This is a genomic window from Streptomyces sp. A1277, from assembly GCF_004795015.1.
In the GTDB taxonomy this organism is placed as follows: domain Bacteria; phylum Actinomycetota; class Actinomycetes; order Streptomycetales; family Streptomycetaceae; genus Streptomyces.
This window is the reverse complement of record NZ_SSBI01000016.1, coordinates 54,354-109,092: the sequence shown is the minus strand read 5'-3', so window position 1 is coordinate 109,092 and position 54,739 is coordinate 54,354. Positions and strand designations below refer to the sequence as shown.

General features: G+C 67.9%; 65 protein-coding genes and 2 pseudogenes (1 of these 67 running past the window's edge). 13 read left to right on the top strand and 54 right to left on the bottom strand.

Annotated features, from left to right (window positions below):
* The 3 genes from E6R18_RS13600 to E6R18_RS13595 all read left to right on the top strand — a co-directional run.
* On the top strand, positions 1–104 hold the 3' portion of the coding sequence (locus E6R18_RS13600) for an Lrp/AsnC family transcriptional regulator (RefSeq protein ID WP_136317131.1). Its footprint begins 880 nt before the window's first position; only the last 104 of its 984 coding nucleotides appear in the window; its start codon lies off the left edge, out of view; it ends in the stop codon at positions 102–104.
* A gap of 94 nt (positions 105–198) precedes the next feature.
* A complete protein-coding gene (locus E6R18_RS34415) occupies positions 199–552 on the top strand; it encodes an ATP-binding protein (protein WP_206308277.1) in 354 nt (117 codons plus the stop codon).
* Positions 549–1,652 carry a DUF234 domain-containing protein gene (locus tag E6R18_RS13595; protein WP_206308276.1) on the top strand — a complete coding sequence of 368 codons (1,104 nt, stop codon included), beginning with the start codon at positions 549–551 and terminating at the stop codon, positions 1,650–1,652. The genes E6R18_RS34415 and E6R18_RS13595 overlap by 4 nt, the downstream gene beginning before the upstream one ends.
* A 69-nt stretch (positions 1,653–1,721) precedes the next feature.
* On the opposite strand, the gene E6R18_RS13590 is transcribed toward E6R18_RS13595, so the two are convergent.
* Together E6R18_RS13590 and E6R18_RS13585 are read right to left on the bottom strand one after the other, a co-directional pair.
* A complete protein-coding gene (locus E6R18_RS13590; protein ID WP_136317130.1) occupies positions 1,722–1,928 on the bottom strand; it encodes a DUF397 domain-containing protein in 207 nt (68 codons plus the stop codon).
* Entirely contained in the window at positions 1,925–2,776 is an 852-nt protein-coding gene (locus tag E6R18_RS13585) for a helix-turn-helix transcriptional regulator (RefSeq protein ID WP_240799718.1), read from the bottom strand. Before E6R18_RS13585 ends, E6R18_RS13590 begins: the two co-directional genes overlap by 4 nt.
* A 127-nt stretch (positions 2,777–2,903) precedes the next feature.
* Here E6R18_RS13585 and E6R18_RS13580 point away from each other — a divergent pair, with 127 nt between their 5' ends.
* From E6R18_RS13580 to E6R18_RS13570, 3 genes are all read left to right on the top strand, one after another.
* Positions 2,904–3,323 carry an ATP-binding protein gene (locus E6R18_RS13580; RefSeq protein WP_136317128.1) on the top strand — a complete coding sequence of 140 codons (420 nt, stop codon included), beginning with the start codon at positions 2,904–2,906 and terminating at the stop codon, positions 3,321–3,323.
* A 302-nt stretch (positions 3,324–3,625) separates the two neighbouring features.
* Complete coding sequence (locus E6R18_RS13575) at positions 3,626–4,495, top strand: helix-turn-helix domain-containing protein (protein WP_136317127.1); 870 nt, start codon at positions 3,626–3,628, stop codon at positions 4,493–4,495.
* 128 nt (positions 4,496–4,623) lie between these two features.
* Positions 4,624–5,268, top strand: coding sequence for a dihydrofolate reductase family protein (locus E6R18_RS13570; protein WP_136317126.1), 645 nt, complete (start codon positions 4,624–4,626; stop codon positions 5,266–5,268).
* Positions 5,269–5,281: 13 nt separating this feature from the next.
* Here the strand turns inward: E6R18_RS13570 and E6R18_RS13565 are convergent, their stop codons facing one another.
* The gene (locus E6R18_RS13565) at positions 5,282–5,794 is read right to left on the bottom strand and encodes a DUF4396 domain-containing protein (protein WP_136317125.1); all 513 of its coding nucleotides are present in this window, start codon (positions 5,792–5,794) and stop codon (positions 5,282–5,284) included.
* 183 nt (positions 5,795–5,977) lie between these two features.
* Here E6R18_RS13565 and argG point away from each other — a divergent pair, with 183 nt between their 5' ends.
* From argG to E6R18_RS13550, 3 genes are all read left to right on the top strand, one after another.
* Positions 5,978–7,423: an argininosuccinate synthase gene (gene argG / locus E6R18_RS13560; protein WP_136317124.1), complete on the top strand. Its 1,446-nt coding sequence runs from the start codon at positions 5,978–5,980 to the stop codon at positions 7,421–7,423.
* 144 nt (positions 7,424–7,567) lie between these two features.
* Positions 7,568–8,563: a type I pantothenate kinase gene (gene coaA / locus E6R18_RS13555; RefSeq protein WP_136317123.1), complete on the top strand. Its 996-nt coding sequence runs from the start codon at positions 7,568–7,570 to the stop codon at positions 8,561–8,563.
* Between the two features lie 36 nt (positions 8,564–8,599).
* Positions 8,600–9,568 carry a DUF389 domain-containing protein gene (locus E6R18_RS13550; RefSeq protein ID WP_136317122.1) on the top strand — a complete coding sequence of 323 codons (969 nt, stop codon included), beginning with the start codon at positions 8,600–8,602 and terminating at the stop codon, positions 9,566–9,568.
* A gap of 104 nt (positions 9,569–9,672) precedes the next feature.
* Here the strand turns inward: E6R18_RS13550 and glmM are convergent, their stop codons facing one another.
* The 4 genes from glmM to E6R18_RS13525 all read right to left on the bottom strand — a co-directional run bounded on the left by glmM (position 9,673) and on the right by E6R18_RS13525 (position 14,177).
* A complete protein-coding gene (glmM, locus tag E6R18_RS13540; protein ID WP_136317121.1) occupies positions 9,673–11,031 on the bottom strand; it encodes a phosphoglucosamine mutase in 1,359 nt (452 codons plus the stop codon).
* A gap of 164 nt (positions 11,032–11,195) precedes the next feature.
* Entirely contained in the window at positions 11,196–11,732 is a 537-nt protein-coding gene (gene rpsI / locus E6R18_RS13535; RefSeq protein ID WP_136317120.1) for a 30S ribosomal protein S9, read from the bottom strand.
* A 45-nt stretch (positions 11,733–11,777) separates the two neighbouring features.
* Complete coding sequence (rplM, locus tag E6R18_RS13530; protein ID WP_136317119.1) at positions 11,778–12,221, bottom strand: 50S ribosomal protein L13; 444 nt, start codon at positions 12,219–12,221, stop codon at positions 11,778–11,780.
* 327 nt (positions 12,222–12,548) lie between these two features.
* A complete protein-coding gene (locus tag E6R18_RS13525; protein ID WP_206308279.1) occupies positions 12,549–14,177 on the bottom strand; it encodes an ATP-binding cassette domain-containing protein in 1,629 nt (542 codons plus the stop codon).
* A gap of 58 nt (positions 14,178–14,235) precedes the next feature.
* Here E6R18_RS13525 and E6R18_RS13520 point away from each other — a divergent pair, with 58 nt between their 5' ends.
* Positions 14,236–15,108 carry a hypothetical protein gene (locus tag E6R18_RS13520; RefSeq protein ID WP_136317117.1) on the top strand — a complete coding sequence of 291 codons (873 nt, stop codon included), beginning with the start codon at positions 14,236–14,238 and terminating at the stop codon, positions 15,106–15,108.
* A gap of 10 nt (positions 15,109–15,118) precedes the next feature.
* On the opposite strand, the gene truA is transcribed toward E6R18_RS13520, so the two are convergent.
* The 31 genes from truA to rpsJ form a co-directional block, all read right to left on the bottom strand.
* On the bottom strand, positions 15,119–15,973 hold the full coding sequence (gene truA, locus E6R18_RS13515; RefSeq protein ID WP_136317116.1) for a tRNA pseudouridine(38-40) synthase TruA: 855 nt from the start codon (positions 15,971–15,973) through the stop codon (positions 15,119–15,121).
* Positions 15,974–16,061: 88 nt separating this feature from the next.
* Positions 16,062–16,565: a 50S ribosomal protein L17 gene (rplQ, locus tag E6R18_RS13510; RefSeq protein ID WP_136317115.1), complete on the bottom strand. Its 504-nt coding sequence runs from the start codon at positions 16,563–16,565 to the stop codon at positions 16,062–16,064.
* A 135-nt stretch (positions 16,566–16,700) separates the two neighbouring features.
* Positions 16,701–17,723 carry a DNA-directed RNA polymerase subunit alpha gene (locus tag E6R18_RS13505; protein ID WP_003966937.1) on the bottom strand — a complete coding sequence of 341 codons (1,023 nt, stop codon included), beginning with the start codon at positions 17,721–17,723 and terminating at the stop codon, positions 16,701–16,703.
* Positions 17,724–17,861: 138 nt separating this feature from the next.
* Positions 17,862–18,266 (bottom strand): 30S ribosomal protein S11, encoded by a 405-nt coding sequence (gene rpsK / locus E6R18_RS13500; protein ID WP_003956432.1) that lies wholly within the window; start codon positions 18,264–18,266, stop codon positions 17,862–17,864.
* Between the two features lie 105 nt (positions 18,267–18,371).
* The gene (rpsM, locus tag E6R18_RS13495; RefSeq protein WP_136201725.1) at positions 18,372–18,752 is read right to left on the bottom strand and encodes a 30S ribosomal protein S13; all 381 of its coding nucleotides are present in this window, start codon (positions 18,750–18,752) and stop codon (positions 18,372–18,374) included.
* 194 nt (positions 18,753–18,946) lie between these two features.
* The gene (gene rpmJ / locus E6R18_RS13490; protein WP_003956441.1) at positions 18,947–19,060 is read right to left on the bottom strand and encodes a 50S ribosomal protein L36; all 114 of its coding nucleotides are present in this window, start codon (positions 19,058–19,060) and stop codon (positions 18,947–18,949) included.
* A 59-nt stretch (positions 19,061–19,119) separates the two neighbouring features.
* Positions 19,120–19,341 (bottom strand): translation initiation factor IF-1, encoded by a 222-nt coding sequence (gene infA, locus E6R18_RS13485; RefSeq protein ID WP_003956442.1) that lies wholly within the window; start codon positions 19,339–19,341, stop codon positions 19,120–19,122.
* 164 nt (positions 19,342–19,505) lie between these two features.
* Positions 19,506–20,342 (bottom strand): type I methionyl aminopeptidase, encoded by an 837-nt coding sequence (gene map, locus E6R18_RS13480; RefSeq protein WP_136317114.1) that lies wholly within the window; start codon positions 20,340–20,342, stop codon positions 19,506–19,508.
* 136 nt (positions 20,343–20,478) lie between these two features.
* Positions 20,479–21,138: an adenylate kinase gene (locus tag E6R18_RS13475; protein ID WP_136317113.1), complete on the bottom strand. Its 660-nt coding sequence runs from the start codon at positions 21,136–21,138 to the stop codon at positions 20,479–20,481.
* Positions 21,138–22,457, bottom strand: coding sequence for a preprotein translocase subunit SecY (secY, locus tag E6R18_RS13470; RefSeq protein ID WP_136317112.1), 1,320 nt, complete (start codon positions 22,455–22,457; stop codon positions 21,138–21,140). Before secY ends, E6R18_RS13475 begins: the two co-directional genes overlap by 1 nt.
* 224 nt (positions 22,458–22,681) lie before the next feature.
* A complete protein-coding gene (gene rplO / locus E6R18_RS13465; RefSeq protein WP_018550610.1) occupies positions 22,682–23,137 on the bottom strand; it encodes a 50S ribosomal protein L15 in 456 nt (151 codons plus the stop codon).
* A 1-nt stretch (position 23,138) separates the two neighbouring features.
* Complete coding sequence (gene rpmD, locus E6R18_RS13460; protein ID WP_018550611.1) at positions 23,139–23,321, bottom strand: 50S ribosomal protein L30; 183 nt, start codon at positions 23,319–23,321, stop codon at positions 23,139–23,141.
* Entirely contained in the window at positions 23,321–23,926 is a 606-nt protein-coding gene (rpsE, locus tag E6R18_RS13455) for a 30S ribosomal protein S5 (protein ID WP_018101216.1), read from the bottom strand. The genes rpmD and rpsE overlap by 1 nt, the downstream gene beginning before the upstream one ends.
* Positions 23,927–23,972: 46 nt before the next feature.
* On the bottom strand, positions 23,973–24,356 hold the full coding sequence (gene rplR / locus E6R18_RS13450) for a 50S ribosomal protein L18 (RefSeq protein WP_018550612.1): 384 nt from the start codon (positions 24,354–24,356) through the stop codon (positions 23,973–23,975).
* Positions 24,357–24,358: 2 nt separating this feature from the next.
* Positions 24,359–24,898, bottom strand: coding sequence for a 50S ribosomal protein L6 (gene rplF / locus E6R18_RS13445; protein WP_018550613.1), 540 nt, complete (start codon positions 24,896–24,898; stop codon positions 24,359–24,361).
* Positions 24,899–24,919: 21 nt separating this feature from the next.
* A complete protein-coding gene (gene rpsH / locus E6R18_RS13440; protein ID WP_018550614.1) occupies positions 24,920–25,318 on the bottom strand; it encodes a 30S ribosomal protein S8 in 399 nt (132 codons plus the stop codon).
* A gap of 225 nt (positions 25,319–25,543) precedes the next feature.
* The gene (locus E6R18_RS13430) at positions 25,544–25,729 is read right to left on the bottom strand and encodes a type Z 30S ribosomal protein S14 (RefSeq protein ID WP_003948630.1); all 186 of its coding nucleotides are present in this window, start codon (positions 25,727–25,729) and stop codon (positions 25,544–25,546) included.
* Between the two features lie 2 nt (positions 25,730–25,731).
* On the bottom strand, positions 25,732–26,289 hold the full coding sequence (gene rplE, locus E6R18_RS13425) for a 50S ribosomal protein L5 (protein ID WP_018550615.1): 558 nt from the start codon (positions 26,287–26,289) through the stop codon (positions 25,732–25,734).
* Positions 26,289–26,612 carry a 50S ribosomal protein L24 gene (gene rplX / locus E6R18_RS13420; RefSeq protein WP_111337423.1) on the bottom strand — a complete coding sequence of 108 codons (324 nt, stop codon included), beginning with the start codon at positions 26,610–26,612 and terminating at the stop codon, positions 26,289–26,291. Before rplX ends, rplE begins: the two co-directional genes overlap by 1 nt.
* Before the next feature lie 2 nt (positions 26,613–26,614).
* Entirely contained in the window at positions 26,615–26,983 is a 369-nt protein-coding gene (rplN, locus tag E6R18_RS13415; protein WP_003966950.1) for a 50S ribosomal protein L14, read from the bottom strand.
* Positions 26,984–27,083: 100 nt separating this feature from the next.
* The gene (rpsQ, locus tag E6R18_RS13410) at positions 27,084–27,368 is read right to left on the bottom strand and encodes a 30S ribosomal protein S17 (protein ID WP_136317111.1); all 285 of its coding nucleotides are present in this window, start codon (positions 27,366–27,368) and stop codon (positions 27,084–27,086) included.
* Entirely contained in the window at positions 27,368–27,592 is a 225-nt protein-coding gene (rpmC, locus tag E6R18_RS13405; RefSeq protein ID WP_014047786.1) for a 50S ribosomal protein L29, read from the bottom strand. Before rpmC ends, rpsQ begins: the two co-directional genes overlap by 1 nt.
* Positions 27,592–28,011 (bottom strand): 50S ribosomal protein L16, encoded by a 420-nt coding sequence (gene rplP / locus E6R18_RS13400; protein ID WP_003966953.1) that lies wholly within the window; start codon positions 28,009–28,011, stop codon positions 27,592–27,594. Before rplP ends, rpmC begins: the two co-directional genes overlap by 1 nt.
* Before the next feature lie 5 nt (positions 28,012–28,016).
* On the bottom strand, positions 28,017–28,853 hold the full coding sequence (gene rpsC / locus E6R18_RS13395; RefSeq protein WP_018519293.1) for a 30S ribosomal protein S3: 837 nt from the start codon (positions 28,851–28,853) through the stop codon (positions 28,017–28,019).
* Positions 28,853–29,200 carry a 50S ribosomal protein L22 gene (gene rplV, locus E6R18_RS13390; protein WP_004571827.1) on the bottom strand — a complete coding sequence of 116 codons (348 nt, stop codon included), beginning with the start codon at positions 29,198–29,200 and terminating at the stop codon, positions 28,853–28,855. Before rplV ends, rpsC begins: the two co-directional genes overlap by 1 nt.
* A gap of 41 nt (positions 29,201–29,241) precedes the next feature.
* The gene (gene rpsS / locus E6R18_RS13385; RefSeq protein WP_018101224.1) at positions 29,242–29,523 is read right to left on the bottom strand and encodes a 30S ribosomal protein S19; all 282 of its coding nucleotides are present in this window, start codon (positions 29,521–29,523) and stop codon (positions 29,242–29,244) included.
* Between the two features lie 12 nt (positions 29,524–29,535).
* Positions 29,536–30,372 (bottom strand): 50S ribosomal protein L2, encoded by an 837-nt coding sequence (rplB, locus tag E6R18_RS13380; protein ID WP_136317110.1) that lies wholly within the window; start codon positions 30,370–30,372, stop codon positions 29,536–29,538.
* Positions 30,373–30,410: 38 nt separating this feature from the next.
* Positions 30,411–30,734, bottom strand: a complete 324-nt coding sequence (gene rplW / locus E6R18_RS13375) for a 50S ribosomal protein L23 (protein ID WP_014154589.1) — start codon at positions 30,732–30,734, stop codon at positions 30,411–30,413.
* Positions 30,734–31,384: a 50S ribosomal protein L4 gene (rplD, locus tag E6R18_RS13370; RefSeq protein ID WP_136317109.1), complete on the bottom strand. Its 651-nt coding sequence runs from the start codon at positions 31,382–31,384 to the stop codon at positions 30,734–30,736. The genes rplW and rplD overlap by 1 nt, the downstream gene beginning before the upstream one ends.
* Before the next feature lie 4 nt (positions 31,385–31,388).
* Entirely contained in the window at positions 31,389–32,033 is a 645-nt protein-coding gene (rplC, locus tag E6R18_RS13365; RefSeq protein ID WP_136317108.1) for a 50S ribosomal protein L3, read from the bottom strand.
* A 13-nt stretch (positions 32,034–32,046) separates the two neighbouring features.
* The gene (rpsJ, locus tag E6R18_RS13360) at positions 32,047–32,355 is read right to left on the bottom strand and encodes a 30S ribosomal protein S10 (protein WP_003948644.1); all 309 of its coding nucleotides are present in this window, start codon (positions 32,353–32,355) and stop codon (positions 32,047–32,049) included.
* 595 nt (positions 32,356–32,950) lie between these two features.
* On the opposite strand from rpsJ, the pseudogene E6R18_RS13355 reads away from it, so the two are divergent.
* Positions 32,951–33,361: pseudogene (locus E6R18_RS13355) on the top strand (endonuclease/exonuclease/phosphatase); the annotation flags it as partial.
* A gap of 291 nt (positions 33,362–33,652) precedes the next feature.
* Here the strand turns inward: E6R18_RS13355 and E6R18_RS13350 are convergent.
* Positions 33,653–34,333, bottom strand: coding sequence for a hypothetical protein (locus E6R18_RS13350; protein WP_136317107.1), 681 nt, complete (start codon positions 34,331–34,333; stop codon positions 33,653–33,655).
* A gap of 323 nt (positions 34,334–34,656) precedes the next feature.
* Here E6R18_RS13350 and E6R18_RS34020 point away from each other — a divergent pair, with 323 nt between their 5' ends.
* On the top strand, positions 34,657–34,800 hold the full coding sequence (locus E6R18_RS34020) for a hypothetical protein (RefSeq protein WP_168712342.1): 144 nt from the start codon (positions 34,657–34,659) through the stop codon (positions 34,798–34,800).
* A gap of 148 nt (positions 34,801–34,948) precedes the next feature.
* On the opposite strand, the gene E6R18_RS13345 is transcribed toward E6R18_RS34020, so the two are convergent.
* Both E6R18_RS13345 and E6R18_RS13340 read right to left on the bottom strand, forming a co-directional pair.
* A complete protein-coding gene (locus E6R18_RS13345; protein ID WP_136317106.1) occupies positions 34,949–35,158 on the bottom strand; it encodes a DUF397 domain-containing protein in 210 nt (69 codons plus the stop codon).
* Positions 35,155–36,036, bottom strand: a complete 882-nt coding sequence (locus E6R18_RS13340) for a helix-turn-helix transcriptional regulator (RefSeq protein ID WP_136317105.1) — start codon at positions 36,034–36,036, stop codon at positions 35,155–35,157. Before E6R18_RS13340 ends, E6R18_RS13345 begins: the two co-directional genes overlap by 4 nt.
* 163 nt (positions 36,037–36,199) lie before the next feature.
* On the opposite strand from E6R18_RS13340, the pseudogene E6R18_RS13335 reads away from it, so the two are divergent.
* Positions 36,200–36,472, top strand: a pseudogene (locus E6R18_RS13335) (ATP-binding protein); the annotation flags it as partial.
* Between the two features lie 228 nt (positions 36,473–36,700).
* Here the strand turns inward: E6R18_RS13335 and tuf are convergent.
* The 13 genes from tuf to secE form a co-directional block, all read right to left on the bottom strand.
* On the bottom strand, positions 36,701–37,894 hold the full coding sequence (tuf, locus tag E6R18_RS13325) for an elongation factor Tu (protein ID WP_136317104.1): 1,194 nt from the start codon (positions 37,892–37,894) through the stop codon (positions 36,701–36,703).
* Positions 37,895–38,054: 160 nt separating this feature from the next.
* The gene (gene fusA, locus E6R18_RS13320) at positions 38,055–40,181 is read right to left on the bottom strand and encodes an elongation factor G (RefSeq protein ID WP_136317103.1); all 2,127 of its coding nucleotides are present in this window, start codon (positions 40,179–40,181) and stop codon (positions 38,055–38,057) included.
* A 38-nt stretch (positions 40,182–40,219) separates the two neighbouring features.
* Positions 40,220–40,690: a 30S ribosomal protein S7 gene (gene rpsG / locus E6R18_RS13315; protein WP_073964452.1), complete on the bottom strand. Its 471-nt coding sequence runs from the start codon at positions 40,688–40,690 to the stop codon at positions 40,220–40,222.
* Between the two features lie 2 nt (positions 40,691–40,692).
* Positions 40,693–41,064, bottom strand: coding sequence for a 30S ribosomal protein S12 (rpsL, locus tag E6R18_RS13310; RefSeq protein WP_007823146.1), 372 nt, complete (start codon positions 41,062–41,064; stop codon positions 40,693–40,695).
* 454 nt (positions 41,065–41,518) lie between these two features.
* Positions 41,519–45,418 (bottom strand): DNA-directed RNA polymerase subunit beta', encoded by a 3,900-nt coding sequence (locus tag E6R18_RS13305; protein WP_136317102.1) that lies wholly within the window; start codon positions 45,416–45,418, stop codon positions 41,519–41,521.
* A gap of 130 nt (positions 45,419–45,548) precedes the next feature.
* Positions 45,549–49,034 (bottom strand): DNA-directed RNA polymerase subunit beta, encoded by a 3,486-nt coding sequence (rpoB, locus tag E6R18_RS13300; protein WP_136317101.1) that lies wholly within the window; start codon positions 49,032–49,034, stop codon positions 45,549–45,551.
* Between the two features lie 595 nt (positions 49,035–49,629).
* The gene (rplL, locus tag E6R18_RS13290) at positions 49,630–50,013 is read right to left on the bottom strand and encodes a 50S ribosomal protein L7/L12 (protein WP_136317100.1); all 384 of its coding nucleotides are present in this window, start codon (positions 50,011–50,013) and stop codon (positions 49,630–49,632) included.
* 84 nt (positions 50,014–50,097) lie between these two features.
* Positions 50,098–50,655 carry a 50S ribosomal protein L10 gene (gene rplJ, locus E6R18_RS13285; RefSeq protein WP_018550657.1) on the bottom strand — a complete coding sequence of 186 codons (558 nt, stop codon included), beginning with the start codon at positions 50,653–50,655 and terminating at the stop codon, positions 50,098–50,100.
* Between the two features lie 294 nt (positions 50,656–50,949).
* A complete protein-coding gene (locus E6R18_RS13280) occupies positions 50,950–51,861 on the bottom strand; it encodes a hypothetical protein (RefSeq protein ID WP_136317099.1) in 912 nt (303 codons plus the stop codon).
* Positions 51,862–52,020: 159 nt separating this feature from the next.
* Positions 52,021–52,743, bottom strand: coding sequence for a 50S ribosomal protein L1 (gene rplA / locus E6R18_RS13275; RefSeq protein WP_018519321.1), 723 nt, complete (start codon positions 52,741–52,743; stop codon positions 52,021–52,023).
* 80 nt (positions 52,744–52,823) lie between these two features.
* Positions 52,824–53,258, bottom strand: coding sequence for a 50S ribosomal protein L11 (rplK, locus tag E6R18_RS13270; RefSeq protein ID WP_018550660.1), 435 nt, complete (start codon positions 53,256–53,258; stop codon positions 52,824–52,826).
* A gap of 177 nt (positions 53,259–53,435) precedes the next feature.
* The gene (nusG, locus tag E6R18_RS13265; protein ID WP_136317098.1) at positions 53,436–54,308 is read right to left on the bottom strand and encodes a transcription termination/antitermination protein NusG; all 873 of its coding nucleotides are present in this window, start codon (positions 54,306–54,308) and stop codon (positions 53,436–53,438) included.
* 74 nt (positions 54,309–54,382) lie between these two features.
* On the bottom strand, positions 54,383–54,667 hold the full coding sequence (gene secE / locus E6R18_RS13260; protein WP_136317097.1) for a preprotein translocase subunit SecE: 285 nt from the start codon (positions 54,665–54,667) through the stop codon (positions 54,383–54,385).
* Positions 54,668–54,739 lie beyond the last annotated feature (72 nt).

The window sequence follows — 54,739 nt, the reverse complement described above, 5'->3', positions numbered from 1 at the left end:
ACCTCAGCGCACGCCTGGGCCGGCTCGACGGCGTCGAACACGTGGAGTCGATGCCGCTGCTGCGCCGCGTGAAGCAGCTGACGTACCGGCCGTTCCGGGGGTAGCGGGCGCTGTCGAGCCGACCCTCCGAGTCCGGCCGACCGGCGGTGAAGTAGGAATGCTTCATACTTTGAGCCACTACGACTTCATGGAGGACCAGTGGCCTTCACCGGACGCGGCCGCGAGCTGCGCATCCTCGGATCGTGGCTGGAGCGCGTCGCCTCCGGCGCGGGCGGCAGCGCCGGACAGGCGCTGGTCGTCAAGGGGCGGCGACGTGTCGGCAAGACGCGGCTCGTGCAGGAGTTCTGCGCCCGGTCGGGCCGGCCGTACGTCTTCTTCCAGGCGACCCGCAGCCAGCCGGCGCCCCTCGCCCGGCGGGCTCTGTTCGACGCGGTCGCCGGTGGTCAGGGGATGCGGGACCACGGTGCGGCACTGGGACACGCGTCCGCCCCCGAGGACTGGGGCGGACGCTGGCCGCCGTCAGCGCCGCCCTGCCCTGCGACGAGCCGGTGATCCTCGTCCTCGACGAGGTCCCGTGGCTGTCCGAGGCGGACGGCGGCTTCGGCGCGGCGCTCAAGACGGCCTGGGACATGCACCTGTCCGCCAAGCCGGTGCTCCTGCTGCTACTCGGCTCCGACCTCGCCATGATGGACCGGCTGACTTCGTACGACCACCCGTTCTACGGCCGGGCCGGCCAGTACACCGTGGGGCCGCTCAGCCCGGCCGACGTACAGGACTCCACCGGTCTGGACGCGGGGGCGGCGCTGGACGCCTACCTCGTCACCGGGGGCTTCCCCGAGGTGGTCACCGGCTGGCATACCGGCGAGCCCGTCGCCGCGTATCTCGACCGCCAGTTGGAGGACCCGTCGTCGGTCCTGCTCACCACGGGCGAGCGGTCGCTCGCGGCGGAGTTCCCCGCACGTCTCCAAGCGGGCCGGGTGCTCCGGGCGATCGGCTCCGGCGAGCGCACGTTCTCCGGCATCGCCGCGAGCACGGGAGGCGCAGACGGGCGCGCGCTGGCACACGGCACGCTCGCCCCGATACTGAACGAACTCACGGAGGCCAAACGAATCGTGGCCACCGACGTCCCGCTCTCCACCCAGCCGGCCCTCAAGCTCAAGCGCTACCGCATCGCCGACACGTATCTGCGCTTCTGGCTGGCCCACCTGGAAGACGCCGTCGCCCAGGCGGAGAGGGGCAGGGGCGAGATCTCGGCCGCACGCATCCAGCGTTCCTGGCCCTCGTGGCGGAGCCGCGCGGTGGAGCCGGTGATCAGGGAGTCCCTGGCGCGCCGAGTCCCCGATGATCTCTTCCCCGAGGCCGTGGAGGTCGGCGGCTGGTGGAACCGGCAGAACAACCCCGAGGTCGACCTCATCGGCGCCGACGCGGCCCCGGTCGCGGGCCGCGTCTGCTTCGTCGGCTCGGTGAAATGGCGCGACGAGACTCCGTTCGGGGCACGCGACCTCGCGGAACTCGTCGCCTCCGCGCAGCAGGTCCCAGGTGCCCAGGACGCTCCCCTGATCGCGGTCGGCCGCGTCCCCCCGACGGACACGGCGGCGAAGGACCTGGCCGCGCACTGGGGCCCGGAGGACGTCATCGCGGGGTGGCGCTGAGTACATACACGCGAAGGACCTGCGGCGCGGGTGTGCGCGGCAGGTCCTTCGTGAGCGGTGGTGCCGGTGTCAGTTGTCCGATGCGTACGAGACGAAGTCGGCCCAGGCGGCCGGGGTGAAGCCGAGTTCCGGGCCGGGGATGTTCTTCGAGTCGCGGACGTGGATGGTGGCGGGGGCTGCGGCCACCTCTACGCACGAAGGTCCATCGTTCGAGCTGTGACTGCTCTTGAACCAGGTCAAGTCGGACGTGCTCCCGGCCGAGGACTTGGCACTCATGTCTCTCCCAGCAGTTTTTCGATGAAGGCCCGCGACAGCCGCGGCGTGAGCGCTTGCGCCCTGATCATGCCGTACCGCATCTCAAGGATCTGAACCTCCCTGGGATTGCTGATCAGCCGACTGGTGAGCTGCACCTCGTTGAGCCCGACAGCCGTGCCGTCCTTCAGCTTAAGCACACGGTGCGAGCCCGCCAGCCCCGAGTGCTCCTCCGTCTCTGTCGGCATGATCTGGATCTCGACGTGACGCAACGCCCCCAGCTCAAGCAAGCGTTCGAGTTGGCGCCTCAGCACGGCCCTCCCCCCGATCGGCCGCCGAAGCGTTGTCTCCTCCTGGACGAAGGTCAGCAGAGGTACGGGACGGCGGTCCAGAACTGACTGCCGGGCCATGCGCGCGGCCACCAGGCGCTCGAATTGGTCCTCGGCGTAAGCCGGACGCCGCTCCCTGTACAGGGCGCGGGCATACTCCTCGGTCTGAAGGAGGCCGTTGATCACATCGGTGTCGTACGCGCCCATCTCCACGGCGTTGGCCTCCAACTTGGCCAGGTCCCGGACCTTCTTCGGGTACCGCGCCTCCGCCACGTCCTGCTTCATCGCGGCGATCTTGCCCTCCGCCCCGACCGCCTTGTCCACCCTGTCCAGGAACTCCGGCTTCGGGATCCGGACACCCGACTCCACCTTGTAGACCATGTTCTCGCCGTAGCCGATCAGCTCGCCCAGCTGCGCCGCACGTAAACCGGCCGCCTCCCGCCAGACCCGGATCTGCCGCCCGACCGCCGCGACCACCGCTTGTGAATCGTCCTCGGGCTCAGGGCCCCAGTCCTGGTCGCCCGCAATGTCGTTCACGCTCACCCGCCACCCGCCTCCAGCCACCCAGATCCTGTACGCACCGGACAGCCCCGTACAACCGCTGGACAGTCACCGTCCGTACACGCGTCACTGCTGTTCAGCGTAGACACGTGCGGCCACGCTGAGTGACGTGAACCGAGAAATCACCCATCCGCGAACCCGCAGCGGCCAGTTCGTCGTCCAGCTCTCCGCCACCCGCCGGGGCGCCCGGCTCGCCCGGCTGCTGGCGACTGAGCAGCTCCGCTCCTGGGGGCTCCCTCTCGACGCCGCCCCTCTCGTCGTCGCCGAACTGGCGGCCAATGCCGTGCTGCACGGATACGTGCCGGGGCGGGACTTCCGCGTCCAGCTGACCGTCGAGGAGGACACGCTGCGCATCGAGGTGACGGACGCGCGCGGCGAGCAAGCGCCGTGCCTCCAGGCGCAGAGCGAGGTGTCGGAGTCCGGGCGCGGACTACTGCTGGTCCAGGCGCTTGCCACCCGCTGGGGCGTCGAACGCGGACCTTTCCCCCGCAAGACCGTCTGGGCGGAGATCGCGCTCACCGGATCGTGACAGCCGCGACCCGATGGACGGCGACCCGGCCGGCCGCGACCCGGTGGTCCACGACGTAAAGGCTTTAAAGGACCTCTGGGAAAGAAACCCACCCAACCCACCCGACCCGGGCGGACCTGAGCAGGCCCCGTGCGCCCACGCGCGCCCGTCACCCGCACGGGTGAGGTTGCCCAACTGGGCTGGATATGACCCCGATTGCCTGGCATATGCTCGCCCAGCCAGACGTCAGAAACGTGACAGCCCCCGCCGGGACAGCAATCCCTGGCGAGGGCCTCACCACCGAGGAAGCAGAACCCTTCCCGATGGATACACCGCAGGTTATCGCGCCCCCGCGCGCCCCGTCCCGGGGCATCGTGCACCAAAACGTGCGCCACACCACCCACTTCACCGTCATCGGCAACCACCTCGCCCAGCACAGCGAACTCTCGCTCGTCGCGATCGGCCTGGCCACGCACATCCAGTCGCTGCCCGCCGGGGCGAAGGTCGGCGTCAAGTGCCTGACCGAACGCTTCCCCGAGAGCGAGACCCGCATCGCCGGGGCCCTGCGCGAACTGGAGGAACACGGCTACCTCACGCGCGAGCGCGAGCGCCTTCCCAACGGCCGGGTCGTCACCCGCACGACCTCGTACAACCAGCCGCGCGCCGCCGTACGCCCGGCCTCACGGGCACCCGTACGGACGCCGGTTCCGCACCCCGCTCCCCCCGCTCCCCCCGAAGCCGTCGCTCCCCCCGCAGCCGTCGCACCGCTCCCGCCCCGGCCCGAACCGCCCGCGAAGCGCCCGCCCCTCCCCCGGCCGCAGGCCCCTCACCCCGAGCTGTACCGGGCGGCGCGCGCCCTGCTCCTCGGGCTGCGGCGAGAGGCGGCCGAGATCGTGCTGCACGAAGGCGACATCGCCGCGCTCACCCCCGCCGTCGCCGCCTGGCTCGAACGCGACGTCACACCCGCCGCCATCGCGAGGGCGCTGACGAGTGCCCTCCCCGCCCCGCTGAAGTGCCCCGCGAGACTCCTCGCGCACCGGCTGACCACCGGCCTTCCGGCGCCGCTCCCGGCCGCCGAACGAGCCGGGACTCACGACGCCATACAGAACTGCGACGGCTGCGACCGGGGGTTCCGGGCACCGGAGCCCGGGTACTGCGCCGACTGCCGTGGGGCGTTGCCCACTACGGCGTAGCCGCCGCGTCCGGCGACACAGCCGTCCGCCGACTCGGTGCGGGATCGGGACGGTGTACGGCGATGAGTTCGGCCCGCCCGAGGAGTCACCCCTTGCGTTGTCACCCATTCACCGGGAGAAGATCACTCATGACTCAACTGCTGCGGGTCCAGAACTTCACCGTCTCCGCGGACGGCGTCGCCGCCGGCGAGGACCAGACCCTGGAGCGGCCCTTCGGCCATGTCGATCCGGGGCAGATGTTCGCCTGGGCCGGGGCGACGGCGAGCTGGCCGGGCCGGACCGACCCGGGCGGGAGCCGGGGCCTGGACGACTACATGACGCGGGACTTCTCGCACAACATCGGTGCCGAGATCATGGGCCGCAACAAGTTCGGCCCGCAGCGCGGGCCCTGGGAGGACCACGAGTGGCAGGGCTGGTGGGGCGGCGAACCGCCGTTCCACACGCCGGTGTTCGTCCTGACCCACCACAAGCGCCCCTCGTTCACGCTCTCCGACACCACGTTCCACTTCGTGGACGGTGAGCCCGCCGAGGTCCTGGCGCAGGCCCGGGAGGCGGCGCAGGGCAAGGACGTACGCCTCGGCGGCGGGGTCACGACCGTCAGGGAGTTCCTGGACGCCGACCTCGTCGACACCCTGCACGTGGCGGTGTCCCCGGTGAAGCTGGGGTCGGGCCTGCGGCTCTGGGACTCGCCGGACGATCTGCGCGACCGCTTCCACCTGGACGTCGTACCGAGCCCGAGCGGGGTGGCGCACCACCTGTTCTGGCGGAAGTGAGCCCGTACGCCGCTCAGTGGTAGGCGTGGACCACGGCGTGGCCCTTGCCGCGGCCGATCATCCACCGGTTGACCGGTGTCGTGATCACGAAGGCGAGGGCCAGGGAGCCGGCGAGCGCGCCCCAGAAGAGGGCGTCGGCCAGGCCCGCGTCCATGGCGCCGGGGATCGTCACCATGACGGTGTTGTCGATGACCTCCATGACGGCGATCGACAGGGTGTCGGCGGCCAGGGCCACCTTCAGGGCCCGGCGCAGGGGCACGCCTGCCCGCAGGACCCCGCGCATGGTCAGCGCGTAGCCGAAGACGAAGGCCAGGACGATGGAGAGGGCCACGGTGGCCCCGTTGTGCAGGCCGGCCGCCGTGCCGATCACCATGCCGAGGATCTCGCCGATGGCGCAGCCGGTGAGGCAGTGCAGAGTCGCCTGTGCCGCCATCCGCCAGGACGCGTGGCCGCCGGGGCCGGGGGCGGTGTGGTGGTCGGCGTGGTGGTCGTGGGCGCCGTGCGCGTGGGCGTGTTCGTGGTCCATCGTGCGCTCCCTCCGTCGTGCCGTACGGGACGGGTATCCACGGGCGCCCCGCCCCGCACGACTGAACCATATACCCGGCGGGGGTATTCCCTCCCGGGCCGAACCGGCGCTGCAATCCGGCGCTGCAACCCAGCATTGCAACCCAGCATTGCATGATCATGCGAGATGATGCATAATCTTCCCATGTCCAAGGTCCTCACCTCCCTGCCCGCCGGCGAACGCGTCGGCATCGCCTTCTCGGGCGGCCTCGACACCTCGGTCGCGGTCGCCTGGATGCGTGACAAGGGCGCCGTCCCGTGCACCTACACCGCCGACATCGGCCAGTACGACGAGCCCGACATCGCCTCGGTGCCGGGCCGCGCCAAGGCGTACGGCGCCGAGCTCGCCCGCCTGGTCGACTGCCGCGCCGCGCTCGTCGAGGAGGGCCTGGCCGCGCTGACGTGCGGGGCCTTCCACATCCGTTCGGGGGGCAGGGCGTACTTCAACACCACGCCGCTGGGCCGCGCGGTCACGGGCACGCTCCTGGTCCGGGCGATGCTTGAGGACGACGTGCAGATCTGGGGCGACGGCTCCACGTTCAAGGGCAACGACATCGAGCGGTTCTACCGCTACGGCCTGCTGGCCAACCCGCACCTGCGGATCTACAAGCCCTGGCTGGACGCGGACTTCGTGACGGAGCTCGGCGGGCGCAAGGAGATGTCGGAGTGGCTGGTCGCCCATGACCTGCCGTACCGCGACAGCACGGAGAAGGCGTACTCCACCGACGCCAACATCTGGGGCGCCACCCACGAGGCCAAGACCCTGGAGCACCTGAACACCGGGGTGGAGAACGTCGAGCCGATCATGGGCGTGCGGTTCTGGGACCCGTCGGTCGAGATCGAGACCGAGGACGTCACGATCGGCTTCGACCAGGGCCGGCCGGTCACGATCAACGGCGAGAAGTTCGAGACCGCCGTCGACCTGGTGATGAAGGCGAACGCCATCGGCGGCCGCCACGGCATGGGCATGTCCGACCAGATCGAGAACCGGATCATCGAGGCCAAGAGCCGGGGCATCTACGAGGCCCCCGGCATGGCCCTGCTGCACGCCGCGTACGAGCGCCTGGTCAACGCCATCCACAACGAGGACACCCTCGCCCAGTACCACAACGAGGGCCGCCGCCTCGGCCGGCTGATGTACGAGGGCCGCTGGCTGGACCCGCAGGCGCTGATGGTCCGCGAGTCGATCCAGCGCTGGGTCGGTACGGCCGTCACCGGCGAGGTCACCCTGCGGCTGCGGCGCGGCGAGGACTACTCGATCCTCGACACCACGGGCCCGGCGTTCAGCTACCACCCGGACAAGCTGTCCATGGAGCGCACCGAGGACTCCGCGTTCGGCCCGGTCGACCGCATCGGCCAGCTCACCATGCGCAACCTCGACATCGCCGACTCCCGCGCCAAGCTGGAGCAGTACGCGGGCCTCGGCATGATCGGCAACGCCAACCCGGCCATCGGCGCGGCCCAGGCCGCCGCGACCGGCCTGATCGGCTCCCTCCCCGAGGGCGGCGCCCAGGCCATCGCCTCCCGGGGCGAGGTCTCCGACGCGGACGAGATGCTGGACCGCGCGGCGATGGAGTCCGGGACGGACTAGGACGGCGGCGAGAAGGACAAGGCCGGCCGGGCACCCCTCGGGGCGCCCGGCCGGCCTTCGTCGTGGGCCCGCCCGGGGCCCCGTACTCCCCCACGTGACCGACCCCACCCCCCACTCCGTTCGAACTCCCGCGACAATGAACCTGTGATCACTTCGCCGACACGGAGCACGAACCGACGCGCCGAGCACGCCGCGACGCCGTACGTCGACCTCTCCCGGGCGGAGTGGAGCGCGCTGCGCGACAAGACGCCCCTGCCGCTGACCGCAGAGGAGGTGGAGCGGCTGCGGGGGCTCGGGGACGTCATCGACCTCGACGAGGTGCGGGACGTCTATCTGCCGCTCTCCCGGCTCCTCAACCTGTACGTGCAGGCCACCTCCGGGCTGCGCGGCGCCCTGAACACCTTCCTCGGGGACGCGGGCAACGGGCAGGGCGCGCAGCGCGGGACGCCGTTCGTCATAGGGGTCGCGGGCAGTGTCGCCGTGGGCAAGTCCACCAGCGCCCGCATCCTCCAGGCGCTGCTGGCCCGGTGGCCGGAGCACCCGAGGGTGGAGCTGGTGACCACCGACGGCTTCCTGCTCCCGATGAAGGAGCTCCACGCGCGCGGCCTCATGTCGCGCAAGGGGTTCCCGGAGTCGTACGACCGGCGCGCCCTGACCCGTTTCGTCGCCGACATCAAGGCCGGCAAGGACGAGGTCACCGCGCCCGTCTACTCGCACCTGATCTACGACATCGTGCCCGGCGAGCGGCTCACCGTGCGGCGTCCGGACATCCTGATCGTCGAGGGGCTGAACGTCCTCCAGCCGGCCCTGCCCGGCAAGGACGGCCGCACCCGGGTGGGGCTCGCCGACTACTTCGACTTCAGCGTGTACGTGGACGCCCGGCCGGAGGACATCGAGACCTGGTACCTCAACCGCTTCCGCAAGCTGCGCGCGACGGCGTTCCAGGACCCGTCCTCGTACTTCCGCAAGTACACGCAGGTCTCCGAGGCGGAGGCGTTGGAGTACGCGGCCACCATGTGGCGGACCATCAACCGGCCGAACCTCGTGGAGAACGTCGCTCCGACGCGTGGACGTGCCACGCTGGTGCTGCGCAAGGGGCCCGACCACAAGGTCCAGCGGCTGTCCCTGCGCAAGCTCTGAGCCGTTCGAGCCGCCCGAGCCTCCACGAGGAGCGTTGTGCTGCATCTGCGCGTGATCGTGCCCGCCGACCGCACGGACGAGGTGACCGGGCTGCTGGAGCGGACCGCCGGAACCGCCCACCTCGTGGTGCTGCCCGGGGTCGCGCGCGACCCCGCCGGTGACGTGGTGCTGTGCGACGTCGCGCGCGAGGCGGGCGACGAGCTGATCGGGGCCCTGCGGCGGCTCGGGGTCGACCGTTACGGGGCGGTCACCGTCGAGAACCTGGACCTCACGCTCTCCGCGCGCGCCGAAGAGGCCGAGAAGGCGGCGCCGGGCGAGGGCGCGGACGCGGTGCTGTGGGAGGAGCTGTCCGAGGCGACCCACGAGGAGTCCACGTTCAGCGTCACCTACCTGGCGTTCCTCGCCGTCGCGACGATGCTCGCGGCCTGCGGTGTGATGCTCGACAACTCGATCCTGATCGTGGGCGCGATGGCGGTCGGTCCGGAGTTCGGGCCGCTGGCCGGGATCTCCACCGCCCTGGTGCAGCGCGCCCCGCACCTGGTGTGGCGCTCGCTGTCGGCGCTCGTCGGCGGTTTCGCGGCTGCCATGGTGCTGACGTCCGGGTTCTCCTGGCTGATGGACCTCTTCGGGCTGTTCGAGCAGGGCATGATCGAGGCCGACCGGCCCAACACCGCGTTCGTCTGGCAGCCGGACTGGCTGTCGTTCGTCGTCGCGTTCCTCGCGGGCATCGCCGGCACGCTCTCGCTGACCTCGGCGAAGTCCGGGGCGCTGATCGGGGTCGCCATCTCGGTGACCACCGTGCCGGCCGCCGCCAACGCGGCGGTGGCCTTCAGCTACAGCGACTACGCCCAGATGTCCGGCTCCGCGCGCCAGCTCCTGGAGAACCTCGGCGGCATCGTGTTCGCGGGCACCCTGACGCTGATCACCCAGAAGGCGCTGTGGCGCGCCGCCCAGCGCAGGCAGCGCGCCCAGGAGCCCCCGGCGGCGGCCGAGGGGAACGGCTGAGGCGGGTGGGCGGCGAGCCTTCGCGGCGCCACCGCCCACCCGGCCCCGGACCACCCCAGCGCCCACCCGGCCCCGGACCACCCCAGCGCCCACCCGGCCCCGGACTACCCCAGCGCCGACTTCACGACGTCCGCCAGCTGCCCGGCCACCGCGCGGGCCTGCTCGATGTCGGCCGCCTCGACCATGACCCGTACCAGCGGCTCCGTGCCCGAGGGGCGCAGCAGCACGCGGCCGGTCGCGCCTAGCTCGCGCTCGGCCTCGGCGACGGCCGCGGCCACCTCCTGCGAGGTGTGCACGCGGGACTTGTCGACGTCCGGGACGTTGACGAGGACCTGCGGCAGGCGCTCCATCACCCCGGCCAGCTCCGCCAGCGGGCGGCCCGTCGCGGCGACGCGGGCCGCCAGCATCAGGCCGGTCAGCGTGCCGTCGCCGGTCGTGGCGTGGTCCAGGACGATGACGTGGCCGGACTGCTCGCCGCCCAGCGCGTAGCCCTCGGCCTTCATGGACTCCAGGACGTAGCGGTCGCCGACGGCGGTCTGGACGAGCTGGATGCCCTCGCGCTCCATGGCGATCTTGAAGCCGAGGTTCGACATCACGGTGCCGACGACGGTGTTCCCGCGCAGCTGCCCGGCCTCGCGCATGGCGAGGGCCAGCACGGCCAGGATCTGGTCGCCGTCGACCTCCTCGCCCGCCGCGTCCACGGCCAGGCAGCGGTCGGCGTCGCCGTCGTGCGCGATGCCGAGGTCGGCGCCGTGCTCGACGACGGCGGCGCGCAGCAGCGCCAGGTGTGTGGAGCCGCAGCCGTCGTTGATGTTCAGGCCGTCCGGCTCGGCGCCGATCGTGACGACCTCGGCCCCGGCGCGGGCGAATGCCTCGGGCGAGACGCGGGCGGCGGCGCCGTGGGCCTCGTCCAGGACGACCTTCAGGCCGTCGAGCCGGTTGGGCAGGACGCCGATGAGGTGGGCGACGTAACGGTCGAAGCCCTCGGTGTAGTCGGTGACGCGGCCGACGCCGGAGCCGGTCGGGCGGGACCACGGCTCGCCGGTGCGGTGCTGCTCGTAGACCGTCTCGATGCGGTCCTCCAGCTCGTCGGCCAGCTTGTGGCCGCCGCGCGCGAAGAACTTGACACCGTTGTCCGGCATGGCGTTGTGGCTGGCCGAGAGCATGACCCCGATGTCGGCGCCCAGCGCGCCGGTGAGGTAGGCCACGGCCGGGGTCGGCAGCACGCCGACGCGCAGGACGTCGACGCCCGCGCTGGCGAGGCCGGCCACGACGGCGGCCTCCAGGAACTCGCCGGAGGCTCGTGGGTCGCGGCCCACCACGGCCGTCGCCCGATGGCCCTCGAAGGTGCCCGCCTCGGCCAGTACGTGCGCCGCGGCCACCGAGAGGCCGAGCGCGAGCTCGGCCGTCAGGTCCGCATTGGCGACACCGCGCACGCCGTCCGTGCCGAAGAGTCGTCCCACTGGTGTCCTCCGAAAGTGCTCCGAAACGCATAGTTCAGATCAAGCAACCAACAAGCCTATGAACGCCTTATGTCGTTATATGCCCGAGGATGTCGATAAACGAACGCCCCGGCAGCACGAGGTGTGCCGCCGGGGCGAACGTATAACGCGGGTGAGCAGGCGGTTTAGCGCTTGCTGTACTGCGGGGCCTTGCGGGCCTTCTTGAGACCGGCCTTCTTGCGCTCGACCGCACGGTCGTCGCGGGAGAGGAAGCCGGCCTTCTTCAGCGTGGCGCGGTTGTTGTCCACGTCCGCCTCGTTCAGCGCACGGGCCACACCGAGGCGCAGGGCGCCGGCCTGACCCGAGACGCCGCCACCCGAGATGCGGGCGATGACGTCGTAGCGGCCGTCGAGCTCGAGCACCTTGAAGGGCTCGTTGACTTCCTGCTGGTGCACCTTGTTCGGGAAGTAGCCCTCAAGGGTGCGGCCGTTGATCTTCCACTTGCCGGTGCCCGGAACGATCCGGACGCGGGCGATGGCGTTCTTGCGACGGCCAAGGCCGGCGGCGGGCTGCGGGTCGCCGAAGCGGCCGGCGAGCGACTCGGAGGTGTACTCACCCTCGACGGGGACCTCCGACTCGAAGGTGGTCACCTCGGCGAAGGTCTCCTCGCCCTCGGTGCCCACAGGCTCGTCGGTGGTCGTCTCAACAGTGGTCTCGGCCACGATTCTCCTCAGATCTTTCTTTACGTCTTTGGGGGGAGGCCGGAACTACTGCGCGACCTGGGTGATCTCGTACGGGACCGGCTGCTGCGCAGCGTGCGGGTGCTGGTCGCCCGCGTAGACCTTCAGCTTCGAGATCATCTGGCGGCCCAGGGAGTTCTTGGGGATCATGCCCTTGATGGCCTTCTCGACGGCCTTCTCGGGGTTCTTCGAGAGGAGCTCGTCGTAGCGCACGGAGCGCAGACCACCCGGGAACCCGGAGTGGCGGTACGCCATCTTCTGGGTCTTCTTGTTGCCCGACAGGTGCACCTTGTCGGCGTTGATGATGATGACGAAGTCGCCCATGTCCATGTGGGGGGCGTAGATCGCCTTGTGCTTGCCTCGGAGGAGGTTCGCAGCCGTGGTGGCCAGACGGCCCAGGACGATGTCCTGCGCGTCGATGATGTGCCACTGGCGAGTGACATCGCCGGGCTTGGGGCTGTACGTACGCACTTCGTAGCCTTCGCTTCTTCAGTGGATGGGGTCCATACACACGACACCTCTGAAGCGATCATGCAGCTGGGGCTCACAATGCCGGGGACGATGCCCGTATGCGAGCCACTGGTAACTGCTCCAGAGAACCTACGCAAGGGTCGCTCGCGTGAGAACGGTGCGGCCGATACGTATAACAATCCTCGACAGTACCCGCCGCGCCCCGGACGGGTCAAAACGCGGGGCCGGGCCCTGGGGCGGGCGCCACCTCGGGGGCTCGCCCCGGTCCGAGCGGAGGGTTCCGTCCTCAATCGCCGGACGGGCTTGACAGCACGCCCCGCCCCCGCGTCACCGCGCCCGCTCCACCCGCCGCTCGTCCCACACCGGCTCCGGCGTCTCCCGTACGACCCCGTCCGAACCGAAGACCAGGAACCGGTCGAAGCCCTTCGCGAACCACCGGTCGTGCGTGACGGCCAGCACCGTGCCGTCGTACGCCTCCAGACCGTCCTGCAACGCCTCGGCCGATTCCAGGTCCAGGTTGTCCGTCGGCTCGTCCAGCAGCAGCGCTGTCGTGCCGGACAGCTCCAGGAGCAGGATCTGCAACCGGGCCTGCTGGCCGCCGGACAGCTTCTCGAACGGCTGGTCGCCCTGCCGCTCCAGCTCGTAGCGCCGCAGCACGGACATCGCCGCGCCCCGGTCCTTGGCGTGCTCCGTCCACAGGATGTCGACCAGCGTGCGGCCCAGCAGCTCCGGGTGCGCGTGGGTCTGCGCGAAGTGGCCGGGCACCACCCGCGCGCCGAGCTTCCACTCCCCCGTGTGCGCGACCGGCTCGCCCGCCAGCAGCCGCAGGAAGTGGGACTTCCCCGAACCGTTGGAGCCGAGGACCGCGACCCGCTCCCCGTAGTAGATCTCCAGGTCGAACGGGGCCATCAGGCCGGTCAGCTCCAGGTTCACGCAGGTCACCGCCCGCACCCCGGTCCGGCCGCCGCGCAGCCGCATCCGGATGTCCTGCTCGCGCGGCGGCTCCGGCGGCGGGCCCGCCTCCTCGAACTTCTTGAAGCGGGTCTGCATCGCGTGGTAGCGGCTCGCCATGTCGGGGCTGTTCGCCGCCTGCTGCCGCAGCCGCAGCACGAGCGCCTTCAGCCGCTTGTGCTCCTCCTCCCAGCGCCGCAGCAGCTCCTCGAAGCGCGCGAACCGCTCCTTGCGGGCCTGGTGGTACGTGTCGAAGCCGCCCCCGTGCACCCATACGTCGCTGCCGGCCGGGCCCGGCTCCACGCTGACGATCTTCTGCGCCGCCCGGGACAGCAGCTCGCGGTCGTGCGAGACGAAGAGGACCGTCTTACGGGTCTCCTTCAGCCTCTCCTCCAGCCACCGCTTGCCCGGCACGTCCAGATAGTTGTCCGGCTCGTCCAGCAGCAGCACCTCGTCGGGCCCGCGCAGCAGCGCCTCCAGGACCAGCCGCTTCTGCTCACCGCCGGACAGCGTGCGCACCTCACGCCACTGCGCCTTCTCGTACGGGATGCCGAGCGCGGCCATCGTGCACATGTCCCAGAGCGTCTCGGCCTCGTACCCCCGCACCTCCGCCCAGTCGCTCAGCGCCTGCGCGTACGCCATCTGCGCGGCCTCGTCGTCCACGGTGAGGATGCGCTCCTCGGCCCGGTCGACGGCGAGCGCGGCCTCCCGGATACGCGGCTGCGCGACGGAGACCAGCAGGTCGCGGACCGTACGCTCGTCGCGCACCGACCCGACGAACTGCCGCATCACGCCGAGCCCGCCGCTCACCGAGACCGAGCCGCCGTGCGGCTGGAGCTCCCCGGCGAGCAGCCGCAGCAACGTGGTCTTGCCGGCGCCGTTCGCCCCGACGAGGGCGACCACGGCACCGTCGGCCACCCGGAACGAAGCATCGCCGAGCAGCACCCGCCCGTCCGGTAGGTAGTACTCAAGATGGCCTGCTTCGAGATGTCCCATGCACAGCATTGTCACGGGCCGCGAAGCAATGGCCCAACCGGTTTGCGGGCCGTCTAGGATGCGCGGCATGAGCTTTGGGCAAGGGGGGCCCTCCTGGGGGCCGGCGGGACCGGCGGGGCCGGGGAACAACGGGACTCCGGACTGGGAGGCACTGGCCGAGGCGTCCGAGTCGCGCGCCAGGCGGAAGAAGTGGCTGCTGATCGGCGGAGGCGCCCTGGCCACCGCCGCGGTCGCCGCGATCGTGGCGACCGCGGTCATCACCGCCAACAGCAACCACTCCGACGGGGCCGCCGGCAAGCACGCCGGCGAACTGCCCTCGGCGAGCGCGCTGCCCAGCGAGACCACCGAGCCCGAGCCGTCCTTCTCCTCGGTGGCGCCACCGCCCCCGCCGGACCCCAAGGACTACATATCCGACGCGAAGAAGGACCGGCTGCCCGTCACCGTCAACGCCTTCTACCCCGGCAAGACCCTCACCTCAGGCGACCGCGTCTACGCCAAGGGCGCCACCCACAGCACCACCCGGTGCGCCACCACCACACAGGGCGCGCTCGGCTCGATCCTCACCGCCAACGGCTGCGACCAGGTCATCCGCGCCACGTACAGCCGCAACGGCGTGGCGGTCACCGTCGGCATCGCCGTCTTCAAGACGGAGGCGCAGGCCAAGAAGACCGCCCAGCAGGCCAGCGGCGGCCTCGCCTCGCTGAGCGGGTCGGGCGTCCCCGTCTTCTGCCGCGACGGCGCGATCTGCCGCCGCACCGCCAACTCCTACGGCAGGTACGCCTACTTCACGGTCGGCGGCTTCACCAGCGGCAAGAACGTCACCAAGGGCGACAAGGACGTGTACGCCACCGGCGACGACCTGACGAACTTCACCTTCCGCCAGATCCGCCACCGCGGCGAGGTCCAGGCATCGGCCGCCGCGGACATCACCACGACCTGACCCTCCCGGCTCAGCAGCAGCCCGCCCCCGGCAGGGTCCGCACATTGCGGGCCTCCACCGCCCGCGCCGCCAGCAACTCGTCGGCCGGGTACGCCACTTCCTCCAGCGTCAGCCCGTGCGGGCGCACCACGTGCACCCCCGGGTCGCGCACCCCCGCCGCCAGCACCTCGGCCGGCCACGGGTCGGGGCGGCGCCCGTCGCCCACGAACAGCATCGCCCCCACCAGGGCGCGCACCATGTTGTGGCAGAAGGCGTCGGCCTGCACGGTCCCGGTGATGACCCCGGACGCCTCGTCCCGTACCCAACTCAGCTTCTGCAGCGTCCGGATGGTCGTCGCGCCCTCGCGCTTCTTGCAGTACGCGGCGAAGTCGTGCTCCCCGGTCATGCGCGCCGCCGCGGCGTTCATCGCGGCCACGTCCAACGGCCGGTCGTGCCACAGCACATGGCCCCGCACCAGCGGGTCCACCCCGCCCGGCCGGTCCGCCACCCGGTACGCGTACCGGCGCCACAGGGCCGAGAACCGGGCGTTGAACCCGGCCGGCGCCTCCGCGACACGCCACACCCGCACATCGGGCGCCATCCGCCCGGCCAGCCGCCGCAGCAGCTTCTCCGCGTGCTCGGCCCACACCTCGGCCGGCAGGTCCACATGGGCCACCTGACCGCGGGCGTGCACCCCGGCATCGGTGCGCCCGGCCACCGTCAGGTCGTACGTGCGCGAGGAACGGGTCACGGTCCGCAGCGCATCCTCGATCTCCCCCTGGACCGTCCGCCGTGCGGTCTGCTTCGCCCAGCCCGAGAAGTCCTTGCCGTCATAGGCCAGGTCCAGCCGCACCCGTACGAAGCCGGGCTCCACCTCGTCACTCACCAGCGCATCCTCTCAAGATCCCGCACAGCCGAACGGGCCCGCACCGCCCCGAAGGGTGATGCGGACCCGTTCAGTGGTTCCGGAACGCTCAGGCGTCCTTCGCGTCCTTCGCGTCCTCGACGGACTCGACGGACTCGACGGACTCGACCGGGGTCTCGTCCTTCTTGGCCGCGTCTTCCTTGACCGCACGCTTGGTGGCGGCCTCGGCCTCACCGGTGGCCTGCTGCGCCACGGTCAGCGCCTCGACCAGCTCGATGACGGCCATCGGGGCGTTGTCGCCACGGCGGTTGCCGATCTTGGTGATGCGGGTGTAACCACCGGGGCGGTTCTCGTACCGCGGGGCGATCTCGGTGAAGAGCGTGTGGACGACGCCCTTGTCCGTGATCGACTGCAGCACCAGGCGACGGTTGTGGATGTCGCCCTTCTTCGCCTTGGTGATGAAACGCTCCGCGACCGGACGCAGGCGGCGGGCCTTGGCCTCGGTCGTGGTGATGCGGCCGTGCTCGAACAGCGACTTCGCGAGGTTGTTGAGAAGAAGCTTCTCGTGCGCGGCGCTGCCGCCCAGACGGGCACCCTTGGCGGGCTTCGGCATGGGTTTTCTCCTTGTGTGCTGCACCGGCCGTATCAGGTACCGGTGTCAGTTCCCGCGCGACGGTCGCCACGCGGAAGTCTTCCTTTCAAGCCCGTCCGGCGATTGAGGACGAAGCCCTCGACCCGGGGTCCGGGCTCAGTACTGCTCGGTCTCCACGAACCCGGCGTCCGCGTCGTCGTCGGCGCCGAAGGCGTCCGCGGCGGCGGTCGGGTCGAAGCCGGGAGGCGAGTCCTTCAGCGCCAGGCCCATACCGGCCAGCTTCGCCTTGACCTCGTCGATCGACTTCGCACCGAAGTTGCGGATGTCGAGCAGGTCCGCCTCGGAGCGGGCCACCAGCTCGCCCACCGAGTGGATGCCCTCGCGCTTGAGGCAGTTGTACGAGCGGACCGTGAGCTCCAGCTCCTCGATCGGCAGCGCCAGGTCGGCCGCGAGCGCGGCGTCCGTCGGCGACGGGCCCATGTCGATGCCCTCGGCGTCGATGTTGAGCTCGCGCGCCAGACCGAACAGCTCGACCAGGGTCTTACCGGCCGACGCCATGGCGTCACGGGGACGCATGGCCTGCTTGGTCTCGACGTCGACGATCAGCTTGTCGAAGTCGGTGCGCTGCTCGACACGGGTCGCCTCGACCTTGTACGTGACCTTGAGCACCGGCGAGTAGATGGAGTCGACCGGGATGCGGCCGATCTCCTGGCCGACCTGCTTGTTCTGGACGGCGGAGACGTAGCCGCGACCGCGCTCGACGGTCAGCTCCATCTCCAGCTTGCCCTTGCCGTTCAGCGTGGCCAGGACCAGGTCCGGGTTGTGCACCTCGACACCGGCCGGCGGGGCGATGTCCGCGGCGGTGACCAGGCCGGGGCCCTGCTTGCGCAGGTACATCACGACCGGCTCGTCGTGCTCCGAGGAGACGACCAGCTGCTTGATGTTGAGGATGAGGTCGGTCACGTCCTCCTTGACGCCCGGCACGGTGGTGAACTCGTGCAGGACACCGTCGATGCGGATGCTGGTGACAGCGGCACCCGGGATCGAGGAGAGGAGCGTGCGGCGCAGGGAGTTGCCGAGCGTGTAGCCGAAGCCGGGCTCCAGCGGCTCGATGACGAAGCGCGAGCGGAATTCGTCGACGACCTCTTCGGTCAGCGACGGACGCTGAGCGATCAGCATGATGTGAATCCTTCAGTCGTGGGCGCCCACTATTTGACACCCGACAGATGAAACAAGGATACGGGCGGTACACCCCCGCAGGGGGCGTACCGCCCGTACCCACGCTCCTGCCGTACGGCCGTCACCGGCCGTGACGGATCAGACGCGGCGACGCTTCGGCGGACGGCAGCCGTTGTGCGGCGTCGGGGTGACGTCCTGGATCGAACCGACCTCCAGGCCCGTGGCCTGGAGCGAGCGGATCGCGGTCTCGCGGCCGGAGCCCGGACCCTTCACGAAGACGTCGACCTTGCGCATGCCGTGCTCCTGCGCGCGGCGGGCGGCCGACTCGGCGGCCATCTGCGCGGCGAAGGGGGTGGACTTGCGCGAGCCCTTGAAGCCGACGTGGCCGGCGGAGGCCCAGGAGATCACGTTGCCCGAGGGGTCCGTGATCGAGACGATGGTGTTGTTGAACGTGCTCTTGATGTGCGCGTGGCCGTGAGCGACGTTCTTCTTTTCCTTGCGACGCACCTTCTTGGCTGCGCCCTGACGACCCTTGGGGGGCATGTCTTGACTCCAGATGGAGAGGGGAGGTGATCGGTCCTACAGCGAAGACCGCTGGTTGCTGCGCCTGTCCGGAGGTCCGGACGCGCGCAGTGCGTCCGCTGAGGACTACTTCTTGCCCGGCTTCTTCTTGCCGGCGATCGCGCGACGCGGACCCTTGCGGGTACGAGCGTTGGTGCTGGTGCGCTGGCCGTGGACCGGCAGACCGCGGCGGTGACGCAGACCCTGGTAGCAGCCGATCTCGACCTTGCGGCGGATGTCGGCCTGGATCTCGCGGCGGAGGTCACCCTCGGTGCGGAGGTTGGCGTCCACGTACTCGCGGATCTTGACCAGGTCCTCTTCGGCCAGGTCACGAACGCGGGTGTTCGGGTTCACGCCGGCGGCGGCGAGGATCTCCTTGGACCGGGTGCGCCCGATACCGAAGACGTAGGTGAGGGCAACCTCCACGCGCTTTTCGCGCGGGATGTCAACACCTGAAACGCGTGCCATTCAATGGCTCCAGTTGTCATTTCGGGGGTCTTCCGCAGAACCACTCCCGACCGCCGACCCCTCGCTGGGAGAGGTGGTACGTCCGGGTCCCCGGCCCCCGCCGGAGGTGTCGTCAGCCGTGGCTTGGACGGGCTCTGCGTATGTACGTATTACGTGCGTCGCGCGAAGAACTGCGAGATGCAGGGGGTCGTGCGTCAGCCCTGGCGCTGCTTGTGGCGCAGGTTGTCGCAGATGACCATGACCCGGCCGTGACGGCGGATCACCTTGCACTTGTCGCAGATCTTCTTGACGCTCGGCTTGACCTTCATGGGATGTCAGGTTCTCCGGGTCAGTGCCAACGCCGCGCCGAGGCGGGCGGCGGCAAGATCTACTTGTACCGGTAGACGATCCGGCCACGCGTCAGGTCGTACGGAGACAGCTCCACGACGACCCGGTCATCCGGGAGGATGCGGATGTAGTGCATACGCATCTTGCCGGAGATGTGCGCGAGGACCTTGTGACCGTTCTGGAGCTCCACCTTGAACATGGCGTTCGGGAGGGACTCGATCACGGTGCCCTCAATTTCGATGGCACCTTGCTTCTTGGCCACGCTTCGCCTTTCGAATCGGCTACCTTGATCGTCTCTCATCCTCCGCATGCGGACACACGGATGCACGAGAGCCGACGAGTCAGTCTACGTCAGCGGACTCCAAAAGACGAATCCGTCAAGTTTGCCCACCCCGGGAGATCCTTAGACCTCCGGGCCCGGACCAATCAGCCTAGGGGGTCGGGCGCCGCCTCCACGCCGTACTGAGCCAGCTTCTCGCGGCCGCAGTCCGGGGCGGTGAGGACCAGCGGGCCCTGCTCCGTGAGGGCGATCGAGTGCTCCCAGTGCGAGGACCAGGTGCCGTCCGTCGTGATGACCGTCCACTCGTCCTCCAGCACCTCCGTGTGGGGCGTACCGAGGGACACCATGGGCTCGATGGCCAGGCAGACGCCCGGGACCAGCTTGATGCCCTTGCCGCGCTTGCGGGAGACGTAGTTCAGCAGGTGCGGGTCCATGTGCATCTCGGTGCCGATGCCGTGCCCGCCGTAGTCCTCGATGATCCCGTACTTGCCGGTCGCGGGGCGGGGCTGGCGGCGGATGTAGGACTCGATCGCCTTGGAGATGTCGGCCAGGCGGTTGTTCACCTTCATCGCGGCGATGCCGGCCCACATCGACTCCTCCGTCACCCGGGACAGCTCGATCAGCTCCGGAGCGTGACCCGTGCCGACGAAGGCCGTGTACGCGGCGTCGCCGTGCCAGCCGTCCACGATCGCGCCGGCGTCGATGGAGATGACGTCGCCGTCCTTGAGGACCGTCTTGTCGTCCGGGATGCCGTGGACGACGACCTCGTTGACCGAGGTGCAGATGGTCGCGGGGAACCCGCCGTACCCGAGGAAGTTCGACTTCGCCCCGTGGTCGGCGATCACCTTGCGGGCGACCTGGTCCAGGTCCCGGGTGGTGGCGCCGGGCACCGCCGCCTCACGGGTGGCCGCGTGGATGGCAGCGACCACCAGCCCCGCCTCGCGCATCTTCGCGATCTGCTCGGGGGTCTTGATCTGCACCATGCTGCGGCGCCTTTCGGGTGGGGACGGTGACGGGAGCGGGTAATCCACGATACGGCGGAACGGGGGCAAGCAGTCGGCCGCGGCGCCCCAAGGACGCCGCGGCCGACTTCACTGCGAGTACTACACGTGCGCGAGCTCAGCCCTCGTCGGACTTCTTCAGCGCCTCCATGGCCCGGTCGGTCACCTCGGTGACCTTGCCGAGCGCGGAGATGGTGACCACCAGGTCCTGGGACCGGTAGTAGTCGATGATCGGCTCGGTCTGCGTGTGGTAGACCTCCAGCCGGGTACGCACCGTCTCCTCGCTGTCGTCCTCGCGCTGGTACAGCTCGCCGCCGCAGGTGTCGCAGACACCCTCGGTCTTGGGCGGGTTGTACGTCGCGTGGAAGACGTGCGCGCTGTCGTTGCGGCAGATGCGGCGACCCGCGATCCGCTTCACGACCTCGTCCTCGGGGACCTCCAGGTCGAGCACGGCGTCCAGCTTCACGCCCTCGTCCTTGAGCATCACATCCAGGGCTTCGGCCTGGCCCACGTTGCGCGGGAAGCCGTCGAGCAGGAAGCCGTTGACCGCGTCCGGCTGGGACATGCGGTCCTTGGCCATCCCGATCGTCACCTCGTCCGGCACCAGCTGCCCCGCGTCCATGTAGGCGCGGGCCTGCTTGCCAAGGTCAGTGCCCTGGCTGATGTTGGCGCGGAAGAGGTCGCCCGTTGAGATGTGCGGAATCGACAGGTTCTTGGCAAGGTACGCAGCCTGCGTTCCCTTGCCGGCACCCGGCGGGCCGACGAGGACGATTCGCATCAGCGGAGGAACCCTTCGTAATTGCGCTGCTGGAGCTGACTCTCGATCTGCTTCACGGTCTCCAGACCCACACCCACGATGATGAGGATGCTCGTCCCGCCGAACGGGAAGTTCTGGTTAGCGCCACCGAAGCCTGCCAACGCCATCGTCGGCACCAGAGCGATCAGACCCAGGTACAGCGAGCCCGGCCAAGTGATCCTGTTGAGCACGTAGCTCAGGTACTCGGCAGTAGGTCGACCAGCCCGGATACCCGGGATGAAGCCACCATACTTCTTCATGTTGTCGGCCACTTCCTCGGGGTTGAACGAAATCGCCACGTAGAAGAAGGCGAAGAAGACGATCAACAGGAAGTAGGCGGTGATGTAGTACGGGTGGTCGCCCTTGACGAAGTGGTCCTGGATCCAGAGCGCCCAGCCCGCCTTGGAGTTGGAGAACTGGACGATCAGGGCCGGGATGTAGAGCAGCGACGAAGCGAAGATGACGGGGATCACGCCCGCCTGGTTCACCTTGAGCGGGATGTAGGTGGACGTACCACCGTAGGAGCGGCGCCCGATCATGCGCTTCGCGTACTGCACCGGGATGCGGCGCTGGGCCTGCTCGACGAAGACGACGAGGGCCACCATCACGAAGCCGATGAGGATGACGGTGCCGAACTCGATCCAGCCGTCCGCGAGCTTGCCGCTCGTCTTGATGTTCCAGAGGGCGGACGGGAAGCTGGCGGCGATCGAGATGAACATCAGGATCGACATGCCGTTGCCGATGCCGCGGTCGGTGATGAGCTCACCGAGCCACATGACGGCCGCGGTGCCGGCGGTCATCGTGACGACCATCACGACGGTCGTGAACATCGACTGGTTCGGGACGATCTGGTCGGCGACGGGGCAGCCGCTGAAGAGCGCGCCGCTGCGGGCGGTGGCCACCAGGCCGGTGCCCTGGAGGATGGCGAGCGCGACCGTCAGATAACGCGTGTACTGCGTGATCTTGGTCTGGCCGGACTGCCCCTCCTTCTTGAGCGCCTCGAGTCGGGGGATGACCACGGTCAGCAGCTGGAGAATGATGCTGGCCGTGATGTACGGCATGATGCCGAGCGCGAAGATCGTGATCTGCAGCAGCGCACCACCGCTGAACATGTTCACCAGGCCGAAGAGGCTGTTGTTGCCCTTGGTTGCCTGATCAACACAGGTCTGGACGTTCTCGTAGCTCACTCCCGGTACCGGGATGTGGGCCCCGAGCCGGTAGAGCACGATGATGCCGAGTGTGAAGAACAGCTTCTTGCGCAGGTCGGGCGTCTTGAACGCCCGGGCGAAGCCGGTGAGCACGGTGCCTCCTGCGACCCCCGCGCAGAGCGTAGAGGTGACGGTCTTGAGGATCGACGGATACGTAACAGTCAAAGGTCCCCGGGCGCGTGCGCCCAGGGGTTACCACAGCGACGGACGCCACCTTACCGGCGTACATGCCCCCCTAGGAACGACCAACCGGGGATGCCCCATATGAGAGGGCATCCCCGGTCGGATGTTCAGGCCACCGATGTGTCCGAGTTGTCTCAGACGAGCTCGGTGACGGTGCCGCCGGCGGCGGCGATCTTCTCCTTGGCGGAGCCGGAGACGGCGTCAACCGAAACCTGCAGCGCCACGGAGATCTCGCCCTGTCCGAGGACCTTGACGAGGTGGTTGTTGCGCACGGCACCCTTGGCGACCAGGTCGGCCACCGTGACCTCTCCACCCTCGGGGTAGAGCGTCGCGAGCTTGTCCAGGTTCACGACCTGGTACTCCGTGCGGAACGGGTTCTTGAAGCCCTTGAGCTTCGGGAGACGCATGTGGAGGGGCATCTGCCCACCCTCGAAGCGCTCCGGAACCTGGTAACGGGCCTTGGTGCCCTTGGTACCACGACCAGCGGTCTTACCCTTGGACGCCTCACCACGACCCACACGGGTCTTGGCGGTCTTGGCGCCCGGGGCAGGCCGGAGGTCATGCGCCTTCAGCGGCTTGTTCTCCGCCATGTCAGTCGACCTCCTCAACCGTCACGAGGTGGCGGACGGTGTGCACCATGCCGCGGAACTCGGGGCGGTCCTCCTTGACAACCACGTCGTGCAGGCGCTTGAGCCCGAGCGAACGCAGGGTGTCGCGGTGGTTCTGCTTGCTGCCGATGTACGACTTCGTCTGCGTGATCTTGAGGCGAGCCATTACGCACCCGCTCCCGCACGCGCACGAAGCAGAGCCGCGGGGGCGACGTCCTCGAGGGGCAGACCGCGGCGGGCCGCGATCTCCTCGGGACGCTGCAGGCCCTGGAGGGCCGCCACGGTCGCGTGCACGATGTTGATCGGGTTCGAGGACCCGAGCGACTTCGACAGGATGTCGTGAACGCCGGCGCACTCGAGAACGGCGCGCACCGGGCCACCGGCGATCACACCGGTACCGGGGGAAGCCGGCTTGAGCAGGACGACGCCCGCAGCCTTCTCGCCCTGGATCGGGTGAGGGATGGTGCCCTGGATGCGGGGGACCTTGAAGAAGTTCTTCTTGGCCTCTTCCACACCCTTGGCAATGGCCGCGGGAACTTCCTTGGCCTTGCCGTAACCGACACCGACGGTGCCGTCACCATCGCCCACCACGACCAGCGCGGTGAAGCTGAAGCGACGACCACCCTTCACAACCTTGGCGACACGGTTGATCGCGACGACACGCTCGACGTACGCGGTCTTCTCGGCGGCGGCAGCGCCGCCGTCACGGCCCTTCCGGTCCCGCCGCTCGCCGCCACCGGCACCGCTTCCGCGGCGCTGGGGTCCAGCCATTGGATTTACCTCTCTCTGTTACGTCCGCTGTGCGTAGGAACCGGGGCTAGAACTTCAGCCCGGCTTCACGGGCGGCGTCAGCCAGAGCGGCAATCCGCCCGGCGTACTGGTTACCACCGCGGTCAAACACGACGGCCTCGACGCCTGCGGCCTTGGCACGCTCGGCGACCAGGGCGCCGACCTGCTTGGCCTGGCTGCTCTTGTCGCCCTCGCCACCACGGATGGAGACGTCCAGGGTCGACGCCGACGCGAGCGTGTGGCCCGCGATGTCGTCGATGACCTGAGCCACCATGTGGCGGTTGGACCGCGTCACGACCAAGCGCGGACGCTCCGGCGAACCGGAGATGTGCTTGCGGACGCGGATGTGGCGACGCTTGAGAGCGGCACGCTTGTACGCGTCGCCCTTGGCGATCTTCACGCCGTATGCCATCGCTACTTACCAGCCTTTCCGACCTTGCGGCGGATGACCTCGCCGGCGTACTTGACGCCCTTGGCCTTGTACGGGTCAGGCTTCCGCAGCTTGCGGATCTTGGCCGCGGTCTCGCCGACCTTCTGCTTGTCGATGCCCTCGACGGTGAACTTCGTGGGGGTCTCCACCTTGAAGGTGATGCCCTCCGGGGCCTCGATCAGGATCGGGTGGCTGTAGCCCAGGGCGAACTCCAGGTTGGAGCCCTTCGCCTGGACGCGGTAACCGACACCACTGATCTCGAGCGCCTTGATGTATCCCTGGGTCACACCGGTGATCATGTTCGCCACCAGCGTGCGGGACAGGCCGTGCAGGGCCTTGTTCTGACGCTCGTCGTTCGGGCGGACGACGTTCAGAACGCCGTCCTCACCCTTGGTGACCTCGATCGGCGCGGCAACGGTGTGCGTGAGGGTGCCCTTGGGGCCCTTCACCGCGACCGTACGGCCATCGATGGTGACGTCCACACCGGCGGGAACCTGGATGGGGAGCTTGCCGATTCGCGACATGAGCTATTCCTCCGTTCCCGACTACCAGACGTAGGCGAGGACTTCCCCACCTACGCCCTTCTTCTGAGCCTGCTGGCCGGTCAGGAGACCGTGGGACGTGGAGATGATCGCCACGCCCAGGCCGCCGAGGACCTTCGGCAGGTTGGTGGACTTTGCGTAGACACGCAGACCCGGCTTCGAGATTCGCTTGATGCCGGCGATCGAGCGCTCGCGGTTCGGGCCGAACTTCAGCTCGAGGACGAGGTTCTTGCCGACCTCGGCGTCCTCGACCTTCCAGCCCGTGATGAAGCCCTCCTGCTGGAGGATCTCCGCGATGTGCGACTTGATCTTGCTGTGCGGCATCGTGACGTCGTCGTGATACGCCGAGTTCGCGTTACGCAGACGCGTGAGCATGTCTGCGATGGGATCAGTCATGGTCATGAGTTGGCCTTCGGCCTCTCTCGCCGGGGTTTCCTGTATGCGCCATCCCTCTCCCCGCTCAGAGGCGGGACGGGTGCGGTGCGGGGACCTACGGCGTAGTAAGTCGGTCTTGGACGGCAGGCGCCCAACCCTGCAAGCCTACGGCATGCGGGGCCGGACTCCTGCCGACCAGATGCTTACCGAGAGTCTCCGGGTGATTCCCAACGCCCAAGGGGCGAAGGAGAATTACCAGGAGCTCTTGGTCACGCCCGGCAGCTCGCCACGGTGAGCCATCTCACGAAGGCACACACGGCACAGGCCGAACTTGCGGTAGACGGAGTGGGGCCGGCCGCAGCGCTGGCAGCGGGTGTACCCGCGGACGCCGAACTTCGGCTTACGGGCGGCCTTAGCGATCAGAGCCTTCTTCGCCACGGTCAGTTCTCCTTGAACGGGAAGCCGAGGTGACGAAGGAGGGCACGACCCTCGTCGTCATTGGTCGCCGTGGTGACCACGGTGATGTCCATGCCCCGGACCCGGTCGATCTTGTCCTGGTCGATCTCGTGGAACATGACCTGCTCCGTGAGACCGAAGGTGTAGTTGCCACGGCCGTCGAACTGCTTGGGCGACAGGCCACGGAAGTCACGGATACGCGGCAGCGCGAGCGACAGCGTACGGTCCAGGAACTCCCACATGCGGTCACCGCGGAGGGTGACGTGGCAGCCGATCGGCTGCCCCTCGCGCAGCTTGAACTGCGCGATCGACTTGCGGGCCTTGGTGACGGCCGGCTTCTGACCGGTGATCGTGGTGAGGTCGCGCACGGCGCCGTCGATCAGCTTGGAGTCGCGGGCGGCGTCGCCCACACCCATGTTGACCACGATCTTGACCAGACCGGGGATCTGCATGACGTTCTCGTAGGAGAACTCCTCACGCAGCTTGCCGGCGATTTCCTCGCGGTAGCGCGTCTTGAGACGCGGCGCGGTGGTGGTAGTCATCAGATGTCCTCACCGGTGCGCTTGGCAACACGGATCTTGTTGCCCTCGTCGTCAAAGCGGTAGCCGACGCGAGTAACGACCTTCTTGCCGTCCTTCTCAACAACCAGCTGCACGTTGCTGACGTGGACGGGCGCCTCGGTCGTCACAATGCCACCGGTCTGCGAACCGCGAGCGGTCTGGCCGGCCTTGGTGTGCTTCTTGACCCGGTTGACACCCTCGACGAGGACGCGGTCCTGAGCGGGGTAGGCAACGATGACCTTGCCCTGCTTGCCCTTGTCCTTACCGGTGATGACCTGAACCAGGTCGCCCTTCTTGATCTTCATGCTTACAGCACCTCCGGCGCGAGCGAGATGATCTTCATGAACTTCTTCTCGCGCAGCTCACGGCCCACCGGGCCGAAGATACGGGTGCCGCGGGGGTCGCCGTCGTTCTTCAGAATGACGGCGGCGTTCTCGTCGAAGCGGATGTACGAGCCATCCTGACGACGACGCTCCTTGACGGTGCGAACGATGACGGCCTTGACGACGTCACCCTTCTTCACGTTGCCACCGGGGATCGCGTCCTTGACGGTGGCGACGATGACGTCACCGATGCCCGCGTAGCGGCGACCCGAGCCACCGAGAACACGGATGGTGAGAATTTCCTTCGCACCCGTGTTGTCGGCGACACGCAGTCGCGACTCCTGCTGGATCACGTCTATCTCCTGATCGTCTGCCGGTTCCCGGCAGGGGCCCCGTTGCGGGAGCCCCTGCCGAGCCTGGCGGAACTGACCTGAGGGGAAGCCCCCTCAGGAATTACTTGGCCTTCTCGAGGATCTCGACGATGCGCCACCGCTTGGTGGCGGACAGCGGCCGGGTCTCCATCAGGAGGACGCGGTCGCCGACACCGGCGGAGTTCTGCTCGTCGTGGGCCTTGAGCTTGTTCGTACGGCGGATGACCTTGCCGTACAGCGCGTGCTTGACGCGGTCCTCGACGGCGACGACGACGGTCTTGTCCATCTTGTCGCTGACGACGAGGCCCTCGCGGGTCTTGCGGAAGCCGCGCTCGGTCTTGGTCTCAGTCACAGTGTTCTCGCTCATCAGACGCTCTCCACCGTCTCGATGCCCAGCTCGCGCTCGCGCATCAGGGTGTAGATCCGGGCGATGTCCTTACGGACGGACTTGAGCCGGCCGTGGTTCTCGAGCTGTCCGGTCGCCGCCTGGAAGCGGAGGTTGAACAGCTCTTCCTTGGCCTCGCGGAGCTTGTTGAGGAGCTCCTCGTTGCCCAGCTCGCGCAGCTCGGACGCCTTGGTACCGGCCGACATCACGACTCACCTGCCTCGCGCCGAACGATCCGGCACTTCATCGGAAGCTTGTGAGCAGCGCGGGTGAGCGCCTCACGAGCAATCTTCTCGTTCGGGTAGGACAGCTCGAACATCACCCGACCCGGCTTGACGTTCGCGATCCACCACTCGGGAGAACCCTTACCGGAACCCATGCGGGTCTCGGCCGGCTTCTTCGTCAGGGGACGGTCCGGGTAGATGTTGATCCAGACCTTGCCGCCACGCTTGATGTGACGGGTCATCGCGATACGAGCGGACTCGATCTGACGGTTCGTCACGTACGCCGGGGTCAGCGCCTGGATGCCGTACTCGCCGAACGCAACCTGCGTGCCACCCTTGGACATACCGCTGCGCTTCGGGTGGTGCTGCTTGCGGTGCTTGACCCTACGGGGGATCAGCATTTCGGTCAGGCCTCCGTTCCGGTGCTCTCAGCAGCCGGAGCAGCGGCGGGCGCCTCGGCCTTGGGGGCCTCGGCGGCCGGAGCCGACTGCTGCGGCTTGCGGCCGCGTCCGCCACGCTCGCCACCGCGGCCACCGCGGCCGGCCGGGCGGTCAGCGCCGCCACGGGCCGGGCGGTTGCCCGCACGGGCAGCAGCGTTCTCGGCGCGGACCTCGGCGATGTTCTTGACGTCGCCCTTGTAGATCCAGACCTTCACGCCGATGCGGCCGAAGGTCGTCTTGGCCTCGAAGAAGCCGTAGTCGACGTTCGCGCGGAGCGTGTGCAGGGGCACACGGCCCTCGCGGTAGAACTCCGAGCGGGACATCTCGGCGCCGCCGAGGCGACCGCCGCACTGGACCTTGATGCCCTTGGCGCCGGCCTTCATCGTGCTCTGCATGCTCTTGCGCATGGCACGACGGAAGGAGACGCGGGAGGAGAGCTGCTCGGCGACGGCCTGGGCCACCAGCTGAGCGTCCACCTCGGGGTTCTTGACCTCGAGGATGTTCAGCTGGACCTGCTTGCCGGTCAGCTTCTCCAGCTCGCCGCGGATGCGGTCGGCCTCGGCGCCGCGGCGGCCGATGACGATGCCCGGGCGTGCGGTGTGGATGTCAACGCGGACGCGGTCGCGGGTGCGCTCGATCTCCACCTTGGAGATGCCGGCCCGCTCCATGCCCTTCGTCATCATGCGACGAATGGCGACGTCTTCCTTGACGTAGTCCTTGTACAGCTTGTCGGCGTACCAGCGGGACTTGAAGTCCGTGGTGATGCCGAGCCGGAACCCGTGCGGGTTTACCTTCTGGCCCATTACCGGGTTCCTTCCTTGCTGCTGACGACCACGGTGATGTGGCTGGTCCGCTTACGGATCCGGTAGGCACGGCCCTGAGCACGCGGACGGAACCGCTTCAGGGTCGGGCCCTCGTCCACGTACGCCTCGCTGATGACCAGCGAAGAGGCGTCGGTGTGGTCGTAGTTGTGTGCAGCGTTGGCGATGGCGCTGTCCAGCACCTTGCCAACCGGCACGCTCGCGGCCTGCGGGGCGAAACGCAGGACCGCCTGAGCCTCCGTGGCATCCATGCCACGGATGAGGTCCACCACGCGGCGGGCCTTCATGGGCGTGACGCGGATGTACCGCGCCTGGGCCCTGGCTTCCATGGTTGTCCCTTCGGTGTAAGTCATAGTCAGGTCACCCCGCGTTAGCGGCGCTTCGACTTCCGGTCGTCCTTGACGTGGCCGCGGAAGGTGCGAGTCGGCGAGAACTCGCCGAGCTTGTGGCCGACCATCGACTCGGTGACGAACACCGGGACGTGGATCTTGCCGTTGTGCACCGCGATGGTGTGACCCAGCATGGCCGGGACGATCATCGAGCGACGGGACCAGGTCTTGATGACGTTCTTGGTGCCTGCCTCGTTCTGTACGTCCACCTTCTTGGCGAGGTGGCCGTCGACGAAGGGCCCCTTCTTGAGACTGCGCGGCATCTAAACCCGCTCCTAGCGCTTCTTGTTCGTCTTGCGGCGGCGGACGATGTACTTGTTCGACGCCTTCTTGGGCGAACGAGTACGACCTTCCTTCTTACCCCACGGCGAAACCGGGTGACGGCCACCGGAGGTCTTACCCTCACCACCACCGTGCGGGTGGTCGACCGGGTTCATGACGACACCACGGACGGTCGGGCGGACGCCCTTCCACCGCATGCGGCCGGCCTTGCCCCAGTTGATGTTCGACTGCTCGGCGTTGCCGACCTCGCCGATGGTGGCGCGGCAGCGGGCGTCGACCAGGCGGATCTCACCCGACGGCATACGAAGGTGGGCCATGGTGCCCTCCTTCGCCAGCAGCTGCACGGAGGCACCCGCGGAACGGGCGAACTTCGCGCCGCCGCCGGGCCGCAGCTCGATGGCGTGGATGGTCGTACCGACCGGGATGTTGCGCAGCGCCAGGTTGTTGCCGGGCTTGATGTCGGCGGCCGGGCCGTTCTCGACACGGTCGCCCTGCGTCAGGCCACGCGGCGCGATGATGTAGCGCTTCTCGCCGTCCGCGTAGTGCAGGAGCGCGATGCGCGCGGTGCGGTTGGGGTCGTACTCGATGTGCGCGACCTTGGCCGGCACGCCGTCCTTGTCGTGACGACGGAAGTCGATCACGCGGTAGGCGCGCTTGTGGCCACCGCCCTGGTGGCGAACGGTCACACGACCGGCGTTGTTACGGCCGCCCTTGCTGTGCAGGGGGCGGACCAGCGACTTCTCCGGCGTGGACCGCGTGATCTCGACAAAGTCGGCGACGCTGGAGCCACGACGGCCCGGGGTCGTCGGCTTGTACTTGCGGATACCCATTTCTCAGTCCTCGTCCGATTCCGGACGACTCGGCCTCACTAGGAGGTCGGGCCGCCGAAGATGTCGATACGGTCGCCCTCAGCGAGGGTCACGATGGCGCGCTTGGTGTCAGCGCGCTTGCCGAAACCGGTCTTGGTGCGCTTGCGCTTACCCTGCCGGTTGATCGTGTTGACCCCGGTGACCTTGACCGAGAAGACCGCTTCCACGGCCTGCTTGATCTGGGTCTTGTTGGAGCCGGGCGCGACGATGAACGTGTACTTGTTCTCGTCGAGCAGCGCGTAGCTCTTCTCCGAGACAACCGGCTTGACGAGAACGTCGCGCGGGTCGGAGTAGGTCTTGCTGGTAACGGTCGCCTCGCTCATCAGGCGTCGCTCCCTTCGGTCTCAGCGGTCTGGGGGCCAGACACGAAGGACTCGAAGGCGGCCTGGGTGAAGACCACGTCGTCAGAGACGATCACGTCGTACGTGTTCAGCTGGCCCGGCTCCAGGATGTGCACCTGGGGCAGGTTGCGTGCGGAGAGCCACGCGGCCTCGTCGTTGCGGTCGACGACCAGGAGCACGTTCTTGCGCTCCGAGATCTTGCCGAACAGCGACTTGGCGGCCTTCGTGGAGACTCCACCCTCGACCACGCCGGTGACGACGTGGATGCGGGAGTGACGCGCCCGGTCGGAGAGGGCACCGCGCAGGGCGGCGGCCTTCATCTTCTTCGGGGTGCGCTGCGAGTAGTCACGCGGCTGCGGGCCGTGGACGACGCCACCGCCGACGAACTGCGGCGCACGGGTCGAGCCCTGGCGCGCGCGGCCGGTGCCCTTCTGGCGGTACGGCTTGCGCCCACCACCGCGGACCTCGCCACGGTTCTTGGTCTTGTGCGTGCCCTGACGGGCAGCTGCCAGCTGTGCGACGACGACCTGGTGGATCAGCGGGACGCTGGTCTTGGCGTCGAAGATCTCCGCGGGGAGCTCGACGGTACCGGCCTTGTCGCCTGCCGGCGAAAGGATGTCAATGGTGCTCATTACCTCAAGCCCCCTTGGCCGCGGTACGGACCAGGACGAGGCCGCCGTTCGGACCGGGGACCGCGCCCTTGATGAGCAGCAGGCCCTTCTCCGCGTCGACCGCGTGGATGGTCAGGTTCTGGGTGGTGACGCGCTCGTTACCCATCCGACCGGCCATGCGCATGCCCTTGAAGACACGCCCAGGGGTGGCGCAGCCACCGATCGAACCGGGGGAGCGGTGCTTGCGCTGGACGCCGTGACCGGCACCGAGGCCCTTGAAGTTGTGACGCTTCATGACACCGGCGAAGCCCTTGCCCTTGCTCTTGCCCGTGACGTCGACCTTGACGCCGGACTCGAACACCTGGGCGGTGATCTCCTGGCCGAGCGTGTACTCGCCGGCGTCAGGGGTGCGGAGCTCCACCAGGTGGCGGCGCGGGGTCACGTCGGCCTTGGCGAAGTGGCCCTTGAGGGGCTTGTTCACCTTGCGCGGGTCGATCTCGCCGAAGGCGATCTGGACCGACTCGTAGCCGTCGCTGTCGTTGGTGCGGACCTGGGTCACGACGCAGGGCCCGGCCTTGACGACGGTCACCGGGACAACCCGGTTGTTCTCGTCCCAGACCTGGGTCATGCCGAGCTTCTCGCCCAGGACGCCCTTAATGTTCTTAGCCATCTCGCGCGTCACCTCAGAGCTTGATCTCGATGTCGACGCCCGCCGGCAGGTCGAGGCGCATGAGCGAGTCAACCGTCTTCGGCGTGGGGTCGAGGATGTCGATGAGGCGCTTGTGCGTGCGCATCTCGAAGTGCTCGCGCGAGTCCTTGTACTTGTGCGGCGACTTGATGACGCAGTACACGTTCTTCTCAGTGGGCAGCGGCACCGGGCCCGCGACCGACGCACCAGTGCGGGTCACCGTCTCGACGATCTTCTTCGCCGAGGAGTCGATGACCTCGTGGTCGTAGGCCTTGAGCCGGATGCGGATCTTCTGTCCCGCCATGGCTACTAGTAGTCCTGTCTCTCGTTAACGCTCTGGAACCCGAGGTTCTGGTAACTCCGCCTCCGACCCACGCGGTCGGGCGTGTCGCATCCCCTCTACGTAGAAGTCCCGAAGGATTTCCCAACCAAGGGGGTGCGGGCCAAAGACCGCGCTGCCGGGGGTGAAACCCCACCGGGCGCCTGGCCGGTGCCCCACTTACGCTTCCCGAAAGATTCCCGTACGTCCGGCCCGCATGGGGCCGACGAGTACTGTGGGACTCGCTTCCGGTCCTCCCGGCGGGAGGCGCGCAGCATTGACACTCAACCGAGCAACCTGGCCAGTGTGCCACACGGGCTGCGAGCCTGGCCAATCGGACGGAGGATCTTACCCCTCCCGAGTGGCTGCTCAAACGCGGGCGCGTCCCGGCCGGCCCCTGGGGCCCCGGCCCGTCCCCCGTTATTCGGTCGTACGCGCGTGCTCCCCGCCCCGCAGTTTCGGGCCGGGTACGGCAACGGAAGCCGGAGCCGAAACGGCCGGGGCTTCCCCGGTGGCCGGAGCCGAAACCGTGGGATCCTCCCAGGCAGCCCATGCCGAAACCGCCGGCTCTTCCCAAGCGGCCGAGGCGGTAACCGCCCGCGTCGCGGCGGCGCTCCCCGGGGCGCGCGTCCACCTCGTGGGCTCCCGGCGCATGGGCTGCGCACGCCCCGGCGCGGACCTGGACCTGGTGGCGGCGCTGCCCGACGCCTCGGGCGTACGGGGCCGACTCGCCGCCGCCTTCCCGGAGGCTCGGGGCCTGCGCGAGGTCACGGGCGCCCGGGTCCCTGGGCTGCGCTGGTACGTGGACGGCCTGCGAGTGGACCTGGTCACCGTGGCGACGGGAGCCATACCCCCGGCCGAGGCGGTGGCCCGGCGGGCGGAGCTGGACGAGGCGGCGGCGGTCGCGCTGAGCGCGGTGAGCGACGCGGAGGCGGTTCTCACGGCGGCGGAGCCGCATCGGGAGGCGTTCACCGGGCTCGCCCGAGAGGTCATCGGCGGAGCTGTTCCGGGCGTGGGAGATCCTGAACGCGGCCCCGGACACGCTCCGCGCCCCGCCCCCGCAGGCGCACCGGCTGGCGGAGATCGGGGCGGAGGTCCTACACGGCCTCACGGGCGCATCGCTGACGCCCGCACTTGGGGGCAAAGCATGACGGAGGTGGTCGGCGAAGTGCCGCAACAGCAGTGAATCGCGCATAGCGGGGCGGCGCTTCGTGGTGCCGGGCCGTGGGGGCAGGTGGGTGATCAGGTCCGCCTGCCCCCACGTGTGCGTCCGGGGACGGGGTCAGAGCAGGGCGTAGCCCAGGATGCCCTCGGCGTCCTGGCCCTCGCAGGTGTTCGAGTTGGAGTCGAAGTGCTCCAGCGGGCCATTGGTCCGGCAGCGGCGTACCAGTTTGGTCTGCACGTTGGCGGGCTTCGCCGAGTAGATCCAGCCGAGCCGGGTCACATATGTCTTCCCCTCGCAGTTGACGTCGGGAGAGGTGAAGGTGTCCTTGGCGTTCTGGCACATGTAGAGAGGGCGGGTTCCCGCGACCGGGGTCGTGTAGAGCCTGCCGAGGCTGCCCTCCGAGTGGTACCCGTCGGCTTCGAGGACGTTCCACGTGGTGCTCATGTGCTCGCTGCCCAGGTATCTCACCAGGTTTCTGGTCGGGGCCGTGACGCTCGGCTCACCGGTGCAGCGGATTTCCACGCCCCACTGACCGAAGCCGCTGGGCAGTTGGAGCATGTGGTACGGGCCCGCGATGACCCGGCACTGGCTGGACGCGAATCCCATGCCCGCGGCCTGGTAGTACGCGCTGTCGAAGGCGTAGCCGTACGCGAGGTTGTCCGGCCCTGAGCCGATACCGATGAATTTCAGGTCCACCGGACCGACTGCGGTGGTGGCCGCTGCCGACGGGGTGATGGTGGCGGCCAACAGCGCGCCGACGAGCAGAGCTGAACTGGCGATGCGACGAAGAAGTCCCACAGTGACGCCTCTCTCGAGTTTCCGTAACCGATGAGTGCGGTGGCGGCATGGAGGTGCTGTGAAGTACGCACATTCCGACCAGCCACTCAGGTTGCCGCTAACTGCGCGCTCCGGAGGGGAAGTTCAGCTAGGGAGAGGTGTTGTGATATTCACATCATCCGCACGTTTCGATGGGCTGCGGGGCGGTCGGGAATGCGGTCGGTGAACCGGTCGCCCTGACAGGGGTGTGTGTCCTGCTGAAGAAACGCATGTCGCCACCGGCTGGATCTGTCCGGCCGGCAACCGAAGCGATCCGGCCATTCGCCTCGATCCGGTCACCTGCCGTGCACCGGGGTGGAAGTCTCCCCGAAGCCCGGAATCAGCCGGTCCACGACCAGGAGAACCACGTCCGTGCAGTCGTCCTGGCCGACGGCCAGACCTGGGACTGCAACGGCAACGCCAACCAGCACTGGACGACGCCGACCTGAGCCACCGCCGGCCACCAACGCACCCGTGCCGCCCGGTGCGAGCGGTCGCCACGGTGCCGTGACGCGGGTGGTGCCGGGGCGCGGGTGGTGCCGGAGTGCCGGTGCCACCCGCGCCCGCGTTCTGCGACTGCGGACGATTGATCCGGCGCTAGCAGTCGGCGGCGTACGAAACGAACCCCGCCCACGCGGCCTCGCCGAAGGCGAGCTGCGGCACGGACAGGTCCTTCGAGTCACGGACGTGCACGGCGCCCGGGGCAGCCGCGATCTCGACGCAGTCGTTGGGGTTGCTGCTGTCGCTGTAGCTGCTCTTGAACCACCGCAGCTCAGAGGGCCCCCCGGCAGTTGGCCTGTGGGTCATGTCTCTCCCCGCACTTGCTCGATGAAGGCCAGGGACTCCTCCGGCGTCAGAGCCCGAGCCCGGATGATGCCAAACCCTAGCTCAAGGATACGAAGCTGCTTGGGGTGAGCAATGGGCCTGCCTGCGAGCTCATCGTCTGCGCGGCCAACTGCCGACCCGTCGGTGAACTTCAGGACTTGGATGCGCCCGCCCGTCCCTGGGTGATCCCACCGGGAGGTCGGCATCACCTGGATGTCCACGAATGGCAGCTCGCCCAACCGCAGCAGGTTGTCGAGCTGCCGACGCCACACTGCCACGCCCCCGACCGGGCGGCGCAGCGAGGACTCTTCCTGGACAAAGCTGAGTTCGGGTGCAGGCACTCGGTCGAAGATGGACTGCCGGGCCACACGTCCGGCTACGGCTCGCTCCAGCTCGTCCGGAGAGAGGACGGGACGCCTCGTACCGATGAGGGCCCTGGCATACTCCTCCGTCTGCAAGAGGCCGTGCAGGTTGTGGCTGCCGTACGCCGACAGCTCAACCGCCTTCGCCTCCAGCTTCGCCAGGTCCCGCACCTTCTTCGGGTACCGCACAGCCGCCAGGTCCTGCTTCATCGCGGCGATCTTCCCGCCCGCCCCGCACACCGCGTCCGCCTTGTCCAGGAACTCCGGGCGGGGGATGCGCCGGCCGCCCTCCACCTTGTAGATCAGGTTCTCGCCGTACCCCATCGCGGCCCCCAGCTCGGCGGCCGTCAGGCCCGCCGCCTCGCGCCACGCCCTGATCTGGCGGCCCACGGCGGCGATCACCGCGACGCCCGACTCGTCGTCGGGGTCGACGTCCCAGCCAGGTTCGTCCGCCCCGGCGTCGGCCTGCCACTCCGTACCGACCTCGTCCACACTCATCCGTGCCCCGCTTCCGCGCCGCGTGCCGTTCTTCCTCAACCCTCTACGACCCCCGGTCGTCACCCCGTACAGCAGGGACAACGCTGGACAAGCCGGGGACAATGACCGTACGTAAGCACGGAGTCACTGTTCACGGTACGCACGCGCGGGCACCCTGAGTGACGTGTATCGAGAAATCACCCGAGCCGAACGTTCCGCTCCCGCCCGGCAGTTCGCCGTGCAGCTCTCCCCCACGCGCCGGGGCGCACGGCTCGCGCGGCTGCTCACGACGGCGCATCTGGGCAGCTGGGGGCTCCCCACCGAATCGGCGGCGCACATCGTGGCGGAGCTGGCCGCCAACGCCGCCGCGCACGGCCGCGTGCCGGGCCGGGACTTCCGGCTCAGCCTCACCGCGAGTGACACGTCGCTGCGGATCGAACTGACCGACACCCGGGGCGGGAATACCGACGTGCTCCGCCTGGGCCGATGAACTCCCGCCGGCTGTACGAGCGGCACGGCTTCGTGACCGAGCGGGAGGACCCGGTGGACGTGTGCATGATCCGGCGGACCGCGACCGCCTCGTAGACCCGTAGAAAACCGAAGGGCCCCGCCCCACCGCGTGAACGGTGGGACGGGGCCCTTCTTGGTGCTCTGTGCGGAGCTACCAGGTCAGACGAACAAGTGATTACTTGTTGATCTTGGTGACCTGGCCGGCGCCCACGGTCCGGCCACCCTCACGGATGGCGAACTTCAGGCCCTCCTCCATGGCGACCGGCTGGATCAGCTGGACCGACATGACGGTGTTGTCGCCCGGCATGACCATCTCGGTGCCCTCGGGGAGGGTCACGACGCCGGTCACGTCCGTGGTACGGAAGTAGAACTGCGGGCGGTAGTTGTTGAAGAAGGGGGTGTGACGGCCACCCTCGTCCTTCGACAGGATGTAGGCCTGGGCCTCGAACTCGGTGTGCGGCGTGACCGAACCGGGCTTGATGATGACCTGGCCGCGCTCGACGTCCTCGCGCTTGATGCCACGGAGGAGCAGACCGACGTTCTCACCGGCCTGGCCCTCGTCGAGCAGCTTGCGGAACATCTCGATGCCGGTGACCGTGGTGGTGGTCTTCTCCTGCTTGATGCCCACGATGTCAACGGTCTCGTTGACCTTGAGGACACCACGCTCGATGCGGCCGGTGACGACGGTGCCACGACCGGTGATCGTGAAGACGTCCTCGATCGGCATCAGGAACGGCTTGTCGACGTCGCGCTCGGGCTGCGGGATGTTCTCGTCCACGGCCTTCATGAGCTCGAGGACGGTGTTGCCCCACTCCTTGTCGCCCTCGAGCGCCTTGAGCGCCGAGACCTTGACGACCGGCAGGTCGTCGCCCGGGAACTCGTACTCGGAGAGCAGCTCGCGGACCTCGAGCTCGACGAGCTCCAGGATCTCCTCGTCGTCCACCATGTCGGCCTTGTTCAGCGCGACGACGATGTACGGCACGCCGACCTGGCGGGCCAGGAGCACGTGCTCCTTGGTCTGCGGCATCGGGCCGTCGGTGGCGGCGACCACGAGGATGGCACCGTCCATCTGCGCGGCACCGGTGATCATGTTCTTGATGTAGTCCGCGTGACCCGGGCAGTCGACGTGAGCGTAGTGACGCTGCTCCGTCTGGTACTCGACGTGCGCGATGGAGATGGTGATACCGCGCTGGCGCTCCTCGGGAGCCTTGTCGATCTGGTCGAAGGCCGAGGCCTCGTTCAGGTCCGGGTACGCGTCGTGCAGCACCTTGGTAATGGCGGCCGTGAGGGTCGTCTTACCGTGGTCGATGTGACCGATGGTGCCGATGTTGACGTGCGGCTTAGTCCGCTCGAACTTCGCCTTCGCCACTGGGTCCTCCTGTGGAGTGGTTCTGTACGCCTTGCTTCATCGGCGCCAGGTGATCTTTGCTGGGATGCCGGCCCCCGGGGGCATTCTCCGCGAAGTGTGAACTCCGCGACGAATGCCCCACGGGCTCCGGTGACAAGCCTAAAGCGTGAGCTCGGGAGAGTTACTCGCCCTTGGCCTTCGCGATGATCTCCTCGGCGACGTTCCGCGGAACCTCGGCGTAGGAGTCGAACTGCATCGAGTAGCTTGCGCGACCCGAGGTCTTGCTGCGGAGGTCTCCGACGTAGCCGAACATCTCCGAGAGGGGCACGAGGCCCTTCACGACGCGAGCGCCGCTGCGCTCCTCCATGGCCTGGATCTGGCCACGGCGGGAGTTGAGGTCGCCGATGACATCGCCCATGTAGTCCTCGGGCGTGGTGACCTCGACGGCCATCATCGGCTCCAGGAGCACGGGGGACGCCTTGCGGGCACCCTCCTTGAACGCCTGCGAACCGGCGATCTTGAAGGCGAGCTCCGAGGAGTCGACCTCGTGGTAACCACCGTCGAGAAGGATGACGCGGACGCCGACCATCTCGTAACCGGCCAGGATGCCGAACTGCATGGCTTCCTGGGCACCCGCGTCCACCGAGGGGATGTACTCACGGGGGATGCGGCCACCGGTGACCTTGTTGACGAACTCGTAGGACGCGTCGCCGCCCTCGAGGGGCTCGATGGCGATCTGCACCTTCGCGAACTGGCCGGTACCACCAGTCTGCTTCTTGTGCGTGTAGTCGATGCGCTCGACGGCCTTGCGGATCGTCTCGCGGTACGCGACCTGCGGCTTGCCGACGTTCGCCTCGACGCGGAACTCGCGCTTCATGCGGTCGACGAGCACCTCGAGGTGAAGCTCGCCCATACCACCGATGATGGTCTGGCCGGTCTCCTCGTCGGAGTGCACCTGGAAGGACGGGTCCTCCTCGGAGAGGCGCTGGATGGCGACGCCCAGCTTCTCCTGGTCGCCCTTGGACTTGGGCTCGATGGCGACCTGAATGACCGGCGCCGGGAAGTCCATGGACTCCAGGATGACCGGGTTCTTCTCGTCGCAAAGCGTCTCACCGGTGGTGGTCTGCTTCAGGCCCATGACGGCGATGATGTCGCCCGCGCCCACCGAGTCGATCTCCTCACGCTTGTTCGCGTGCATGCGGTAGATCTTGCCGATGCGCTCCTTCTTGCCCTTGACGGAGTTCAGCACCGCGGTGCCGGCGTCCAGGCGACCGGAGTAGATCCGGACGAAGGTGAGCTTGCCGAGGTGCGGGTCGCTCGCGATCTTGAACGCCAGCGCGGACAACGGCTCGTCGTCCGACGGCTTGCGCTTGATCACGGTCTCGGCGTCCTTGGGGTCGTGGCCCTCGATGGCCTCGACGTCCAGGGGGGAAGGCAGGTAGCGGACGACCGCGTCGAGCAGGGGCTGGACGCCCTTGTTCTTGAACGCCGTGCCACAGAACACCGGGGTGATGGTGACGGAGTCGCTGCTGCCGGAGGCCAGGGTGATACGGCGGATCGCCTCGTGCAGCTGGTCCTGGGTGGGCTCGGTGCCCTCCAGGTACAGCTCCATCATGGCGTCGTCGTTCTCGGCCACGGCCTCAAGGAGCTTGCCGCGCCATTCGTCGGCGGCCTCCTTGAGGTTGTCCGGGATGTCGACGACGTTGTACATCTCGCCCTTGGCGGCCTCTTCGGGGTACACGAAGGCCTTCATCGACACGAGGTCGACGACACCCGTGAAGTCGGCCTCCGCGCCGATCGGCAGCTGCATGACGATCGGGGTCGCACCGAGGCGGTCCACGATCATGTTGACGCAGCGGAAGAAGTCGGCGCCGGTGCGGTCGAGCTTGTTGACGAAGCAGATGCGCGGCACGCCGTAGCGGTCCGCCTGACGCCAGACGGTCTCGGACTGCGGCTCGACGCCGGCCACACCGTCGAACACGGTGACGGCGCCGTCGAGGACGCGGAGCGAACGCTCCACCTCGACGGTGAAGTCGACGTGACCCGGGGTGTCGATGATGTTGATGGTGTGGTCAACATCGTTGAGCGGCCAGTGGCAGGTCGTCGCGGCGGACGTGATGGTGATGCCGCGCTCCTGCTCCTGCTCCATCCAGTCCATCGTGGCGGCGCCGTCGTGGACCTCGCCGATCTTGTACGAAACGCCGGTGTAGAACAGGATCCGCTCAGTGGTGGTCGTCTTGCCCGCGTCGATGTGGGCCATGATCCCAATGTTGCGGACCTTGGCCAGGTCAAGCGAAGTGGTGGCCATAAGGCTCAGTCTTCTCTCGGTCTCGATGGGGGTAGCGACTACCAGCGGTAGTGCGCGAAGGCCTTGTTGGACTCGGCCATCTTGTGGGTGTCCTCACGCTTCTTGACGGCAGCGCCAAGACCGTTCGAGGCATCCAGCAGCTCGTTCATGAGCCGCTCGGTCATCGTCTTCTCGCGACGGGCGCGGGAGTAGCCGACGACCCAGCGCAGCGCGAGGGTGGCGGCGCGACCGGGCTTGACCTCGATCGGCACCTGGTAGGTGGCGCCACCGACACGGCGGGACTTGACCTCGAGCGAGGGCTTGACGTTCTCCAGCGCGCGCTTCAGCGTGATGACCGGGTCGGCGCCGGTCTTCTCGCGAAGACCCTCCATGGCGCCGTACACGATCCGCTCGGCGGTGGAACGCTTGCCGTCGAGCAGGATCTTGTTGATCAGCGACGTGACAAGAGGAGAGTTGTAGACCGGGTCGATGATGACCGGGCGCTTCGGGGCGGGGCCCTTACGAGGCATTCTTACTTCTCCTTCTTGGCGCCGTAGCGGCTGCGGGCCTGCTTGCGGTTCTTGACACCCTGGGTGTCGAGCGAGCCGCGGATGATCTTGTAACGAACACCCGGCAGGTCCTTCACACGGCCACCACGCACGAGCACGATGGAGTGCTCCTGCAGGTTGTGTCCCTCACCCGGGATGTAGGCCGTGACCTCGATACCAGAGGTCAGACGCACACGCGCGACCTTCCGGAGCGCGGAGTTCGGCTTCTTCGGGGTGGTCGTGAACACACGCGTGCAGACGCCGCGGCGCTGGGGCGAACCGTCCAGTGCGGGCGTCTTGTTCTTCTCGACCTTGTCCTGCCGGCCCTTCCGGACCAGCTGCTGGATCGTAGGCACTACTTCTCCGGTTTCTGTGTGCCGTCGGTGAAACTAACCTGGAACATCGCCGACCCACGCGGTCGGGTGTGTCGAATCCCGCAGGCTTCTGCCGCAAGGCATGAAGAGCACGGATCACGGTGGCCAAAGACAGGCTCGCCATGCGGTTGAGGACACGCACACGAACCCAGGCACACCCCAGGCACAAGGTCTGAGCGTACCTACCTCACGGACTTGGGTCAAAACAAATGCTGTCCACCCCGGCCCGCCGCCCCGTCCGCCCGGCTTGTCCCGACCCGTACGGATGCCGAACAACCCCGTAAGAACGCCCCCAGGGCCCATACGGCCCCCGCGCACGCCCTCCGGCCCTCGCAGACGGCACCCGCCCATCGTAGCCGGTGTGACACATCAGACACCGAAGGGCGGCCACCCCGCGTACGGGATGACCGCCCTCCGGTCGTATCAAGCGACTCGCTTACTGGTTGTACGGACCGTAGTCGTAGTCCTCCAGCGGGACGGCCTGGCCGGAGCCCGTGCCGAACGGCGAGTAGTCGATGTCGTCGTAGCCGACGGCCGAGTACATCGCGGCCTTAGCCTCCTCGGTCGGCTCGACCCGGATGTTGCGGTAGCGGGACAGGCCCGTACCGGCCGGGATGAGCTTACCGATGATGACGTTCTCCTTGAGGCCGATCAGGGAGTCGGACTTGGCGTTGATCGCCGCGTCCGTCAGGACCCTGGTCGTCTCCTGGAAGGAGGCCGCGGACAGCCACGACTCCGTCGCCAGCGACGCCTTGGTGATACCCATCAGCTGCGGACGGCCGGAGGCGGGGTGACCGCCCTCGGTGACCACACGACGGTTCTCGGTCTCGAACTTCGAGCGCTCGACGAGCTCGCCCGGCAGCAGTTCCGCGTCGCCGGACTCGATGATCGTCACGCGGCGGAGCATCTGCCGGATGATGATCTCGATGTGCTTGTCGTGGATCGACACGCCCTGCGAGTTGTAGACCTTCTGGACCTCGCCGACCAGGTGCACCTGGACCGCGCGCTGGCCGAGGATGCGGAGCACGTCGTGCGGGTTGGTGGCACCCACGGTGAGCTTCTGGCCCACCTCGACGTGGTCGCCCTCGCCGACCAGCAGACGGGCGCGCTTGGAGATCGGGAAGGGGATCTCGTCGCTGCCGTCGTCCGGCGTGACCACGAGCTTCTTGGTCTTCTCGGTCTCCTCGATCCGGACCCGGCCCGCGGACTCCGAGATCGGGGCGACGCCCTTGGGCGTACGGGCTTCGAAGAGCTCGACGACTCGGGGCAGACCCTGGGTGATGTCGTCACCGGCCACACCACCGGTGTGGAAGGTACGCATCGTCAGCTGGGTGCCGGGCTCACCGATGGACTGGGCGGCGATGATGCCGACCGCCTCACCGATGTCGACCAGCTTGCCGGTGGCGAGCGAGCGTCCGTAGCAGAAGGCACAGGTGCCGACCGCGGACTCACAGGTCAGGACCGAGCGGGTCTTGACCTCCTCGACGCCGGCGCCCACCAGGGCGTCGATCAGGACGTCACCGAGGTCGACGTTGGCAGGCGCGATGACCTTGCCGTCCACGACGACGTCCTCGGCGAGCATGCGGGCGTAGACCGAGGTCTCGACGTCCTCCGTCTTGCGGAGCACGCCGTCGGCGCCCTTGACGGCGATCTTCAGCTTGAGGCCGCGGTCGGTGCCGCAGTCCTCCTCGCGGATGATCACGTCCTGCGAGACGTCCACCAGACGACGGGTCAGGTAACCCGAGTCGGCGGTACGCAGGGCGGTGTCCGCCAGACCCTTACGGGCACCGTGCGTGGAGATGAAGTACTCCAGAACGGTCAGGCCCTCACGGAAGGACGCCTTGATGGGACGCGGGATCGTCTCGTTCTTGGCGTTGGACACCAGACCACGCATACCGGCGATCTGACGCATCTGCATCATGTTTCCTCGGGCACCCGAGTCAACCATCATGAAGATGGGGTTCGTCTTGGGGAAGTTCTCGTTCATGGCCTCGGCAACCTCGTGGGTCGCCTTGGTCCAGATCGCGATGAGCTCCTGCGTGCGCTCGTCCTTGGTGATCAGACCGCGCTCGTACTGCTTCTGGACCTTCTCGTCCTGCTCCTCGTAGCCCTTGACGATGGCCTTCTTGGCCTCGGGCACGACGACGTCGGAGATGGCCACGGTGACGCCCGAACGGGTCGCCCAGTGGAAGCCGGCCGCCTTCAGGTTGTCGAGCGTCGCCGCCACGATGACCTTGGGGTAGCGCTCGGCGAGGTCGTTGACGATCTCGGAGAGCTGCTTCTTGCCGACCGAGTAGTCGACGAACGGGTAGTCCTCGGGCAGCAGCTCGTTGAAGAGCGCGCGGCCCAGGCTCGTGCGCAGCCGGAAGGTGTCGCCCGGCTGGTACTCGGGTTCGCCCTCCTCGGCGACCGGCGGCACCCAGCCACGCGGCGGGATGGTGCCCACCGGGAAGCGGATGTCGACGGACGACTGGAGCGCCAGCTCGCCGGCGTCGAACGCCATGATCGCCTCGGCCGTGGAGCCGAACGCGCGGCCCTCGCCCTTGGTGTCACGGAGCTCGCCGTCGGTGGTCAGGAAGAACAGGCCCAGCACCATGTCCTGGGTCGGCATGGTGACGGGACGACCGTCGGCCGGCTTCAGGATGTTGTTCGAGGACAGCATCAGGATGCGGGCCTCGGCCTGCGCCTCCGCGGACAGCGGCAGGTGCACGGCCATCTGGTCACCGTCGAAGTCCGCGTTGAACGCGGTGCAGACGAGCGGGTGGATCTGGATGGCCTTGCCCTCGACCAGCTGCGGCTCGAAAGCCTGGATGCCGAGGCGGTGCAGCGTGGGTGCACGGTTCAGCAGCACCGGGTGCTCGGCGATGACCTCTTCGAGGACGTCGTACACCACGGTGCGGCCGCGCTCGACCATGCGCTTGGCCGACTTGATGTTCTGCGCGTGGTTCAGGTCGACCAGGCGCTTCATCACGAACGGCTTGAACAGCTCCAGCGCCATCGCCTTCGGCAGACCGCACTGGTGCAGCTTGAGCTGCGGGCCGACGACGATCACGGAACGCGCGGAGTAGTCCACACGCTTACCGAGCAGGTTCTGGCGGAAGCGACCCTGCTTGCCCTTCAGCATGTCGCTGAGGGACTTCAGGGGACGGTTGCCGGGGCCGGTGACCGGGCGACCGCGACGACCGTTGTCGAAGAGGGCGTCCACGGCCTCCTGGAGCATGCGCTTCTCGTTGTTCACGATGATCTCGGGCGCGCCGAGGTCGAGAAGCCGCTTCAGGCGGTTGTTGCGGTTGATCACGCGGCGGTACAGGTCGTTCAGGTCGGAGGTCGCGAAGCGGCCACCGTCCAGCTGCACCATCGGACGCAGGTCCGGCGGGATGACCGGCACGCAGTCGAGCACCATGCCCTTGGGCTTGTTGCTGGTCTGCAGGAACGCGGAGACGACCTTGAGGCGCTTGAGCGCACGGGTCTTCTTCTGGCCCTTGCCGGTACGGATGATCTCGCGGAGGCGCTCGGCCTCCTCGTCCAGGTCGAAGGACTCCAGCCGCTTCTGCAGCGCGGCGGCGCCCATGCAGCCGTCGAAGTACGTGCCGAAGCGGTCACGCAGCTCGCGGTAGAGCAGCTCGTCGCCCTCCAGGTCCTGGACCTTGAGGTTCTTGAAGCGGCTCCACACCTCGTCGAGGCGGTCGATCTCGCGCTGCGCACGGTCGCGCAGCTGCTTCATCTCGCGCTCGGCACCCTCGCGCACCTTGCGGCGCACGTCGGCCTTGGCGCCCTCGGCCTCCAGCTCGGCCAGGTCGGTCTCGAGCTTCTTGGCGCGGTTCTCCAGGTCGGAGTCGCGGCGGTTCTCGATCTGCTGGCGCTCGACGGAGACGTGCGCCTCCAGCGACGGGAGGTCGCGGGTGCGGCGCTCCTCGTCCACGAACGTGATCATGTACGCGGCGAAGTAGATGACCTTCTCAAGGTCCTTCGGCGCGAGGTCCAGCAGGTAGCCCAGGCGCGACGGGACGCCCTTGAAGTACCAGATGTGGGTGACGGGAGCGGCGAGCTCGATGTGGCCCATGCGCTCGCGGCGCACCTTGGCGCGCGTGACCTCGACGCCACAGCGCTCACAGATGATGCCCTTGAAGCGGACACGCTTGTACTTGCCGCAGTAGCACTCCCAGTCCCGGGTCGGACCGAAGATCTTCTCGCAGAAGAGTCCGTCCTTTTCGGGCTTGAGGGTGCGGTAGTTGATGGTCTCCGGCTTCTTGACCTCGCCGTGGGACCAGGTCCGGATGTCGTCCGCGGTGGCAAGGCCGATCCGCAGCTCGTCGAAGAAGTTGACGTCGAGCACTTGTCGTCAATCCCTCTTTCGGGGGTTCGAGCCCCCTCGCGTGAAAGCGAGAAATCGGGGCACTTCAGCAATGGTCTGAACGGGTCCGGGGAGAGCCGGCCGGATCACGGAGATCCGGCCGGCCAACCCGTCAGACCTCTTCGACGCTGCTCGGCTCGCGCCGGGACAGGTCGATACCGAGCTCCTCCGCCGCGCGGAAGACGTCCTCGTCCGTGTCGCGCATCTCGATGGACATGCCGTCCGAGGACAGCACCTCCACGTTGAGGCAGAGCGACTGCATTTCCTTGATGAGCACCTTGAAGGACTCGGGAATGCCCGGCTCGGGGATGTTCTCGCCCTTGACGATCGCCTCGTAGACCTTCACGCGGCCGGTGACGTCGTCGGACTTGATCGTCAGCAGTTCCTGGAGGGCGTATGCGGCGCCGTAAGCCTCAAGGGCCCACACCTCCATCTCGCCGAATCGCTGCCCACCGAACTGCGCCTTACCACCCAGCGGCTGCTGCGTGATCATGGAGTACGGGCCGGTCGAGCGGGCGTGGAGCTTGTCGTCGACCAGGTGGTGCAGCTTGAGGATGTACATGAACCCGACCGAGACCGGGTCCGGGAATGGCTCGCCGGAGCGGCCGTCGAACAGCTTGGCCTTGCCGGAGGGCTGCACCAGGCGGTCGCCGTCGCGGTTGGGGATCGTGGCCTCGAAGAGACCGGAGATCTCGTCCTCGCGCGCACCGTCGAAGACGGGCGTGGCGACGTTGGTGCCCGGGGCGACCTGGTCGGCGCCGATGGCCTGCAGGCGCTTGGCCCACTCGTCACCGAGGCCGGAGACGTCCCAGCCGCGGCTGGCGAGCCAGCCGAGGTGGATCTCCAGGACCTGTCCCGGGTTCATTCGGGACGGGACGCCCAGCGGGTTGAGGATGATGTCGACCGGGGTGCCGTCCTCCAGGAACGGCATGTCCTCGATCGGGAGGATCTTCGAGATGACGCCCTTGTTGCCGTGACGGCCGGCGAGCTTGTCACCGTCGGTGATCTTGCGCTTCTGCGCGACGTAGACGCGGACCAGCTGGTTCACGCCCGGCGGCAGCTCGTCGCCCTCTTCGCGGTCGAAGACGCGGACGCCGATGACCTTGCCGATCTCACCGTGCGGCACCTTCAGCGAGGTGTCGCGCACCTCGCGCGCCTTCTCACCGAAGATCGCGCGGAGCAGGCGCTCCTCGGGGGTCAGCTCGGTCTCACCCTTGGGCGTGACCTTGCCGACGAGGATGTCGCCGGCGACGACCTCGGCACCGATACGGATGATGCCGCGCTCGTCGAGGTCGGCGAGGACCTCCTCGGAGACGTTCGGGATGTCCCGGGTGATCTCCTCGGGGCCGAGCTTGGTGTCACGGGCGTCGACCTCGTGCTCCTCGATGTGGATCGAGGAGAGGACGTCGTCCTGCACGAGGCGCTGCGACAGGATGATCGCGTCCTCGTAGTTGTGACCCTCCCACGGCATGAACGCCACGAGCAGGTTCTTGCCGAGCGCCATCTCACCGTTCTCGGTGGCCGGACCGTCGGCGAGCACCTGGCCCTCGATGACCCGGTCGCCCTCGGAGACGACGACCTTCTGGTTGACCGAGGTGCCCTGGTTGGAGCGCATGAACTTGGCGATGCGGTACGTGGTGTACGTGCCGTCGTCGTTGGTCACGGTGATGTAGTCCGCGGAGACCTCCTGGACCACACCGTCCTTCTCGGCCTTCAGCACGTCACCGGCGTCGGTGGCGCAGCGGTACTCCATGCCGGTGCCCACGAGCGGGGCCTCGGACTTGATGAGGGGCACGGCCTGGCGCATCATGTTCGCGCCCATGAGGGCACGGTTGGCGTCGTCGTGCTCCAGGAACGGGATCATCGCGGTGGCGACGGACACCATCTGGCGCGGCGAGACGTCCATGTAGTCGACCTCGGTGCCGGGCACGTAGTCGACCTCACCGCCGCGGCGGCGGACCAGGACGCGGGGCTCGGTGAAGCGCAGCTCGTCGGAGAGCGTCGCGTTCGCCTGGGCGATGACGAAACGGTCTTCCTCGTCGGCCGTGATGTAGTCGACCTCGTCGGTGACCTGGCCGTCGACGACCTTGCGGTACGGCGTCTCGATGAAGCCGAACGCGTTGACGCGACCGTACGAGGCCAGCGAACCGATCAGACCGATGTTCGGGCCTTCGGGGGTCTCGATCGGGCACATGCGTCCGTAGTGGGACGGGTGCACGTCGCGGACCTCGAAGCCGGCCCGCTCACGGGAGAGACCACCCGGACCGAGCGCCGACAGACGGCGCTTGTGGGTGAGACCCGACAGCGGGTTGTTCTGGTCCATGAACTGCGACAGCTGGCTGGTGCCGAAGAACTCCTTGATGGAGGCGACGACCGGCCGGATGTTGATCAGGGTCTGCGGCGTGATCGCCTCGACGTCCTGGGTCGTCATGCGCTCGCGCACGACGCGCTCCATGCGGGCCAGACCCGTACGGACCTGGTTCTGGATGAGCTCGCCGACGTTGCGCAGGCGGCGGTTGCCGAAGTGGTCGATGTCGTCGGTCTCGACGACGATCGAACGGCCGGACTCGCCCACCGTCTCGGTCTCACCGGCGTGCAGCTTGACCAGGTACTTGATGGTCGCGATGACGTCGTCGGTGGTGAGCACGCCGGCGTCCAGCGGCTCGTCGGCGCCGAGCTTCTTGTTCACCTTGTAGCGGCCGACCTTCGCGAGGTCGTAGCGCTTCGGGTTGAAGTAGAGGTTCTCGAGCAGCGTCTGAGCGGCCTCGCGGGTGGGCGGCTCGCCCGGGCGGAGCTTGCGGTAGATGTCGAGCAGCGCGTCGTCCTGGCCCTGGGTGTGGTCCTTCTCCAGGGTGGCGCGCATGGACTCGTACTCGCCGAACTCCTCGAGGATCTGCTCGGTGCTCCAGCCGAGAGCCTTCAGGAGGACGGTGACGGACTGCTTGCGCTTGCGGTCGATGCGGACACCGACCATGTCGCGCTTGTCGATCTCCATCTCCAGCCAGGCACCCCGGGAGGGGATGATCTTGGCGGAGAAGATGTCCTTGTCGGACGTCTTGTCGATCGAGGAGTCGAAGTAGACACCCGGCGAGCGGACCAGCTGCGACACGACGACACGCTCGGTGCCGTTGATGACGAAGGTGCCCTTGTTGGTCATGAGCGGGAAGTCGCCCATGAAGACCGTCTGGGACTTGATCTCGCCGGTCTCGTTGTTGGTGAACTCGGCCGTGACGAAGAGCGGGGCGGCGAACGTGAAGTCGCGCTCCTTGCACTCGTCGATCGAGTTCTTCGGGGGCTCGAAGCGGTGGTCGCGGAACGTAAGCGACATCGACCCGGAGAAGTCCTCGATCGGTGAGATCTCCTCGAAGATCTCCTCCAGGCCGGACTTGGTGGGGACGTCTTGTCCACTGTCCAGAGCAGCCTCGACGCGAGCCTTCCAGGCGGCATTGCCGAGGAGCCAGTCAAAGCTCTCGGTCTGCAGCGCGAGGAGGTTCGGAACCTCGAGGGGCTCCTTGATCTTTGCAAAAGAGATGCGCAGCGGGGCGGTGCTGGCGCCGTTGTTCGTATTCGCGGTCGAGGCGTTGCGCGAGGCGGCCAAGAGGGGGTCCTTCCGAGGGCTCGGACTCACTACGCGCGTACCGGTCCCAAACTGGACATGTGGACATATATCCCAGTTCAGGGATGCTCGGTCCACGGTGCACAAGATGGGTATGCCCCTGGTGACGGGCAGGAGGCAGCTAACAGGCAGCGCAAAGGGTCAGTGTAGCCAAGTGGCACACTGATGTCCAGTCGGGGTTTTCAGAGACCCACGTTGCCTCAACAGCTGTTCTCAACACCTATGTCTAGCCCTGCGCGAGGTGCGCTCTTCTTTACTGCCCGCTTCACCATCGATCCATGCCTCGGATCCGGATCGATTCGGCGACGCGCCTTGAGAATTGCGCGCCTCGTGCGGTTCGTCAAGGCCCCCTCGGCCCGGCCGGCCTCCGAGGCCCGCGGACGCCGCCCCTCGGCGGAGCTCGCGTACCCCCGCGAGAGGCGCACGGCGAAGATCACCATACTCGTCAACGCGGGAAGGGCAAGGCACCCGCCGCGGATACGCCGAAAGGCGACCACCCGGATGGGTGATCGCCTTTCGCGATGTGACTCCGCGCCTCGCGGCACGGTGGTCCTGAGGAGTCAGAGGACTCGCAGGGTCACTTGACCTCGACGGAGGCGCCGGCGCCCTTGAGGGACTCGGCGGCCTTGTCAGCGGCGTCCTTGGCGACCTTCTCGAGGACGGGCTTCGGGGCGCCGTCGACGAGGTCCTTGGCCTCCTTCAGGCCGAGGGAGGTCAGCTCGCGCACGACCTTGATGACCTGGATCTTCTTGTCACCGGCGGCGGTGAGGATGACGTCGAACTCGTCCTTCTCCTCCTCGACCGGGGCGGCCGGGCCGGCCTGGCCGGGGCCCGCGACGGCGACGGCCGCGGCGGCGGTGACGTCGAACTTCTCCTCGAATGCCTTCACGAACTCGGAGAGCTCGATGAGGGTGAGCTCCTCGAACTGGGCGAGCAGGTCTTCCTGGCTGAGCTTCGCCATGACAGGCGTCCTTCCACTATTCGGCAGGTGCCGGATGTATATGTCGGCGGGCGTACGTGGGGCCCGCTGGACCGCTGAGCGAAATTACTCGGCGGCCTCGGCGGGAGCCGGCGTACCGGCACCGCCCTGCTCCTCCAGCTTGACGCGAAGCGCTTCCGCGGTGCGGACGAACTTCGACGGCAGCGCCTGGAAGAGCTGCGCAGCCTGAGTCTGCTTGCCCTTCATGGCACCGGCCAGCTTGGCGAGCAGAACCTCGCGGGACTCGAGGTCCGCGAGCTGCTTGATCTCATCGGCGGACAGCGCCTTACCGTCAAGGACACCGCCCTTGATGATGAGGTTGGGGTTGTCCTTGGCGAAGTCACGAAGACCCTTCGCCGACTCCACCGGGTCACCGGTGACGAAGGCAACCGCCGTCGGGCCTGCGAACAGGTCGTCCAGCGTGTCGATCCCGGCCTCGTTGGCCGCAATCTTGGTCAGCGTGTTCTTCACCACGGCGTACTGGGCGTTCTCACCGAGCGAACGGCGCAGCTGCTTGAGCTGTGCCACGGTGAGACCCCGGTACTCGGTCAGCACGGCGGCGCTCGAGCTGCGGAACTGGTCCGCGAGCTCGGCTACCGCTGCAGCCTTGTCGGGCCTTGCCATAGCGTCGGCCTCCTTCCGGGTGATGAGGACCGCTCAAAAGGGCCCGGAAAGACGAAACGCCCCGGCGCAGGCGCCAGGGCGTAGCTCGACCGAAACGAAGTCCGGGAGCTATCCACAGTCACCTGCGCAGGTCGTCCGCATCAACGGAGCCTTCGGTTGCTCGAATCCGTCACGGATTCAAGTCAACGACCAGCGGTCTTTGGCTTCTGCGAAAGAGTACGCGACCGGGGTCGCGCCGGGCAAATCCGTCCCGCTTCGGGTGGGCCGGGGAGGTTTGAACCCGCCGGAACCAGGTTACGAGGCCGCTCCCGAGGAGGCCCCCTGCTGCTGCTTCATCAGCTCGGCGAAGTCGACGGTCTGGTCGGCCGGCGGGCGCTCGACCGAGACCTTGGTGCCGTAGTCGCTGTAGAACACCGTCGAGTTCAGCTCGCCGGTCTTCATCGCGCCGCGCTCGGTCTTCTTCACCAGCAGGTCGTTGTCGTCGACCCAGATGTCGACGGTCTCCGTGGTGATCCCGGAATCGGCCAGCTGCTTCTTGAGGGCGGCCAGCTCGTCGGCGTCGAGGTGGCCGTTCTCGGCGGTCAGGTCGGCGACGTCCACCGTGCCCGAGTAGTGCGTGGCCGAGACGCCGCGAACGTCCTCCTGGCCGACCTTCTTCACGTCGCCGGAGGCCAGCAGCGACTTCACCCCCTGGTCCGGGGTGGTGTTCTGCATCTGTTCCTTCAGCGCCGCCCCGGAGGCGCCGCCCAGCTGGGCGAGGTCGTCGTAGCTGTAGCTGATCCAGCGCTTGCCGCCGGTCTGCTGGGACATGGCCTCACCCATGTCCACCATGTACCCGTCCTTGAAGTAGCGGGCCTCCATCGTGTCGCCGCCGCCGATCTTCTTTATGATGTCCGCATCGGAACTGGTATTCGTGATCTTCATGGAGCCGGTGATCCCGTCGGACCAGTCCATGACGCCGGACTGCTTCATGGACACCGTGCTGCTCATGGTGGTGTCGCCCTCGATCCGGGCCGAGTGCGCCTGGCCGGTCTTCTTCTGCACGGCGATCAGCGCGGCGACCGGGTTCGCCTTCGCCACGGAGCCGGCCTTGCTGCCGCTCCCGGCCTTGCCCCCGTCGTCCGATCCGCCGCAGGCCGCGACCGACGTCAGCGCCGCCACCACGGCCACGGACAACCCCACGCGCCGCACGGTATTGCTCTCCATCTGCGATTCCACCCCTCGTTCGGCTCTCGGTGACCCCACGCCAACGCAGGGCACCGACAGCCATGTCCACGTACGAATGAGGACGGGCCCCGCACCTCGAAAGGTTGCGGGGCCCGTCCCATGTCACACGTGACGCGGCGGTCGTACGAGCGCGAGGGCTCAGACGGCGGCCGGGTCCTCCTCGACGAGGAGGTTACGGGTGCGGTTGGAGTCCAGCGGGATGCCGGGGCCCATCGTGGTCGCCAGGGCGGCCTTCTTGATGTAGCGGCCCTTGGCGGCGGACGGCTTCAGACGGAGGACCTCTTCCAGCGCCGCTGCGTAGTTCTCCACCAGCTTGGTCTCGTCGAAGGAGACCTTGCCGATGATGAAGTGCAGGTTCGAGTGCTTGTCGACGCGGAACTCGATCTTGCCGCCCTTGATGTCGTTGACAGCCTTCACGACGTCGGGGGTGACGGTGCCGGTCTTCGGGTTCGGCATCAGACCACGCGGACCGAGCACGCGGCCGAGACGGCCGACCTTGCCCATGAGGTCCGGGGTCGCGACGACGGCGTCGAAGTCCAGACGGCCCTTCGCCACCTCGTCGATGAGCTCGTCCGAGCCGACGATGTCGGCTCCGGCGGCTTCCGCGGCCGCAGCACGGTCACCGGTCGCGAAGACCAGGACCCGGGCGGTCTTGCCGGTGCCGTGCGGGAGGTTCACGGTGCCGCGGACCATCTGGTCGGCCTTGCGCGGGTCGACACCCAGGCGGAAGGCGACCTCGACGGTGCCGTCGAACTTCGTGGAGGCGGTCTCCTTGGCGAGACGGACGGCCTCGAGCGGGGCGTACAGGCGCTCCCGGTCGATCTTGGCGTCCGCAGCGCGGAGGTTCTTGCTGCGCTTCACTTCTACTCCTGATGGTTTCAGAGTGTGGAGTCGTGGTGCGGACCAGCGCTTGGTCCTACCACTGAGGGGGTGGGGCTGAATCAGCCTTCGACCGTGATGCCCATGGAACGGGCGGTGCCGGCGATGATCTTCGACGCGGCGTCGAGGTCATTGGCGTTCAGGTCGGGGAGCTTCGTCGTGGCGATCTCGCGGACCTGGTCGGCCGTCAGCTTGGCGACCTTGGTCTTGTGCGGCTCGCCGGAGCCCTTGTCCACACCCGCGGCCTTGAGGATCAGCTTGGCGGCCGGCGGAGTCTTGGTGATGAAGGTGAAGGAGCGGTCCTCGTAGACCGTGATCTCCACCGGCACGACCATGCCACGCTGCGACTCGGTCGCTGCGTTGTAGGCCTTGCAGAACTCCATGATGTTGACGCCGTGCTGGCCCAGCGCGGGGCCGACCGGCGGGGCCGGGTTGGCCGCACCGGCGTTGATCTGGAGCTTGATAAGCCCCGTGACCTTCTTCTTCTTGGGAGGCATGTGCTCTCTCCGGGTCCTAGTGAGAGTTTTCGCCGTCATCCGGTCATCCGGATGCAGGCATACCGCACAACGATAACGGGTATAGCTGCGCGACCAAAAACCAAGCAGGTCAGACCCGCTGTGACAGCCGGTCTGACCTGCTCGGTAGGCATGTGTCCAGAAGCTGGCGGATAACCGCTAGTTCTTCTGGATCTGGTCGAAGCTGAGCTCGACCGGGGTCTCGCGACCGAAGATCTCGACGAGGCCCTTGACCTTCTTCGAGTCGGCGTTGATCTCGTTGATCGTCGCCTGCAGCGTCGCGAACGGGCCGTCGGTGACGGTGACCGAGTCGCCCACCTCGAAGTCCAGGACCTGGACCTCGACCTTGCGGGACGGAGCCGGCTTGCCCTCGGCCTCGGCGGCCTCGCGGGCGGCCTTCTCCTCGGCCTCCGGGGCGAGCATCTTGACGATCTCGTCCAGGGTCAGCGGGTACGGGTCGTAGGCGTTGCCCACGAAGCCGGTGACGCCGGGGGTGTTGCGGACGACGCCCCAGGACTCGTTCGTCAGGTCCATGCGCACCAGGACGTAGCCCGGGAGCTTGTTCTGGCGGACGTTCTTGCGCTCGCCGTTCTTGATCTGGACGATTTCCTCCTCAGGCACCTCGGCCTGATAGATGAACTCCTCCACGTTCAGCGAGACGGCGCGCTGCTCCAGGTTGGCCTTCACACGCTTCTCGTAACCGGCGTACGTGTGGATGACGTACCACTCGCCCGGCAGGCCGCGGAGCTCCTCGCGCAGGGCGGTGACCGGGTCGACGGGCTCGGCCGGCTCGGCCTCCTCCTCGACGGCGGCGTCGGCGTCCGCGGTCTCCTCGGCGTCCGCGTCCGCGGTCTCCTCGGCGTCGTCCTCGGGGGCCTCGTCGGCGGCACCGGCCTCGGGGGCCTCGTCGGCAGCTTCGGCCTGCTCCGGCTCCTCGGCGTCCGCCGCCTCGACGATGTCGAGCTCGTCCTCGGCGGACTCGACGGCGCCCGCGGTCGGCTCGACGGCGTCGTTCAGGTTCGGGTCAGACACGGTGGCTGCTTCTTCCTGGATACAAATGGGTGGAACATGCGAAAGGGGCGCCCATGAGGCGCCCTCCGCGTGGATCAGCCGAAGACGTACTTGATGACCCGCGCGAAGCCCAAGTCAATCACGGTTACGAGACCAATCATGACGACCACGAACACGATCACCACGGTGGTGTACGTCGTCAGCTGGTTGCGCGTCGGCCAGACGACCTTGCGCAGCTCGGCGATGATCTGGCGGTAGAAGAGCGCGAGACGGCCCAGAGGGCCCTTCTTGCCGCGCTTGCCGCCCTTCCGGGTCTTCTTCGACTCGGGGACTTCGTCCTCGGCATCAGGCATGTCGATGGAGCCCACGGCGTCCGTCACGCTTCTCACCTGATTCCGGGTCGTGGCCGTGCCGCGCCCGGTGGAGCCGCACGGCGGTGCAGTGAAGTACGT

Excerpts from the sequence above, each read along its gene's own strand:
- E6R18_RS13590 (WP_136317130.1), bottom strand. The coding sequence starts at position 1,928 with ATGAGTGCCAAGTCCTCGGCCGGGAGCACGTCCGACTTGACCTGGTTC.
- E6R18_RS13575 (WP_136317127.1), top strand. The coding sequence starts at position 3,626 with ATGGATACACCGCAGGTTATCGCGCCCCCGCGCGCCCCGTCCCGGGGC.
- E6R18_RS13570 (WP_136317126.1), top strand. The coding sequence starts at position 4,624 with ATGACTCAACTGCTGCGGGTCCAGAACTTCACCGTCTCCGCGGACGGC.
- E6R18_RS13565 (WP_136317125.1), bottom strand. The coding sequence starts at position 5,794 with ATGGACCACGAACACGCCCACGCGCACGGCGCCCACGACCACCACGCC.
- argG (WP_136317124.1), top strand. The coding sequence starts at position 5,978 with ATGTCCAAGGTCCTCACCTCCCTGCCCGCCGGCGAACGCGTCGGCATC.
- E6R18_RS13525 (WP_206308279.1), bottom strand. The coding sequence starts at position 14,177 with ATGCTGTGCATGGGACATCTCGAAGCAGGCCATCTTGAGTACTACCTA.
- E6R18_RS13520 (WP_136317117.1), top strand. The coding sequence starts at position 14,236 with ATGAGCTTTGGGCAAGGGGGGCCCTCCTGGGGGCCGGCGGGACCGGCG.
- rplQ (WP_136317115.1), bottom strand. The coding sequence starts at position 16,565 with ATGCCGAAGCCCGCCAAGGGTGCCCGTCTGGGCGGCAGCGCCGCGCAC.
- E6R18_RS13505 (WP_003966937.1), bottom strand. The coding sequence starts at position 17,723 with ATGCTGATCGCTCAGCGTCCGTCGCTGACCGAAGAGGTCGTCGACGAA.
- rpsK (WP_003956432.1), bottom strand. The coding sequence starts at position 18,266 with ATGCCCCCCAAGGGTCGTCAGGGCGCAGCCAAGAAGGTGCGTCGCAAG.
- rpsM (WP_136201725.1), bottom strand. The coding sequence starts at position 18,752 with ATGGCACGCGTTTCAGGTGTTGACATCCCGCGCGAAAAGCGCGTGGAG.
- rpmJ (WP_003956441.1), bottom strand. The coding sequence starts at position 19,060 with ATGAAGGTCAAGCCGAGCGTCAAGAAGATCTGCGACAAGTGCAAGGTG.
- map (WP_136317114.1), bottom strand. The coding sequence starts at position 20,342 with ATGGTGCAGATCAAGACCCCCGAGCAGATCGCGAAGATGCGCGAGGCG.
- E6R18_RS13475 (WP_136317113.1), bottom strand. The coding sequence starts at position 21,138 with ATGCGAATCGTCCTCGTCGGCCCGCCGGGTGCCGGCAAGGGAACGCAG.
- rplO (WP_018550610.1), bottom strand. The coding sequence starts at position 23,137 with ATGGCGGAGAACAAGCCGCTGAAGGCGCATGACCTCCGGCCTGCCCCG.
- rpmD (WP_018550611.1), bottom strand. The coding sequence starts at position 23,321 with ATGGCTCGCCTCAAGATCACGCAGACGAAGTCGTACATCGGCAGCAAG.
- rpsE (WP_018101216.1), bottom strand. The coding sequence starts at position 23,926 with ATGGCTGGACCCCAGCGCCGCGGAAGCGGTGCCGGTGGCGGCGAGCGG.
- rplR (WP_018550612.1), bottom strand. The coding sequence starts at position 24,356 with ATGGCATACGGCGTGAAGATCGCCAAGGGCGACGCGTACAAGCGTGCC.
- rplF (WP_018550613.1), bottom strand. The coding sequence starts at position 24,898 with ATGTCGCGAATCGGCAAGCTCCCCATCCAGGTTCCCGCCGGTGTGGAC.
- rpsH (WP_018550614.1), bottom strand. The coding sequence starts at position 25,318 with ATGACCATGACTGATCCCATCGCAGACATGCTCACGCGTCTGCGTAAC.
- rplE (WP_018550615.1), bottom strand. The coding sequence starts at position 26,289 with ATGACTACCACCACCGCGCCGCGTCTCAAGACGCGCTACCGCGAGGAA.
- rplX (WP_111337423.1), bottom strand. The coding sequence starts at position 26,612 with ATGAAGATCAAGAAGGGCGACCTGGTTCAGGTCATCACCGGTAAGGAC.
- rpsQ (WP_136317111.1), bottom strand. The coding sequence starts at position 27,368 with ATGAGCGAGAACACTGTGACTGAGACCAAGACCGAGCGCGGCTTCCGC.
- rpmC (WP_014047786.1), bottom strand. The coding sequence starts at position 27,592 with ATGTCGGCCGGTACCAAGGCGTCCGAGCTGCGCGAGCTGGGCAACGAG.
- rplP (WP_003966953.1), bottom strand. The coding sequence starts at position 28,011 with ATGCTGATCCCCCGTAGGGTCAAGCACCGCAAGCAGCACCACCCGAAG.
- rpsC (WP_018519293.1), bottom strand. The coding sequence starts at position 28,853 with ATGGGCCAGAAGGTAAACCCGCACGGGTTCCGGCTCGGCATCACCACG.
- rplV (WP_004571827.1), bottom strand. The coding sequence starts at position 29,200 with ATGGAAGCCAGGGCCCAGGCGCGGTACATCCGCGTCACGCCCATGAAG.
- rpsS (WP_018101224.1), bottom strand. The coding sequence starts at position 29,523 with ATGCCGCGCAGTCTCAAGAAGGGGCCCTTCGTCGACGGCCACCTCGCC.
- rplB (WP_136317110.1), bottom strand. The coding sequence starts at position 30,372 with ATGGGTATCCGCAAGTACAAGCCGACGACCCCGGGCCGTCGTGGCTCC.
- rplW (WP_014154589.1), bottom strand. The coding sequence starts at position 30,734 with ATGAGCGAGGCGACCGTTACCAGCAAGACCTACTCCGACCCGCGCGAC.
- rplD (WP_136317109.1), bottom strand. The coding sequence starts at position 31,384 with ATGAGCACCATTGACATCCTTTCGCCGGCAGGCGACAAGGCCGGTACC.
- rplC (WP_136317108.1), bottom strand. The coding sequence starts at position 32,033 with ATGGCTAAGAACATTAAGGGCGTCCTGGGCGAGAAGCTCGGCATGACC.
- rpsJ (WP_003948644.1), bottom strand. The coding sequence starts at position 32,355 with ATGGCGGGACAGAAGATCCGCATCCGGCTCAAGGCCTACGACCACGAG.
- E6R18_RS13345 (WP_136317106.1), bottom strand. The coding sequence starts at position 35,158 with ATGACCCACAGGCCAACTGCCGGGGGGCCCTCTGAGCTGCGGTGGTTC.
- E6R18_RS13340 (WP_136317105.1), bottom strand. The coding sequence starts at position 36,036 with ATGAGTGTGGACGAGGTCGGTACGGAGTGGCAGGCCGACGCCGGGGCG.
- fusA (WP_136317103.1), bottom strand. The coding sequence starts at position 40,181 with ATGGCCACCACTTCGCTTGACCTGGCCAAGGTCCGCAACATTGGGATC.
- rpsG (WP_073964452.1), bottom strand. The coding sequence starts at position 40,690 with ATGCCTCGTAAGGGCCCCGCCCCGAAGCGCCCGGTCATCATCGACCCG.
- rplL (WP_136317100.1), bottom strand. The coding sequence starts at position 50,013 with ATGGCGAAGCTCAGCCAGGAAGACCTGCTCGCCCAGTTCGAGGAGCTC.
- rplJ (WP_018550657.1), bottom strand. The coding sequence starts at position 50,655 with ATGGCAAGGCCCGACAAGGCTGCAGCGGTAGCCGAGCTCGCGGACCAG.
- E6R18_RS13280 (WP_136317099.1), bottom strand. The coding sequence starts at position 51,861 with ATGGAGAGCAATACCGTGCGGCGCGTGGGGTTGTCCGTGGCCGTGGTG.
- rplK (WP_018550660.1), bottom strand. The coding sequence starts at position 53,258 with ATGCCTCCCAAGAAGAAGAAGGTCACGGGGCTTATCAAGCTCCAGATC.